Annotated in this window: 31 protein-coding genes (1 of these 31 cut by a window edge); 15 read left to right on the top strand and 16 right to left on the bottom strand. The window is 71.7% G+C overall.

What is annotated here, in order from left to right:
- Positions 1-311 precede the first annotated feature (311 nt).
- From ACGFNI_RS21235 to ACGFNI_RS21215, 5 genes are read right to left on the bottom strand one after another with little or no spacing between them, the layout of a single operon-like run.
- Entirely contained in the window at positions 312-1,622 is a 1,311-nt protein-coding gene (locus ACGFNI_RS21235) for a DUF58 domain-containing protein (RefSeq protein WP_393685882.1), read from the bottom strand.
- 9 nt (positions 1,623-1,631) lie between these two features.
- Complete coding sequence (locus ACGFNI_RS21230; RefSeq protein WP_393685880.1) at positions 1,632-2,597, bottom strand: AAA family ATPase; 966 nt, start codon at positions 2,595-2,597, stop codon at positions 1,632-1,634.
- The gene (locus ACGFNI_RS21225; protein ID WP_393685878.1) at positions 2,578-3,810 is read right to left on the bottom strand and encodes a DUF4350 domain-containing protein; all 1,233 of its coding nucleotides are present in this window, start codon (positions 3,808-3,810) and stop codon (positions 2,578-2,580) included. Before ACGFNI_RS21225 ends, ACGFNI_RS21230 begins: the two co-directional genes overlap by 20 nt.
- The gene (locus ACGFNI_RS21220; RefSeq protein WP_393685876.1) at positions 3,807-4,499 is read right to left on the bottom strand and encodes a DUF4129 domain-containing protein; all 693 of its coding nucleotides are present in this window, start codon (positions 4,497-4,499) and stop codon (positions 3,807-3,809) included. Before ACGFNI_RS21220 ends, ACGFNI_RS21225 begins: the two co-directional genes overlap by 4 nt.
- A 4-nt stretch (positions 4,500-4,503) precedes the next feature.
- On the bottom strand, positions 4,504-6,081 hold the full coding sequence (locus ACGFNI_RS21215; protein ID WP_393685874.1) for a hypothetical protein: 1,578 nt from the start codon (positions 6,079-6,081) through the stop codon (positions 4,504-4,506).
- 191 nt (positions 6,082-6,272) lie between these two features.
- Here ACGFNI_RS21215 and mtnA point away from each other — a divergent pair, with 191 nt between their 5' ends.
- The 7 genes from mtnA (at position 6,273) to ACGFNI_RS21180 (ending at position 14,990) form a co-directional block, all read left to right on the top strand.
- The gene (gene mtnA / locus ACGFNI_RS21210) at positions 6,273-7,394 is read left to right on the top strand and encodes an S-methyl-5-thioribose-1-phosphate isomerase (RefSeq protein WP_393685872.1); all 1,122 of its coding nucleotides are present in this window, start codon (positions 6,273-6,275) and stop codon (positions 7,392-7,394) included.
- A complete protein-coding gene (mtrA, locus tag ACGFNI_RS21205; RefSeq protein ID WP_227050578.1) occupies positions 7,391-8,068 on the top strand; it encodes a two-component system response regulator MtrA in 678 nt (225 codons plus the stop codon). Before mtnA ends, mtrA begins: the two co-directional genes overlap by 4 nt.
- Position 8,069: 1 nt before the next feature.
- Positions 8,070-10,190 (top strand): MtrAB system histidine kinase MtrB, encoded by a 2,121-nt coding sequence (gene mtrB, locus ACGFNI_RS21200; protein ID WP_393685870.1) that lies wholly within the window; start codon positions 8,070-8,072, stop codon positions 10,188-10,190.
- Between the two features lie 148 nt (positions 10,191-10,338).
- The gene (locus ACGFNI_RS21195) at positions 10,339-12,144 is read left to right on the top strand and encodes an LpqB family beta-propeller domain-containing protein (protein ID WP_393685921.1); all 1,806 of its coding nucleotides are present in this window, start codon (positions 10,339-10,341) and stop codon (positions 12,142-12,144) included.
- Between the two features lie 136 nt (positions 12,145-12,280).
- On the top strand, positions 12,281-12,997 hold the full coding sequence (locus ACGFNI_RS21190; protein ID WP_393685868.1) for a ComF family protein: 717 nt from the start codon (positions 12,281-12,283) through the stop codon (positions 12,995-12,997).
- Positions 12,998-13,309: 312 nt separating this feature from the next.
- The gene (gene hpf, locus ACGFNI_RS21185) at positions 13,310-14,002 is read left to right on the top strand and encodes a ribosome hibernation-promoting factor, HPF/YfiA family (protein ID WP_393685866.1); all 693 of its coding nucleotides are present in this window, start codon (positions 13,310-13,312) and stop codon (positions 14,000-14,002) included.
- A 232-nt stretch (positions 14,003-14,234) separates the two neighbouring features.
- The gene (locus ACGFNI_RS21180; RefSeq protein ID WP_393685864.1) at positions 14,235-14,990 is read left to right on the top strand and encodes a response regulator; all 756 of its coding nucleotides are present in this window, start codon (positions 14,235-14,237) and stop codon (positions 14,988-14,990) included.
- A gap of 71 nt (positions 14,991-15,061) precedes the next feature.
- Here ACGFNI_RS21180 and ACGFNI_RS21175 read toward each other — a convergent pair whose 3' ends face one another.
- Both ACGFNI_RS21175 and ACGFNI_RS21170 read right to left on the bottom strand, forming a co-directional pair.
- Complete coding sequence (locus ACGFNI_RS21175; protein WP_393685862.1) at positions 15,062-16,249, bottom strand: winged helix-turn-helix domain-containing protein; 1,188 nt, start codon at positions 16,247-16,249, stop codon at positions 15,062-15,064.
- Positions 16,250-16,364: 115 nt separating this feature from the next.
- Positions 16,365-17,015, bottom strand: coding sequence for a GNAT family N-acetyltransferase (locus ACGFNI_RS21170; protein WP_393685861.1), 651 nt, complete (start codon positions 17,013-17,015; stop codon positions 16,365-16,367).
- A gap of 239 nt (positions 17,016-17,254) precedes the next feature.
- Here ACGFNI_RS21170 and secA point away from each other — a divergent pair, with 239 nt between their 5' ends.
- Positions 17,255-20,086, top strand: a complete 2,832-nt coding sequence (gene secA / locus ACGFNI_RS21165) for a preprotein translocase subunit SecA (protein WP_393685859.1) — start codon at positions 17,255-17,257, stop codon at positions 20,084-20,086.
- 108 nt (positions 20,087-20,194) lie between these two features.
- Here the strand turns inward: secA and ACGFNI_RS21160 are convergent, their stop codons facing one another.
- The gene (locus tag ACGFNI_RS21160; protein ID WP_393685857.1) at positions 20,195-21,394 is read right to left on the bottom strand and encodes an Rv3235 family protein; all 1,200 of its coding nucleotides are present in this window, start codon (positions 21,392-21,394) and stop codon (positions 20,195-20,197) included.
- A 305-nt stretch (positions 21,395-21,699) separates the two neighbouring features.
- Between ACGFNI_RS21160 and ACGFNI_RS21155 the strand changes: the two genes are divergently transcribed.
- The 3 genes from ACGFNI_RS21155 to ACGFNI_RS21145 all read left to right on the top strand — a co-directional run bounded on the left by ACGFNI_RS21155 (position 21,700) and on the right by ACGFNI_RS21145 (position 28,492).
- Positions 21,700-22,206 carry a DUF6912 family protein gene (locus ACGFNI_RS21155; protein WP_393685855.1) on the top strand — a complete coding sequence of 169 codons (507 nt, stop codon included), beginning with the start codon at positions 21,700-21,702 and terminating at the stop codon, positions 22,204-22,206.
- Positions 22,207-22,397: 191 nt separating this feature from the next.
- Positions 22,398-23,066, top strand: a complete 669-nt coding sequence (locus ACGFNI_RS21150) for an HAD family hydrolase (RefSeq protein ID WP_393685853.1) — start codon at positions 22,398-22,400, stop codon at positions 23,064-23,066.
- Positions 23,067-23,536: 470 nt separating this feature from the next.
- On the top strand, positions 23,537-28,492 hold the full coding sequence (locus tag ACGFNI_RS21145) for an NAD-glutamate dehydrogenase (RefSeq protein ID WP_393685851.1): 4,956 nt from the start codon (positions 23,537-23,539) through the stop codon (positions 28,490-28,492).
- Between the two features lie 96 nt (positions 28,493-28,588).
- Here the strand turns inward: ACGFNI_RS21145 and ACGFNI_RS21140 are convergent, their stop codons facing one another.
- A complete protein-coding gene (locus tag ACGFNI_RS21140) occupies positions 28,589-29,398 on the bottom strand; it encodes an ABC transporter ATP-binding protein (protein ID WP_393685919.1) in 810 nt (269 codons plus the stop codon).
- Positions 29,399-29,426: 28 nt separating this feature from the next.
- Positions 29,427-30,374 (bottom strand): ABC transporter permease, encoded by a 948-nt coding sequence (locus ACGFNI_RS21135; protein ID WP_393685849.1) that lies wholly within the window; start codon positions 30,372-30,374, stop codon positions 29,427-29,429.
- A gap of 231 nt (positions 30,375-30,605) precedes the next feature.
- Between ACGFNI_RS21135 and ACGFNI_RS21130 the strand changes: the two genes are divergently transcribed.
- Positions 30,606-31,229 carry a TetR/AcrR family transcriptional regulator gene (locus tag ACGFNI_RS21130; RefSeq protein WP_393685847.1) on the top strand — a complete coding sequence of 208 codons (624 nt, stop codon included), beginning with the start codon at positions 30,606-30,608 and terminating at the stop codon, positions 31,227-31,229.
- A gap of 150 nt (positions 31,230-31,379) precedes the next feature.
- Here ACGFNI_RS21130 and ACGFNI_RS21125 read toward each other — a convergent pair whose 3' ends face one another.
- The gene (locus ACGFNI_RS21125; protein ID WP_393685845.1) at positions 31,380-33,722 is read right to left on the bottom strand and encodes a CDP-glycerol glycerophosphotransferase family protein; all 2,343 of its coding nucleotides are present in this window, start codon (positions 33,720-33,722) and stop codon (positions 31,380-31,382) included.
- 791 nt (positions 33,723-34,513) lie between these two features.
- Here ACGFNI_RS21125 and ACGFNI_RS21120 point away from each other — a divergent pair.
- Together ACGFNI_RS21120 and ACGFNI_RS21115 are read left to right on the top strand one after the other, a co-directional pair.
- Positions 34,514-37,390, top strand: a complete 2,877-nt coding sequence (locus tag ACGFNI_RS21120) for a CDP-glycerol glycerophosphotransferase family protein (RefSeq protein ID WP_393685843.1) — start codon at positions 34,514-34,516, stop codon at positions 37,388-37,390.
- Entirely contained in the window at positions 37,387-38,535 is a 1,149-nt protein-coding gene (locus ACGFNI_RS21115) for a glycosyltransferase (RefSeq protein WP_393685842.1), read from the top strand. The genes ACGFNI_RS21120 and ACGFNI_RS21115 overlap by 4 nt, the downstream gene beginning before the upstream one ends.
- A gap of 101 nt (positions 38,536-38,636) precedes the next feature.
- On the opposite strand, the gene galE is transcribed toward ACGFNI_RS21115, so the two are convergent.
- The 3 genes from galE to ACGFNI_RS21100 all read right to left on the bottom strand — a co-directional run bounded on the left by galE (position 38,637) and on the right by ACGFNI_RS21100 (position 45,187).
- On the bottom strand, positions 38,637-39,617 hold the full coding sequence (galE, locus tag ACGFNI_RS21110) for a UDP-glucose 4-epimerase GalE (RefSeq protein ID WP_393685840.1): 981 nt from the start codon (positions 39,615-39,617) through the stop codon (positions 38,637-38,639).
- Positions 39,618-39,681: 64 nt separating this feature from the next.
- A complete protein-coding gene (locus ACGFNI_RS21105) occupies positions 39,682-41,328 on the bottom strand; it encodes a glycosyltransferase family 2 protein (protein ID WP_393685917.1) in 1,647 nt (548 codons plus the stop codon).
- 265 nt (positions 41,329-41,593) lie between these two features.
- Entirely contained in the window at positions 41,594-45,187 is a 3,594-nt protein-coding gene (locus ACGFNI_RS21100; RefSeq protein WP_393685838.1) for a CDP-glycerol glycerophosphotransferase family protein, read from the bottom strand.
- 474 nt (positions 45,188-45,661) lie between these two features.
- Here ACGFNI_RS21100 and ACGFNI_RS21095 point away from each other — a divergent pair, with 474 nt between their 5' ends.
- Positions 45,662-46,360, top strand: a complete 699-nt coding sequence (locus ACGFNI_RS21095; protein WP_393685836.1) for a class I SAM-dependent methyltransferase — start codon at positions 45,662-45,664, stop codon at positions 46,358-46,360.
- A gap of 43 nt (positions 46,361-46,403) precedes the next feature.
- Here ACGFNI_RS21095 and ACGFNI_RS21090 read toward each other — a convergent pair whose 3' ends face one another.
- Together ACGFNI_RS21090 and ACGFNI_RS21085 are read right to left on the bottom strand one after the other, a co-directional pair.
- The gene (locus ACGFNI_RS21090) at positions 46,404-47,369 is read right to left on the bottom strand and encodes a class I SAM-dependent methyltransferase (protein ID WP_393685834.1); all 966 of its coding nucleotides are present in this window, start codon (positions 47,367-47,369) and stop codon (positions 46,404-46,406) included.
- 399 nt (positions 47,370-47,768) lie between these two features.
- Positions 47,769-48,174 carry the final stretch of an FtsK/SpoIIIE domain-containing protein gene (locus tag ACGFNI_RS21085; protein ID WP_393685915.1) on the bottom strand. 3,170 nt of this gene lie beyond the right edge of the window, so the window shows 406 of its 3,576 coding nt (coding positions 3,171-3,576); the start codon falls outside the window, past its right edge; it ends in the stop codon at positions 47,769-47,771.

Here is a 48,174-nt window from a genome sequence, read left to right as displayed (position 1 = left end):
CTCTGTGGGAGAGTAGGACGCCGCCGAACAATTTTTCAGCTCCGGTTCCTGGACCTTTTGGTTCAGGGGCCGGAGCTTTTTTGCGTTCCCGGGACCGAACTCTGTACAGCCAGGGACGCACGGTTATGGCTATGTTGTTTCTCCGGGATATCTGTATGGGGGTGTGGCGACATAGTAGTGCCGTGTGGAAGTGCGAGTGCACTCGTGTCCGAGAACCTGTCCCGTAGCCCCGTAGCCCCGTAGCCCCGTAGCCCCGTAGCCCCGTAGCCCCGTGTTGTGCTGGGCGTAGAGCTGGTGGGTGGAGAGGTTTGTTAGAGGCGGCCGGTGGACTTGAGGGTGAGGTAGGCGTCGGCGAGGTCGGGGGCGAGGTGGTCCGGGGTGGAATCGATGACGGTGATGCCCTGGTGGCGCAGACGGTCGGCGGTGCGGCGGCGGGCGGTGCGGGTCTGTTCCGCGGCTGCTGCTCCGTAGACGGCCTCCGGGGTGTGGCGTCCGGCGGCCATCTCTTCGATGCGGGGGTCGGCCACGGCGGCGACGATGAGTTCGTGCCGCTGGGTGAGCCCGGGGAGGACCGGGAGCAGCGCTTCTTCCACGGGCGCGGTGTCGAGGCCGGTGAAAAGGATGATGAGGGAGCGGCGTGGTGCGCTGCGGTGAATGGTCGCGGCCAGGCCGCGGGCGTCCGCCTCGATGAGTTCTGATTCGAGGGGGGCCAAGGCGTTGGTGAGGGCCGGGAGGAGATCGCGTGCCGTGCGGCCCTGTACGGAGGCGCGTACGCGGCGGTCGTAGGCGAGGAGATCCACCCTGTCGCCGGCTCGTGCGGCGAGTGCTGCGAGCAGGAGTGCGGCGTCCATGGAGGCGTCGAGGCGAGGGAAGTCGCCGACGCGTCCGGCCGACGTGCGACCGGTCTCCAGGACGAGCAGGATGCGGCGGTCGCGCTCGGGGCGCCAGGTGCGGACCGCGACGGCCTGCCGGCGGGCGGTGGCGCGCCAGTCGATGGAGCGGGTGTCGTCGCCCGGGGTGTAGTCGCGGAGGCTGTCGAATTCGGTGCCTTCGCCGCGGGTCAGGATGCTGGTGCGGCCGTCGAGTTCGCGGAGCCGGGCCAGCTTGGCCGGGAGGTGTTTGCGGCTGGTGAAGGGCGGGAGTACGCGCACGGTGCCCGGTACGTAGTGGCTTCCCTGCCTGGCAGCGAGGCCGAGCGGCCCGTGGGAGCGGACGGTGACGCGGACGGCGTGGTGGTCGCCTCGGCGGGTGGGGCGGAGCACGGTGGTGAGGCGGCGGCGTTCCGCGCCGGGTATGCGGACCGTGTGGTGGGAAGTGGGAGCGTCGGTGCCGGCAGCGAGGCTGCTCGGGGGCCAGGCATCTCGGATGGTGGCGCGCAGCGTGCGTCGGTCCGGGTTGGTGACGGTGAGGTGCGTTTCTGCCTCTCCCGTTAGTCGAACGGATGTGTCACCGGTACGGGTGAAATGGAGCTTTCGCACTGGCGCGGCGAGGGCTAGATCGCACAGGATTGCTATCAGCAAGGCGAGTTGGACGGTGAGGATGCCGAGCCAACTGGGGAGTGCGAAGCCGACGAAGAGGGCTCCGAGTGCGGCGATGAGGGCGGTGCGTCCGGTGAGGGCCACGGTGTCGTCTCAGCGGGGGACGGGGAGGTGAGCGAGTACGGCGTTGATGACGGAGTCTGCGGTGACTCCCTCCATCTCGGCTTCCGGGCGAAGCTGGACGCGGTGGCGGAGTGTGGGGAGAGCGAGGGCTTTGACGTCGTCGGGGGTGACGTAGTCACGACCGGTGAGCCAGGCCCAGGCGCGGGAAGTGGAGAGCAACGCGGTGGCGCCTCGTGGGGAGACGCCGAGGGAGAGTGAGGGGGATTCGCGGGTGGCACGGCATATATCGACGATGTAGCCGGCGACGTCGGGGGAGACAGCGGTCTTGTCGACCGCGGTCCGGGCGGCTTCGAGGTCGGCGGCGGAGGCTGCGGGGCGAAGGCCCGCCGCGGTCAGGTCGCGTGGGCTGAAGCCGTCGGCATGGCGGGTCAGGATGTCGATCTCGTCCTGGCGGGCCGGAAGCGGGACCGTGAGCTTCAGCAGGAAGCGGTCCAGTTGGGCCTCGGGGAGCGGATAGGTGCCCTCGTACTCCACCGGGTTCTGCGTGGCGGCGACGAGGAACGGCTCGGGGAGGGGACGAGGTGTTCCGTCGACGGTGACTTGGCGTTCTTCCATCGCTTCGAGCAGGGACGCCTGGGTCTTGGGAGGGGTGCGGTTGATTTCGTCGGCGAGAAGGAGGTTGGTGAAGACGGGGCCCGGCTGGAAGGAGAACTCGGAGCTGCGCGTGTCGTAGACGAGGGATCCCGTGACGTCGCTGGGCATCAGGTCCGGGGTGAACTGGACACGCTTGGTGTCGAGTTCGAGTGCGGCGGAGAGTGCGCGGATGAGCAGGGTCTTGGCGACGCCGGGGACGCCTTCGAGCAGCACATGTCCGCGGCAGAGCAGGGCCACGACCAGGCCGGTGACTGCGGGGTCCTGGCCGACGACGGCCTTGGCGATCTCGGTACGCAGGGCCTCGAGTGAGGCTCGGGCGCTGTCAGCGGTCGGGGTGCTCACGGGGGGCGTGCCTCTCTTGGTAAACGATCGAGGTGGTGAGGTCGTCGAGGTGATCGGCCAGGTGCACGAGGGCCTTGTCGTCGGCCGGGGCAGGGCCGAAGAGGAGCGCGGGCAGGTCGGCCGGGGCCTCGGTGGCCTCGGGGAGATGGGCGCGGACGGCCGGGAGAAGGATGTCGGGGGTGTGGGCGTGCGCGGGAGGCACGCCGATGAGGGGGGCGAGCCGGGTGCGGGCCGCTGAGCGCAGGACCGCTGAGGCCCGGTCACGGGCGTTGACCTGCTGGTAGAGGCGGGCATGTCCCTCCGTGGTCTCGGCGGCAGGGACGGTGGCCGGGAGCCGCTCGGGGACGAGAGGGCCGAGTCTGCGGGCACGCCAGAGGGCGGCGAAGCCCGCGGCGCAGGCGAGTTGGAGCAGCCCCCAGCTCCAGCCGGAGGGGATGAGGTCGAGGAATCCGCGTTGATCGTTCTGTGCGGATGCCGGGTCGCTGAGGGAGGGGAGGTACCAGACCAGATGGTGGTGCGCGCCGAGAAGTTGAAGGGCGAGCGAGGCGTTGCCGCGCTCGGCGAGACGGTGGTTGTAGAGGAAGTCGGGGGAGCCGAGGAGCAGGACGTCCCGGCCCGCGTCGGGGGCCGGCAGGCGCAGGAGAGTGGGGAGGCCGTTGGCGGAGTAGCAGCTGTCCGTAGCCGTGCCGGACGGCGCCGCGTAGCGCACGCCTCCCAGGAGGGCATCTCCGGCTCGTCGCGCGTCGGGCAGGGCGCAGCCGGGTGTCCGCGGCGCGACGCTGGCCGGGGGCTCCGCCTTCACCTGCGGGGCGAAGGGCTTGAGCGCGGTGGCACCCGGGGCGAGGAGGACGGTGCGGCCGGTGGTGTGCGCGGTCGCGGTGCGCAGCCCCGTCAGTTGCCGTCGGGTGAGGACGTCCGGATCGCTGACGAGGAGCGTGGTGCCGGGGCCGGCAGCGGCGGCGGCTTCTTCGGCCGTGGTGACGACCTTGGTGGTGACGCCATGATCCGCCAGCAGCACGGCGAGGGCCCGGCTTCCGAGGCGGTCGGCCGAGCGGGGGTCGAGCCGGCCGTGCTGCCGGCCGGACTGGAGAGCGGCGAGAACCACGCCGCAGACGACGAGGAGCAGCAGCGCGTACAGGAGTCCGCGGGACCGTATCCATATGCGGCGGCCGGTAGGCGTGAGGGAGGACGCACTCGCGGTGGTGGCGCTCATCGCCGGCTCCCGGTCGTGAGGGCCGGCAGGTGGGGCTTGGCCTGCTGTAGGTCCGTGTCGAGGGCGCTCATCAGGGCGTATGCGTCGGCGGTACCGGGGTGGCCGCCGTACGTGATGTCGTCGAAGGCGCGGGCCGCCGCGCGCAGCCGCTCGGCGTACGAGGGGAGTGCGCGGCCGGCCTCGGTTGCCGCCTCGTCGGCGGTGCGCCCCGGCCCCGGAGTGAGCAGCACTCGCTCTTCGAGGGAGAGCACGATCGCTCGTAGGCGTTCTTGGACCGCGTGGCTCCAGTGGCCCTGGATGGCGTACCGGTCGGCGGCGGCGCGGTGTTCGGCCGCGGTGCGGGGCGCGTCGGCGAAGAGGGCGCGGCTGGTGACCGGTGTGCGGCGGATCGCGCCGAGCCGCAGTCGCAGTGCCACGAGGAGCAGGACGACGACGGCGATGATGACGAGCAGGCCCGTCCAGCCGCCCGGTGTGACGCCGGCTGCCGCTTGGAAAAGCGCGTCGACGTGGTTCCAGAACCAATTGAGGGCGCGCTGGACGGGGTTGGGGTCGTGCTGGTGGTACCGCGGGTCGGACAGCTCGCGCTCCGCCGCTTCGCGGGCAGGAACGCGAGGTATTCGCACCGGCCCGTCGTCGTCGGACCGCGCCATGAGCCGGCCCAGCGCGACCGTGATCCCCCCTGTGGTCACCGCATCAGCTTCCCGGAGCGGGGTCGGTGGGCTGTGGTCCGGAGTCGTCCGCGGAGGCGTCGGAATCGGTGGTGGGGGAGCTGCCGGGCTCGGTCTTGGTGAGGTCGGCGGCGCCTGTGGGTCTGGGCTCGGGGACGGTGGCGTCCGGTCCGGTGGCCGGCGGGGCCGTGGGGGTGGCCGTTGCGGTACCGGCGGTTCCGGTGGGCCCCGTGGTGCCGTCCGGGTGCGTGGCGGGGCTGCCCGAGGGGGCTGCCGGGGAGCCTGTGGTGGGGTGGCCGCCGGTGCGCGGCCCTGGGGCGGTGGCCTGGGTGCCGTAGTCGGGGAGGCCGGCGGCGCGGGCGAGTTCGAGGTCGAGGGCCTCGCGGCGGATCCGCTGGTCCATGTAGAGGAGTGCGGTGACGCCGGCGCTGATCGGGAAGGTGACGGCGGAGCTGATGACGGCGCCGATTCCCAGGACGGTCAGGAACGTCCAGCCGGTCGAGTCGCCGGTGCCGTTGGCCCAGTCCATGAGGGTGTCGCCGTCGATGAGGAAGGCGATCAGGGTGGCGGGGATCTGGACGATGAACTCGATGATGCCGATCAGCACGTACGTCAGCAGTTGGATGCCCAGGACGCGCCACCAGGAGCCGCGGACGAGCTTGGCGGAGCGCCGCAGCGATGCGACGACTCCCTGCTTCTCCAGCATCAGGGCCGGCGAGGCGAGGCTGTAGCGGACCCACAGCCAGATGGCCGTCATGGTGCCGGCCAGGCCGCCGAGCAGGCCGAGCGCCAGGCCGGCGGGGGCGGAGCCCAGCCCAACGAGGAAGCCGGGGACGGTTCCCGCCACGATGACGGCGGTGAGGAGCAGCGGCAGCAGGATCAGCAGGCCGAAGAGCCGCGGCAGTTGGGGCCGTGCCTCCCGCCAGGCTTCCCCGGTGGTGACCGAGCGGCCGAGGACGGCCCGGCTCACGACGATGGTGAGCAGGCCGGTGGCGATGATCGTGGCGAGCAGTCCGACCACCGAGGTGAGGGCGCTGCCGGCGAGCGCGTTGGCGGCCTCGCGGAGTGCCTCGCCGAACGGGGCGTCCGGGGAGATCTCCAGGGTCGTCGTTCTGCCGGAGTCCTGGAACCACACCCCGGTGATGAGGGTGATGGCGGTCTGCGCGATGACCGCGATGACCAGCGAGACACCGAGAACGGTGCGCCAGTGGGCGCGCATGGTCGCCACCGCGCCGTCGAGGATCTCGCCGACGCCGAGCGGGCGCAGCGGGATGACACCGGGCTTGGCGGCTTGGGGGCCGGGGGCCCAGCCGCCGCCCCAGCCGGGGCCGCCGTTCGGGCCGGGCGGCCGGGTGCCGCCCCAGCCGGCGCCGGAGGCGGCGCGTCCGCGGGTGCCGGGGCCGCCCTGACCGGGGATGGTGCCGGGGGCGGACCACTGACCTGCGGGCGGCTGCTGCTTGGACCAGTTCGGCGGCGCGGGCTGCTCGTCGGTCCCGGGCCGGTCTTCCGGTGCGGGTGGTGGGGTGGGGTGCTCCTGGGCGCCGCGGTCCGGCTCGTCGGAGGGGGCGGATCCGGGCGAGGCCCAGCCCGGAGAGTTGTTCATCGTCGCTCCTTCATGCTGCCCGTCCGCCTGGGCGGGCGGGGACCGGCGTCCGCGGTGGCAGTCATCGTGTCATGGCGGGTGGCTTCGCGTACCCGGGGCCTGAGGGGTAAGGGACCTTCTGTTCGGACGGCGGTCACCGGCAGACTGAGCGGATGGTCGATCGGTGCGAGGAATCAGGAGCGGGCGTCGCGATGCCTGCTGTCCCGTCGTTGCGTTGGGCGGATCCGCCCGAAGGGCCGGTGGTGGTGCTGCTCGATCAGACCCGGCTGCCGGCGGAGGAGACCGAGTTGGTCTGTGCGGATGTGCCCGCGCTGGTGCAGGCGATCCGGACGCTGGCGGTCCGCGGTGCGCCGCTGCTGGGTATCGCGGGTGCTTACGGCGTCGCGCTGGCGGCGGCCCGTGGGGACGATGTGGAGGAGGCTGCCGAGGCGCTGGCGCATGCCCGGCCGACGGCGGTCAATCTCGGGTACGGCGTACGCCGTGCGGCTGCCGCGTATCGGGCGGCGACGGGCGGCGGCGCCGGTCAGGAGGCCGCCGCGGCGGTCGCGCTGGCGGAGGCACGTGCCGTGCACGCCGAGGACGCCGAGGCCAGCAAGCGGATGGCGGCGCACGGCCTGCGGCTTCTTGAGGAGCTGCTGCCGGCCGGCGGCCACCGGATTCTCACGCACTGCAACACGGGTGCTCTGGTGTCGGGCGGCGAGGGGACCGCCCTGGCGGTGGCGCTGGCGGCGCATCGCGGCGGTGAGCTGCGTCAGCTGTGGGTGGACGAGACACGGCCGCTGTTGCAGGGGGCGCGGCTGACCGCGTTCGAGGCGGCGCGGACGGGGATGCCGTACGCGGTGCTGGCGGATGGCGCGGCGGGTTCGTTGTTCGCCGCCGGAGAGGTCGACGCGGTGCTGATCGGCGCGGACCGGATCGCGGCGGACGGAGCGGTCGCCAACAAGGTGGGCAGCTATCCGCTGGCGGTGCTGGCCCGGTACCACCACGTGCCGTTCGTGGTGGTGGCGCCGATCAGCACGGTCGATCCGGGGACAGCGGAGGGCGCGGACATCGAGGTGGAGCAGCGCCCGGGGCGGGAGGTGACCGAGTTCGTGGTGCCGTCGGAGCGGGGTGCCGGTGCCGGGATTCCGGTCGCTCCGGCGGGGTCAGGGGCCTACAACCCGGCGTTCGACGTCACGCCTGCGGAGCTTGTGACGGCGATCGTGACGGAGGCCGGTGTGGTGTCTCCGGTGACCCGGGACGGGCTCGCGGAGCTGTGTTCCACGTCACGATGGAGTTCGTCACGATCAGGCAATGGGATGATGGCCGAATGAAGGGACGCGTCCTGGTCGTCGACGACGACACCGCACTGGCAGAGATGCTCGGCATCGTGCTGCGCGGCGAAGGCTTTGAACCGTCGTTCGTGTCGGACGGCGACAAGGCGCTCGCCGCCTTCCGCGAGACCAAGCCCGATCTTGTCCTGCTCGACCTGATGCTGCCCGGACGGGACGGCATCGAGGTGAGCCGGCTGATCCGGGCCGAGTCCGGGGTGCCGATCGTCATGCTGACCGCGAAGAGTGACACCGTGGATGTGGTGGTCGGGCTCGAATCGGGCGCGGACGACTACATCGTCAAGCCGTTCAAACCCAAGGAGCTGGTCGCGCGGATACGGGCCCGGCTGCGGCGTTCGGAGGAGCCGGCGCCCGAGCAGTTGGCCATCGGTGACCTGGTCATCGATGTGGCGGGGCACTCCGTGAAGCGGGACGGGCAGTCGATCGCGCTGACGCCGCTGGAGTTCGATCTGCTGGTGGCGCTGGCGCGGAAGCCGTGGCAGGTGTTCACGCGTGAGGTGCTGCTGGAGCAGGTGTGGGGGTACCGTCACGCGGCCGACACCCGGCTGGTCAATGTCCATGTGCAGCGGCTCCGTTCCAAGGTCGAGAAGGACCCGGAGCGGCCGGAGATCGTGGTGACCGTGCGCGGGGTCGGCTACAAGGCGGGGCCCAGCTGATATGAGCCGGGACGGTTCGGCCCCGGGGGGGAAACGGGGGCGCACCGCCGACCCGGCGGGTGATATGTCCTTTTCCGGGCGGCTGTCGGCGAAGCTCCTGCGGGGCGGCCAGCTGCTGCCCGACGGCGCGGTCAGCGGCCCCGTCCACCCGCTGTTGCGGCTGTTCAGCCGCTGGGTGCGGCGTCCGCTGTTGCCCGCGCTGCGGCTGTGGCGGCGGAACATCCAGCTCAGGGTGGTCGCGACCACCCTGCTGATGTCGCTCGCCGTGGTGCTGCTGCTCGGCGTCGTGGTCGTCGGGCAGGTCCGCAACGGACTGCTGACCGCCAAGGCACAGGCCGCGCAGAGTCAGGCGGTGGGCGGTTTCGGCGTGGCCCAGAAGCTGGCCGACGGCGCGGGGGCGGGGACCACGGACGCCGACGACGCCGCTCGAACCGGCAATCGTGGCACCCAGGACTCCGCGACCTGGCTGACCAGCCTGGTCGAGCAGTTGGCCAGTGGTGGCCAGGGCGTGTTCTCGGTGGTGGCGCTCAGTTCGGACACGGAGGAGCCGTTCGGCGACGCCAGCCGGGGCACGCGCGGCCCGCGTGCCTCCGGGGATGTCGATCCGGAACGCAGCGTGCCGCCCGAGCTGCGCCAGAAGATCGAGACGAACACCGGCACGTTCCGCGAGTACACACAGATCAAGCGCATCGGGTCCGACGACGGCGTGCCGGCCATCATCATCGGCAAGCGGCTGAATGACGCGAACAGCAACCAGTACCAGCTCTACTACCTCTTCCCGTTCACGCAGGAAGCGGAGTCACTGAAGCTGGTGACGGGCACTCTCGCGACGGCCGGTGTGTTCGTCGTGGCGCTGCTCGGGGCGATCGCCTGGCTCGTCGTGCGGCAGGTGGTCACGCCGGTGCGGATGGCGGCCGGCATCTCCGAGCGGCTGGCCGCCGGTCTCCTCCAGGAACGGATGAAGGTCACCGGCGAGGACGACATCGCGCGGCTCGGCGAGTCCTTCAACAAGATGGCGCAGAACCTCCAGGTCAAGATCCAGCAACTGGAGGAGCTGTCCCGGATGCAGCGCCGTTTCGTCTCCGACGTCTCGCACGAGCTGCGGACGCCGCTGACGACCGTCCGCATGGCGGCGGACATCATCCACGAGGCGCGGGAGGACTTCGATCCGGCCACGGCGCGCTCCGCCGAGTTGCTGCGCGGGCAGCTCGACCGGTTCGAGTCGCTGCTCGCGGAGCTGCTGGAGATCAGCAGGTTCGATGCGGGCGCCGCGGCGCTGGAGGCCGAGCCGGTCGATCTGCGCGATGTGGTGCACCGCGTCATCGAGGGCGCCGAACCGCTGGCCGAGCGGACCGGCACCCGCATCGTCGTGCGCGGCGCCGAACATCCGGTGATCGCGGAGGCCGACTCCCGGCGGGTGGAACGGGTGCTGCGCAATCTCGTCGTGAACGCCGTCGAGCACGGCGAGGGCCGCGATGTCGTGATCCGGCTGGCGTCGGGCGGCGGTCGCCGCGACGGCGCGGTCGCCGTCGCGGTGCGCGACTACGGTGTCGGGCTGAAGCCGGGCGAGGCGGCCCGCGTCTTCAACCGTTTCTGGCGGGCGGACCCGGCGCGGGCCCGTACGACGGGTGGTACGGGACTGGGGCTGTCCATCGCCGTGGAGGACGCCAGGCTGCACGGCGGCTGGTTGCAGGCGTGGGGCGAGCCGGGCGGCGGTTCACAGTTCCGGCTGACCCTGCCGCGTACGGCGGGTGAGGCGCTGCGCGGCTCCCCGATACCGCTGGAGCCGGAGGACTCGCGGCGCAACCGTGGAGCGGCAGGGGCGGGGCAGTCGCGGGCCGACGGCGCGCGCACGGCGTCCGCGACTCCCGCCCGGTCCCCGGTGTCGGACCCCCGGGCCGAGGACCCGTCGGCCGCCGGGAATCCGTCGGCGGCGGACCAGGTGGCGGCGCCCGGCAGCGGAGCCCGCACGCCGGAGCGGCCCGAGGGCGTACGGGGCGGGGAAGCGGCGCGCGGGCCGGGTGCGCGCCCCGCGGCGACCGAGGACGGCGCGTCCGACGGCGGGCCGGTGGACGACGAGGGACGGGGCGCGGATCGAGAGGGCGGGCTGCGTGGACGCTGAGCACGGACGGGATGTGGACGCGGAGCCGAGGGGCCGCAGCGGTGGGGCCGCAGGAGCGGCGCGGGCTGCACACAACCCCGCGGGAGCGGCGCGGGCTGCGCACAACCCCGCAGGTGAGCCTGCCCGCAGGCCCGTCGGCCGGCCCCGGGTGGCGCGGGCCACGGCCCTGCTGGGCGCTGCGGCGCTGCTGCTGGCCGGATGTGCCTCCATGCCGGACAGCGGGGAGGTCAAGTCCGTTGAGCAGTCCCCGCGTTCCGACGGGGACTCCCAGGTGCGGGTGTACGGCGTGCCGCCCCAGGACGGGGCGCAGCCGACGAATATCGTCCGCAGCTTCCTCGACGCGACGACCAGTGACGAGGCGGACTTCCGCACGGCCACCCAGTACCTGGCCAAATCCGCGCGGCAGACCTGGCGGCCGTTCCTGGTGACCAACGTCCTCCAGGAGCGCCCCAAGCCGGAGCCGAAGGTGCTGCCGCACGGCCAGGACCCCGACGGCTATACGGTCACGCTCTCCGGCAGCCAGGTGGCGACGGTGGACGACAACCACGCGTACACCCCCGAGGAGAAGCCGTACCGCCAGACGATCCACCTCATCAAGGAGGACGATCAGTGGCGGATCGACCGGCTGCCGAACGGCCTGGTACTGGGGCAGTCCGACTTCCAGCGCATCTACCAGTCCGTCAACAAGTACTACTTCGCCTCCTACAAGACGGAGTCGGAGGAGCCGAAGGCGCGCCGCAACGTCCTGGTCGCCGACCCGGTCTACCTGCGGCAGCGGATAGATCCGGTCACGGCCAGCGTGCAGGCGCTGCTGTCGGGCCCCAGCAACTGGCTTGACCAGGTGACTTCTTCGGCGTTCCCGCCCGGTACCCGACTGGCGAGCCGCAGCCTGGCGCTCGACGATTCCAACGCGTTGCAGGTGAAGCTCAGCAGGCAGGCGGTGAGCACCGACACCGACCAGTGCAAGCGGATGGCCGCTCAGCTCTTCTTCACCGTCCAGGACATGACCAGGGCGTCCAAGATCAGTGAGGTGGAGCTCCAGGACAACAACGGCAACTCCCTGTGCGTGTTGGGCCAAGAGCAGGCCGAACGCGATTTCGCGCCGCACCGGCGCGCCGGGCACACCGCCGATGAGTACTACCTGGACGCCGACCGCAAGCTGGTCGCCATGTCGGACACCGCCACGGAACCGACGCCGGTGCCCGGCCCGTTCGGCTCGGGGAAGTTCCCGCTGAGCTCGGTCGCCATCTCGCGCGACGAGGACACCGCGGCAGGCGTGTCGACCGACGGCAGGTCGCTGTACGTCGCCCCGATGGAGGACGGTGCCGGGCACGGCGGGCCGCTGCTGGCCAGCGCGGTCAAGAACGGCCTGACCGCGCCCAGTTGGGACGGTCTGGGGGATCTGTGGATCGCGGACCGCTCCGGGCGCTCCGGTGGCGGCTCGCGGCTGCTGCGGATGCGCGAGGGCAAGGGCGACCCCGAAGAGGTGGCGGTGCCCGGCCTGGGCAAGCGGCGGATCAAGGCGATCCGGGTCGCGGCGGACGGCATCCGGATCGCGATGCTGGTCGAGGACAAGGGGCGCACGACGCTTCAGCTCGGCCGGGTCGAGCGGGGCGGCTCGTCGGCGCACCCGGAGCTTTCGGTCGAGGAACTGCGGCCGATCGCGCCCCAGTTGGAGGATGTGGTCGCCGCGTCCTGGGCGGGCGGCAGCCGGCTGGTGGTCGTCGGGCGGGAGTCCGGTGGCGTGCAGCAGATGCAGTTCATGGAGACGGACGGTTCGGCGTCCAACGCGGAGACGCTGCCCGGCGTCAACGGCGTGAAGGCGGTGGCCGCGTCGGAGGACGAGACCAGGCCGCTGATCGCGGACGCCGATGACGGCATCGTGCGGCTGCCTCCGGACGCGAACTGGAAGACGGTGGCCAAGGACGGTTCGGTGCCGGTCTACCCGGGGTGACCCGGTGGGCCGGAGGCAGCGGCGGGGAGGGGCGGCCCTCCCCGCCGCTGCGTCGTTTCGCGGCCCGCCGGCCGGCCGTTCCGCGGAGTTATCCACAGGGGTGGCGTCGGCGTGCGGACGGCGGGACAGTGGAGTCATGCGGGGTGTGTGGCGGGAGCTGGCCGGTCTGGTGCTGCCGGTCGACTGTGCGGGGTGCGGTCGGCAGCGTACGGAGCTGTGCGCCGCGTGCCACCGGGCGCTGGCACGCGGCGGACGGGGTGCGGGACGGGTGCGGCTCGCGCCGCGGCCACGGGGGCTGCCCGAGGTGTGGGCCGGTGCGGTCTACGCCGACGAGGTGCGGGCCGTGCTGCTCGCCCACAAGGAGCGAGGCGCACTGCGGCTCGCCGAGCCCTTGGGCGCGGCGCTGGCGGGCGCGGTGCGGAGGCTGGGCGTGCGGCGGGCGGGCGCCGGGCCGCTGCTGCTCGTGCCGGTGCCGTCGGCCAGGAAGGCGGTGGCCGGGCGTGGGCATGACCCGGTGCGCAGGATCGCGCTGGCGGCGACCGCCGAGTTGCGGCGTACCGGAGTGGCCGCGTGGGTGTGCGCGGGGCTGCGGCAGCGCCGGGCGGTGGCCGATCAGGCGGGGCTGAGCGCCCGGCAGCGGTCGGCGAACGTCGCGGGTGCCATAGAGGTGCGGGGCGGGGTCCGCGGGCCGTCTGCGGCGGCGTCAGTGGTGCTGGTGGACGACCTGGTGACGACGGGGGCGACGCTCACGGAGGCGGCGCGTGCGGTCGCGGCGGCGGGCGGCGAGGCGGTCGGGGCGGCCGTGGTCGCGGCGCCGCGCGGCACCTTCGTCGCTGTTCGGAACGGAACGTGAAAGCTCAGCGTTCCAGGTAATGAGGAGGAAAAGTCACTCAAACGGAGCCGGAGGCGGTGAGGGGGTGCCGACACCCGTCCGGGCGAGCTATGTTCGGTTGTGAGGACTTGGCGGACGCTTTGCCTCGAATGTCGTGCTGAGTGCGTTCAGGGGTATTCGAGGCGACCCTGAAATGGGGGGAGTGGAGAGCTTGTCCTCGGGGGAGGAGGAGGTGAAAGTCGCCAAGTCCGAGGCTTCGGCACCCACCGGAGCCTGGTGCAAGAAGGAATTGCTCCGCCCGTAGTGCGGGGCGATCCGGGAACGGAGTTCTGCGTGGACATCGTCGTCAAGGGCCGCAAGACCGAGGTGCCCGAGCGGTTCCGCAAGCACGTGGCCGAGAAGCTGAAGCTGGACAAGGTCCAGAAGCTCGACGGCAAGGTGATCAGCCTGGACGTCGAAGTGTCCAAGGAGCCCAACCCCCGGCAGGCCGACCGTTCCGACCGAGTGGAGATCACCCTTCGCTCCCGTGGCCCGGTGGTCCGGGCCGAGGCGGCTGCCGGCGACCCGTACGCCGCGCTGGATCTGGCCACCGCCAAGTTGGAAGCGCGCCTGCGGAAGCAGCACGACAAGCGCAACTCGCGTCGCGGCAACGGCCGCATCCCGGCGAGCGACGTCGCCGTCAGCGTTCCCGATGCCGCGAGCCTGAACACCCATGGTGAACTCGCCGTGGACGCGGCGGTCGAGGAGAGGGTGCCGACCAAGAAGATGGGCTCGCTGGACGTGCAGGGTGAAGGCCCTCTGGTCGTCCGTGAGAAGACCCACTCCGCGGCACCCATGGCTCTCGATCAGGCGCTCTACGAGATGGAGTTGGTCGGTCACGACTTCTATCTCTTCGTCGACGCCGAGACCAAGCAGCCGAGCGTCGTCTACCGGCGGCACGGCTACGACTACGGCGTCATCCACCTGAACCCCGATTCGTTCGGGGAGGAAGGGCCCGGCGGCGCCGGCGGCGCCCTCGGCGGCTGACCTCATCCGTTCGGTGCCCCTGGCGTGTGCCGGGGGCACCATCGTGCCTGCGGAGGCCCGGAGTTGAGGCCGTATAGAGTTGGTGCCAGCCATGGAGTACGAGGGCACGTGACGGCGTTGTGCCGGGGAGACGGTGGTATGGCGTTGTTCGGGCTGGCCGCAGGGGGCTGTTGTCAACCAGCCTTATTTCCAAGCTCAGGCCGTACGGCCGAGTAGTTGACGGGGAGGGATGATGGGGGACAGCTTCGGGCCCGTGCGCGGCGACGCGGACGATGACGGAAGCGGTGCCGGGGGCGGTAACGGGATGCGGACAAGCATGCCGCGCAAGGAGCCGATCAGGGTCCTGGTGGTGGACGATCACGCGCTCTTCCGGCGTGGTCTGGAGATCGTTCTGGCCCAGGAGGAGGACATCCAGGTCATCGGCGAGGCCGGTGACGGCGCGGAGGCGGTCGACAAGGCCACGGATCTGCTGCCCGACATCGTGCTGATGGATGTCCGGATGCCCAAGCGCGGCGGTATCGAGGCGTGTACCTCCATCAAGGAGGTGGCCCCCAGCGCGAAGATCATCATGCTCACGATCAGCGACGAAGAGGCCGATCTCTACGATGCGATCAAGGCCGGGGCCACGGGTTATCTGCTCAAGGAGATCTCCACCGACGAGGTGGCGACCGCGATCCGGGCCGTCGCGGACGGACAGTCGCAGATCAGCCCGTCGATGGCCTCCAAGCTCCTGACGGAGTTCAAGTCGATGATCCAGCGCACGGACGAGCGGCGGCTGGTGCCCGCGCCCCGGCTCACCGACCGTGAGCTGGAGGTCCTCAAACTCGTCGCCACAGGCATGAACAACCGCGACATCGCCAAGGAACTCTTCATCTCCGAGAACACCGTGAAGAACCACGTCCGCAACATCCTGGAGAAGCTGCAACTGCACTCCAGGATGGAAGCGGTGGTGTACGCGATGCGGGAGAAGATCCTGGAGATCCGCTGACACGGGCGAAGCGGGCCGCGGGCCGGCAGCACCGTGGACGGCGCCGGCCCGTACGGCTCCTTCCCGGCAGGTCAGCCGCCGATGAGGGTCAGCTCGCGGCGCAGCGCGGCGGCGAGTGACGCGTCGTCGCAGCGTTCCACGCGGACCGTGTCACAGCCCACCCAGCCGGCCGCTTCGTAGAGCGCCTGGGCCATCGGGCGGACGGCTTTCGGGCCCTTCATCGAGACCTGGCGGGCGATGAGGGTGCTGCCCTCGCGCGCCGGATCCACCCGGCCCACCAGATGCCCGCCGGCCAGCAGGGGCATCACGAAATAGCCGTGTATCCGCTTCGGGCGGGGGACGTACGCCTCCAGGCGGTGGGTGAAGCCGAAGATGCGTTCCGTACGAGGGCGGTCCCAGATGAGGGAGTCGAACGGCGAGAGCAGTGTCGTGCGGTGCCGGCCGCGGGGCGGGGCGGCGAGGGCCGCGGGGTCGGCCCAGGCGGAATCGGTCCAGCCCTCGACCTCGACGGGCAGCAGGCCGGAGTCGGCGAGCACGGCGTCGACCTGGTTCTTCTTGAGGCGGTGGTAGTCCGCGAGGTCCGCACGGGTGGCCACGCCCATCGCGGCACCGGCCTGTGCGACCAGCCGCCGGATGCACGTGGCGTCGTCGAGGTCGTCCTTGTACAGCCGCTCGGGAACGGCGTGTTCGGCGAGGTCGTACACCCGCTTCCAGCCGCGGCGCCGGGAGCAGACCACCTCGCCGTACATGAGCGCGCGCTCCACGGCGACCTTCGAATCGCTCCAGTCCCACCACTCCCCGCCGTTCTTCTCCCCGCCCAACTGGGTGGCGGTCAGCGGGCCCTCGGCCGCGAGCTGGGAGATCACCGCGTCGTACGCGGACTGCCGCAGCTCGTGGTGCCACTGCGGGCGGGCTCGGTAGGCGCGGCGGCGGAAGGCGAAGTGCGGCCACTCCTCGATGGGGAGGATGCAGGCCGCGTGTGACCAGTACTCGAAGCTGTGGGTGTCGCTCCAGTAGGCGGCCTCGATCTTGGGGCGGCCGACCGCGCCGAGCCTGGCGTACGGAATCAGCTCGTGCGACCTGGCGAGCACGGAGATCGTGTCCAGCTGCACGGCGCCCAGATCACGCAGCACACCGCGCACCCCGGCGCCGCGGTCGGGCGCGCCCAGCAGGCCCTGCGCGCGCAGCGCTATCCGGCGCGCGTCATCACGCGACAGGGCGGTCACGGGCTGCGGTCCAGGCGGTGTCACTGCGGTCATGCCGAAAGAGTAGGGGCGGCCACTGACATCGCGCCGGGGCTGTGGACAACTGCCGGTTCCTGCGGCACCCGTCGGAGCCGCAGGAACCGGCCGCCACCGCGGCCCGTCCCTTCGCTCAGCCGGTGTACGGCAGATACGGGGTCGCCCCGGATCCCGTCCCGCCGGGGACACCGGGCGCACCGGTGGTGCCCGCGGTTCCGGACGGTCCGGTGGAGTCCGGCAGATCCGACGGGAGCAGGGAGCCGATCCACATGTCGCGGCGGGTACCGGTGCGCACCAGCTTGGCGCGGAGCGTGCCCTCCATGTGGAAGCCGACCTTGCGGGCGACCGCCCGGGAGCCTTCGTTTCCGGCCTCGGCGAGCCATTCCAGCCGTTCCACGCCCAGGTCGTGGAAGGCCCAGCGCGCCACCGTGCGGGCCGCCTCGGCGGTGTACCCCCGGCCGCGCCGTTCCTTGGCCGTCCAGTACCCCAGCTCGGCCTGGTGTCCCGGAGCGCGCAGCTGGGCGAGGCGCACCAGGCTCATCGCGCCGATCAGGGCTCCGTCCTGCCGGGAGCACACGGCGAAGGAGTATTCGGTGTCCTGCCGCCAGCTCTCCGGGCAGCGGGTGCCGACGAAGATTTCGGCGTCCTGGAAGGAGTACGGCGACGGCACGGGTGTCCAGCGCGGGATGTCCGGGTCCTGGCACGCCGCGTGCACCGCGGGGGCGTCGGACGGGGCGAAGGGGCGCAGGACGAGGCGCTCGGTGGTGAGAGTGACAGGCTCCATAGAGGGAGTGTGCGGGGCGGCGGCGGGCCGCGCGACGGGATTTCGTGGTGGCGCCCGGCACCTTCCCGTCGCCTCGCGCGTTCACGAGGGGAGGGGATACCGGGCTTCGCTGCGGCGGACCTCCCGGCCCGGCAGCGTCCTCCTTTACGATGGCCGTTGCGGCGGGGCCTGCCCCTTGGAAAAATGCCGCGCCCGCGCACTCGACCGTGCAGGCCCGACCGGCAAGGAGACCAGCCCAAGTGTCCGTCTTCAACAAGCTCATGCGTGCAGGCGAAGGAAAGATCCTGCGCAAACTGCACCGCATCGCGGGCCAGGTCAACTCCATCGAGGAGGACTTCGCGGCCCTCTCCGACGCCGAGCTGCGGGCGCTTACCGACGAGTACAAAGAGCGCTACGCGAACGGCGAGACCCTGGACGACCTGCTGCCCGAGGCGTTCGCCACCGTCCGTGAGGCCGCCAAGCGCGTGCTCGGCCAGCGTCACTACGACGTCCAGCTGATGGGCGGCGCGGCCCTTCACCTGGGATACGTCGCCGAGATGAAGACCGGTGAGGGCAAGACCCTCGTCGGTACCCTGCCGGCGTATCTCAACGCACTCTCCGGCGAGGGTGTCCACCTCATCACGGTCAACGACTATCTGGCCGAGCGTGACTCCGAGATGATGGGCCGGGTCCACAAGTTCCTGGGCCTGGAAGTCGGTTGCATCCTCGCCGACATGACGCCGGCGCAGCGCCGCGAGCAGTACGGCTGCGACATCACCTACGGCACGAACAACGAGTTCGGCTTCGACTACCTCCGCGACAACATGGCCTGGTCGCAGGACGAACTCGTCCAGCGGGGCCACAACTTCGCGATCGTCGACGAGGTCGACTCCATCCTCGTCGACGAGGCCCGTACGCCGCTGATCATCTCCGGCCCCGCCGACTCCGCCACCAAGTGGTACGGCGACTTCGCGAAGTTGGTGCGCCGCCTGAAGAAGGGCGAGGCCGCCAACCCGCAGCGCGGCGTCGAGGAGACCGGTGACTATGACATCGACGAGAAGAAGCGCACCGTCGGTATCCACGAGTCCGGTGTCAGCAAGGTCGAGGACTGGCTGGGCATCGACAACCTCTACGAGTCGGTGAACACCCCGCTCGTCGGTTACCTCAACAACGCGATCAAGGCCAAGGAGCTGTTCAAGAACGACAAGGACTACGTCGTCATCGACGGCGAAGTCATGATCGTCGACGAGCACACCGGCCGTATCCTCGCCGGCCGCCGCTACAACGAGGGCATGCACCAGGCCATCGAGGCGAAGGAAGGGGTGGAGATCAAGGACGAGAACCAGACGCTCGCCACGATCACCCTCCAGAACTTCTTCCGCCTCTACGGCAAGCTCTCCGGCATGACCGGTACGGCCATGACCGAGGCCGCCGAGTTCCACCAGATCTACAAGCTGGGCGTCGTCCCGATCCCGACGAACCGCCCGATGGTCCGCATGGACCAGGCCGACCTGATCTACCGCACCGAGCCCGCGAAGTTCGACGCGGTGGTCGACGACATCGTCGAGAAGCACGGGAAGGGCCAGCCGATCCTGGTCGGCACGACCTCGGTCGAGAAGTCCGAGTACCTCTCGCAGCAGCTCAACAAGCGCGGTGTCTCCCACGAGGTGCTCAACGCCAAGCAGCACGACCGGGAGGCGTCGATCGTCGCCCAGGCGGGCCGCAAGGGCGCTGTGACGGTCGCCACGAACATGGCGGGCCGCGGTACGGACATCAAGCTCGGCGGCAACCCCGACGACCTCGCCGAGTCGGAGCTGCGCGGGCGCGGCCTCGACCCGGTCGAGCACGTCGAGGAGTGGGCCGCCGCGCTGCCGGACGCGCTGGAGCGTGCCGAGGCGGCGGTCAAGGCGGAGTTCGAAGAGGTCAAGGAGCTGGGCGGGCTCTACGTCCTGGGCACCGAGCGGCACGAGTCGCGGCGGATCGACAACCAGCTGCGCGGCCGTTCCGGCCGTCAGGGCGACCCCGGTGAGTCCCGCTTCTACCTCTCGCTCGGTGACGACCTGATGCGGCTGTTCAAGGCGCAGATGGTCGAGCGGGTCATGGCGATGGCCAACGTCCCGGACGACGTCCCGATCGAGAACAAGATGGTGACCCGGGCGATCGCCTCCGCCCAGTCCCAGGTCGAGCAGCAGAACTTCGAGACCCGCAAGAACGTCCTCAAGTACGACGAGGTGCTCAACCGCCAGCGCGAGGTCATCTACGGCGAGCGCCGCCGCGTCCTGGAGGGCGAGGACCTGCAGGACCAGGTCAAGCACTTCATGGACGACACCATCGACGCCTACATCCAGGCGGAGACGGTCGAGGGCTTCGCCGAGGAGTGGGACCTGGACCGCCTGTGGGGCGCGTTCAAGCAGCTCTACCCGGTCAAGGTCACGGTCGAGGAGCTGGAGGACGAGGCCGGCGACCGCGCCGGGATCACCGCGGACTTCATCGCCGACGCCATCAAGGAGGACATCGCCCAGCAGTACGCCTCCCGTGAGGAGCAGCTGGGTTCGGACGTCATGCGTGAGCTGGAGCGCCGTGTGGTGCTGTCCGTCCTGGACCGCAAGTGGCGCGAGCACCTCTACGAGATGGACTACCTCCAGGAGGGCATCGGCCTGCGCGCGATGGCCCAGAAGGACCCGCTGGTCGAGTACCAGCGTGAGGGCTTCGACATGTTCACCGCGATGATGGAGGGCATCAAGGAGGAGTCCGTCGGCTACCTGTTCAACCTGGAGGTCCAGGTGGAGCAGCAGGTCGAGGAGGTCCCGGTGGAGGAAGCCGCCGCGCAGACGTCGCTGGACAAGGACGTGCAGGAAGCGGTGCCGGCCGGCGCGGGCCGTCCGGAGATCCACGCCAAGGGCCTGGAGGCGCCGCAGCGGCCGGACCGGCTGCACTTCTCGGCGCCCACGGTCGACGGTGAAGGGGGCGTCATCGAGGGCGACTTCACCAGCGACGAGGATGGCGAGGCACCGGCCCGCTCCGAGTCGGACGGCCTGACGCGCGCCGAGCGCCGCAAGGCCCAGAAGGGTGGCCGCCGCCGCAAGAAGTGAGCGGCAGCCGCTGCGGTCGATGAGGGCGGAGCCCCGGGTGATTCCCGGGGCTCCGCCCTCGTTCGGTGGGCGTGCGGGGGCGTGTGCCGTCGGGCCTCCCGGGGCGGGCTACGGGTTCCGCTGTTCCCGGTGGGGGTGTGGGTCGGCGCCGGGTTCTGTGAGGGTGTCCCGGACGGCGGGGGTCGGGCCGATGTCCAGGGCGGCGCAGCGCCAGCGGGCGTCCGCACCCAGTTCCAGGCGGAATGCGAGGGCGCGCAGCCGTTCGCCGGACGCGATGCGGGCGAACGCCTCGATGACACCCTTGCGCGGCCGGTACAGGCCGCAGTCGCGCACGGTCGGGATGGCGCGGGAAGGCCCACCGGGGCCCGGGGCGGGCCGCAGCGGCGCGAGCGGCGCCAGTTCCACCAGCCGGTCGTAGGCGGCGGGCAGCGCGTGACCCAGCAGCGCGTGAACCGGGCGCTCGCCGGTGAGGGTGAGCAGCAGTTGGTGCGCGAACCAGTGGTGCGGCCTGCGCTCGTGAGCGCGGCGCTGAGCGCCCGGCGTCGGCAGCGGGGCCGGGCGCTCCGCCCGTCGGCTCGCAGCCGCCGCAGTGGCCGCCGAGCGGCCGGGTGAGGGGAGGCCCGCGGCGGGGGCGGTCCCGGCGCGGCCGGTGGGCCCGGTGCCTGCCCGGCCGACGGGGCCGGTTGTGCCGCGTCCTCCCGGAGCGGCGCGGCGGGCCTGGGCGCGGCCGGAAGCGGGACGGCGCGGCGGCGGGGCGGCCCGGCCCCGGGTGTCACCGGGAGCGGTCTCTTCGGGGGCCGCTCCGGGGGCGGGCGCCCCGCCGGGATCCGTCGGGGCGGGGGAGGCGTCCGCGGATGCCTGTGGCCGTGCCTGTGTCTGTGGCTGTGGCTGATTCGGCTTGTGCTTGTGCTTGTGCGCCTGTGCCGGGACGCGGTCCTGTCCGGGACGGGCCGGTGTTCCGGCCGTTGATTCGCCGGTCCCGGTCCCGGTGGTGGCCGCGGGCGCTGCCGTTGCGTCCTTCCGGACGGTGGTGACGGACGGGGCCGACGCGTCCGTCCCGGTGGTCGTGACGGGTACCACCGGGCCCGGCTCCTCGCCGGTGGTCTCGGGAAGGGCCGTCCTGGTCACGGGCGGTGGGGTGGTGGCCGCCCGGAGGCGGGGTGCCGCCGTGTCGGCCGGGGCGCGGCGGGGGCGCGGGATGGTGGGAGTGTCCGGGCCGACGGGGACCGGGGGCGGTGGGACGGGCTCCGGGAGTGGTGTCTGCTGCGGTGCGGTGGTGGTGCGTGGTGTGGTCGTGGTGCCGGTCATGTGGTCGCCCCCGTTCTGCCGGGCCCGGTTGTTTACCGGGCAGTAGCTTCGGTGGGAGTTCTTCTATCGGCGCGGACGGGGCGGCGGCAACGTGCGACGGACGAAAGCCAGGGGAGCGCAAAATTCACCGTTGCGGGTGACAGGGGCCTGAACAAGCCTCGGAACGGGTGCGCGGGCGGCCCCGGGAGGGCGCGGGGCGGTCCGTACGGGCACCTCGATGGGGGACGTGCGCCCGTATGCTGGCTGGCGTCTTCCAAGGACGGGGCACTGCTCCGGGCTCGACGAATTGAGTGAAAGCGACGGTCATGCGCGTCTATGTTCCCCTGACCCTTCCCGGTCTCGCCGAGGCGCACGGGAACGGCGCCCTGGGCCCCGGCCCCCTGGACGCGTACGCCGTCACGCCGGCGCTGCGTGAGTGGTACGTCTCCGACGACATCGAGGAGCTGGAGTACGCGGCGCTGAACCGCGCGGCCCAGGCTTCGCTGCGGCAGCTGGCGGGGCACCCGGACGCGGCCAGGCGCCGGGTCGTGGTGGCCGTGGACGTGCCGGAGGGCACGGCGGTGGCCGATCCGGACCGCGGCCTGGACCGCGGGGCGCTGGGTGAGGTGCGGATCGCCGGGCCGGTGCCGATGACGAAGGCGGCGGCGGTGCACGTGGACTCCGCGGACGCGGAGGCGGACGTCGCGGCTGCCGCGGCGGCGCTCGGTGCGGCGGATCAGGGCGACGCCGATGCGCAGTTCACCGTCGACGGCGCGGAGGACCACGACCTGATGTGGTTCGGGGTGCAGGAGATTCCGCAGCTGGTCAGCTGAGGGCCGCGGCGGTCCGGCACGGCTTTCGCCGAGGTCGTTCCCGCTGCCGCTCTGCGCCCGGTGTGTGATCCGCCGCGCCCCGCGTGTGCCTCGGCGGCCACGGCACGGTGGCGCGCGGCCGGGGCGTTGTCAGTGGGCGCGGGTACCTTTTTCGGTGTGGGGAAAGCCGGTGACGGAGCAGGGGGCAGGACATGGAAAGGCACACGACGCATCTCGTCTGGGACTGGAACGGCACGCTCTTCCACGACATCGATGCCGTGCTGGGGGCGACGAACGCCGCGTTCGCCGTGATCGGTCTTGAGCCGATCACGCTGGAGCGCTACCGCGAGCTGTACTGCGTGCCCGTGCCGCTCTTCTACGAGCGGCGGATGGGGCGGATGCCGACGGACGCCGAGTGGCTGGTGATGGACGAGGCGTTCCACCGGCACTACAGCGAGTACCGGACGCGTTGTGCGCTCGCCGACGGTGTGGACGGGCTGCTGGCCGACTGGCTGGCGGGCGGCGGCAGCCAGTCGATCCTGAGCATGTTCGGCCATGACGAGCTGATACCGCTGGTGCGCGGCTTCGGCATCGAGTCGCACTTCCTGCGGGTCGACGGCCGGAAGGGGGCCTCGCGCGGAGGCAAGAGTGCCGACATGGTGCGGCACCTGGCGGCGCTGGAGAGCGTGGATCCGGGACGTACGGTCGTGATCGGGGACGCGGTGGACGACGCGGTGGCCGCACGGCACGCGGGGGCGCGGGCGGTGCTCTACACCGGTGGCTCGCACAGCCGCGGCAGCCTGGAGGCCGCGGGTGCCGGGGTGCCGATCGTCGACAGTCTCGCGGAGGCGGTCGAGGCAGCGGCGAGCCTGGCGGCGTAGCCGGATCGCAGGACCGGACCGCCGGTCCGGACCACGGGGCCGGACCGGGCCGGGCCGGGCCTCCGGGGCTGATCGCCGTTCTGTCGTCGGCTGTTGGGGCATCGCATATTCCGTCCGCCGCGCCGTTGTTCGGAACGGCCAAGTTCGGCGTGGGGTTTTGTACGCACAAGCCCCATGACGGCATCGGTGCGAAGAGCGATAGCCTTGCAGCGTGATCAGCGCGATAACCCGCGGGGGCGTCGAGGCCCCTGCTGTGCGCCCGGGACACCACCGTGACCGGGCGGTCGCTGGTCTTTGCGGCCAAGAGCGTATGTCGACTGCGTCAAGAACAGTCGAAGACAGCACGGCCTTCTCTCATCGCGGCATAGCGTCGACACCGACCGGACACCTCGCGTCGCAGCGGCGTTGTGCAGCATCCACGGAGTTCTTCCACAACGTCACGCAACGGCGCGCGACAGGAGCCAGAGGACATGCAGACCAAGCTGGACGAAGCCAAGACCGAGCTGCTCACCAGGGCCGCCCGGGTCGTTGAAAGCAGCCCGGCCGGGAGCAAGAACCCGGTACGAGGTCTCGACAAGGAGACCCTCACGGGATACCTCCAGCGCTACTACCTGCACACGGCCCCCGAGGACCTCGCGGACCGTGACCCCGTCGACGTGTTCGGCGCCGCGATCTCGCACTACCGCCTCGCGGAGAACCGTCCGCAGGGCACCGCCAACGTCCGGGTGCACACCCCGACCGTCGAGGAGAACGGCTGGACCTGCAGCCACTCCGTCGTCGAGGTGGTCACCGACGACATGCCCTTCCTCGTCGACTCGGTCACCAACGAGCTGTCCCGGCAGGGGCGCGGCATCCATGTCGTGATCCACCCGCAGGTCATCGTCCGCCGTGACGTCGCGGGCAAGCTCATCGAGGTCTTCGACTCCAGCTGCGACGCGCACGGCAGCACCGGCAAGGGCAAGACCGCCGAACTGCCGCACGACGCGGTCACCGAATCGTGGATCCACGTCGAGATGGACCGCGAGACCGACCGCGACGACCTCAAGCAGATCACCGCCGACCTGCTGCGGGTGCTCTCGGACGTCCGCGAGGCCGTCGAGGACTGGGAGAAGATGCGCGGCGCCGCGCTGCGGATCGCCGAGGAGCTGCCCGCCGAGCCCACCGCCGACGACCTGCGCGACCAGGAGATCGAGGAGGCCCGCGAGCTGCTGCGCTGGCTCGCCGCCGACCACTTCACCTTCCTCGGCTACCGCGAGTACGAGCTGATCTCGGGCCCCGGCGAGAGCGGCGACGAGGACATGCTGTCCGCCGTGCCCGGCACCGGCCTCGGCATCCTGCGCGCCGACCCCGCGCACGCCGACGAGGACGGGCACCCGGTGTCGCCGTCCTTCAACCGGCTGCCCGCCGACGCCCGCGCGAAGGCCCGCGAGCACAAGCTGCTGATCCTCACCAAGGCCAACAGCCGCGCCACCGTCCACCGCCCGTCGTACCTCGACTACGTCGGCGTCAAGAAGTTCGACGCGGACGGCAACGTCATCGGCGAGCGCCGCTTCCTGGGCCTGTTCTCGTCCGCCGCGTACACCGAGTCGGTGCGCCGGGTGCCGGTCATCCGCCGTAAGGTCGCCGAGGTCCTGGAGGGCGCCGGCTTCACGCCGGACAGCCACGACGGCCGCGACCTGCTCCAGATCCTCGAAACGTACCCGCGTGACGAGCTGTTCCAGACCCCGGCCGACGAGCTGCGCTCCATCGCCACCAGCGTGCTCTACCTCCAGGAGCGCCGCCGGCTGCGTCTGTACCTCCGCCAGGACGAGTACGGCCGCTACTACTCCGCGCTGGTCTACCTCCCGCGCGACCGCTACACCACCGGCGTGCGGCTGCGCCTGATCGACATCCTCAAGGAGGAACTGGGCGGCACCAGCGTCGACTTCACCGCCTGGAACACCGAGTCGGTCCTCTCCCGGCTGCACTTCGTCGTCCGTGTCGAGTCCGGCGCCTCGCTGCCGGACCTCACCGACGCCGACGTGGACCGCATCGAGGCCCGCCTGGTGGAGGCCGCCCGCTCCTGGGCCGACGGCTTCGCCGAGGCGCTGACCGCCGAGGTCGGCGAGGAGCGCGCCGCCGAGCTGCTGCGCCGCTACGCCCACGCCTTCCCCGAGGGCTACAAGGCCGACAACTCCCCGCGCAGCGCCGTCGCCGACCTCCAGCACCTGGAGAAGCTCACGGGCGAGGCGGGCGCGGACTTCTCGGTCAGCCTCTACCAGCCGGTCGGCGCGGCCCCCAACGAACGCCGCTTCAAGATCTACCGCAGGGGCGAGCCGGTCTCCCTCTCCAAGGTGCTGCCCGGCCTGAACCGCCTGGGTGTCGAGGTCGTCGACGAGCGCCCCTACGAGCTGCCCTGCGCCGACGGCACCGTCGCCTGGGTCTACGACTTCGGCCTGCGGCTGCCCGACAAGGTCAACGGCGACGACGCCCGCGAGCGCTTCCAGGACGCGTTCACCGCGGTGTGGAACGGCGCGGCCGAGAGCGACGACTTCAACCAGCTGGTGCTGCGGGCCGGGCTCAACTGGCGCCAGGCGATGGTGCTGCGGGCCTACGCGAAGTACCTGCGGCAGGCCGGCGCGACCTTCAGCCAGACGTACATGGAGGACACGCTCGCCAACAACGTCCACACCACCCGGCTGCTGGTCTCCCTGTTCGAGGCGCGGATGTCGCCGGAGCGGCAGCGGGCCGGCACGGAGCTGATCGACGGGCTGCTCGAAGAGCTGGACGGCGCGCTCGACCAGGTCGCATCCCTGGACGAGGACCGGATCCTGCGGTCGTTCCTCACCGTCATCAAGGCGACCCTGCGCACCAACCACTACCAGCGGGACGGCGAGGGCAGGCCGCACTCCTACCTGTCCATGAAGCTGGACCCGAAGGCCATCCCGGACCTGCCCGCGCCCCGCCCGGCGTACGAGATCTGGGTGTACTCGCCCAAGGTCGAGGGTGTCCACCTGCGGTTCGGCAAGGTCGCGCGCGGTGGTCTGCGCTGGTCGGACCGCCGGGAGGACTTCCGTACGGAGATCCTCGGCCTGGTCAAGGCGCAGATGGTCAAGAACACCGTCATCGTGCCGGTCGGCTCCAAGGGCGGCTTCGTCGGCAAGCAGCTGCCGGACCCGGCGCTCGGCCGTGACGCCTGGCTCGCCGAGGGCATCGCCAGCTACCGCACCTTCATCTCCGGCCTGCTCGACATCACCGACAACCTCGTCGGCGGCGAGGTCGTGCACCCGCAGAACGTCGTGCGGCACGACGGCGACGACACCTACCTGGTCGTCGCAGCCGACAAGGGCACGGCGAAGTTCTCCGACATCGCCAACGAGGTCGCCGAGTCGTACGGCTACTGGCTGGGCGACGCCTTCGCGTCCGGCGGCAGCGCGGGCTACGACCACAAGGGCATGGGCATCACCGCCCGCGGCGCCTGGGAGTCGGTCGAGCGGCACTTCCGCGAGCTGGGCCACGACACCCAGACCGAGGACTTCACCGCGGTCGGCGTCGGCGACATGTCGGGCGACGTGTTCGGCAACGGCATGCTGCTGAGCGAGCACATCCGCCTGGTCGCCGCCTTCGACCACCGGCACATCTTCATCGACCCCAAGCCGGACGCCGCCATCTCGTACGCCGAGCGCCGCCGGCTCTACGAGCTGCCCCGCTCGTCGTGGGCCGACTACAACACCGAGCTGCTGTCGCAGGGCGGCGGCATACACTCGCGGTCGGCGAAGTCCATCCCGATCAACGCGCAGGTGCGGGCGGCACTCGGCCTCGAAGCCGGTGTCAAGAAGATGACCCCGGCCGACCTGATGAAGGCCATCCTCCAGTCGCCGGTCGACCTGCTGTGGAACGGCGGCATCGGCACGTACGTGAAGTCGTCGGCCGAGTCCAACGCCGACGTGGGCGACAAGTCCAACGACGCGATCCGGGTCAACGGCGAGGACCTGCGGGTCAAGGTCGTCGGTGAGGGCGGCAACCTCGGGCTGACCCAGCTGGGCCGCATCGAGTTCGCCACGGCCGGCGGGAAGATCAACACCGACGCGATCGACAACAGCGCCGGCGTGGACACCTCCGACCACGAGGTGAACATCAAGATCCTGCTCAACTCCGTGGTCGCCAACGGCGACATGACGGTCAAGCAGCGCAACTCCCTGCTGGCCAAGATGACCGACGAGGTCGGCGCGCTGGTGCTGCGCAACAACTACGCGCAGAACACCGCGCTGGCGCTGGCCCAGGCGCAGTCCTCCAGCATGCTCCACGCCCAGCAGCGCTTCCTGCGCCGCCTGGTGCGGGACGGCCACCTCGACCGGGCGCTGGAGTTCCTGCCCGCCGACCGGCAGATCCGCGAGCGGCTGAACGCGGGCCGCGGGCTGACCCAGCCCGAGACCGCCGTGCTGCTGGCCTACACCAAGATCACGGTGGCCGACGAGCTGATCAGGACCGGCCTGCCGGACGACCCCTACCTCCAGCACCTGCTGCTCGCCTACTTCCCTTCGGCGCTGCACAAGGAGTTCTCCGCGCAGATCGACGGGCACGCGCTGCGCCGCGAGATCGTCACGACGGTGATGGTCAACGACACCGTCAACACCGGCGGTACGAGCTTCCTGCACCGCATGCGGGAGGAGACCGGCGCTTCGCTGGAAGAGGTGGTGCGGGCGCACACCGCGGCCCGTGCGATCTTCGGGCTCAACCAGGTGTGGGACGACGTCGAGGCGCTGGACAACCGCGTGGCGGCCGACGTCCAGACCCGGATCCGGCTGCACAGCAGGCGGCTGGTCGAGCGCGGCACCCGCTGGCTGCTCAACAACCGTCCGCAGCCGCTGGAGCTTTCGGAGACCATCGAGTTCTTCAGCAAGCGGGTCGCCGAGGTCTGGTCCGAGCTGCCCAAGCTGCTCCAGGGCCGTGACCTGGAGTGGTACCGGGCGACCCTCGGCGAGCTGACCGAGGCGGGGGTGCCCGAGGCGCTGGCCGTCCAGGTGTCCGGGTTCTCCTCGGTCTTCCCCGCGCTGGACATCGTGGCCATCGCCGACCGCTCCGGCAAGGAGCCGCTGGACGTCGCCGAGGTCTACTACGACCTGGGCGAGCGGCTGCGGCTCAACCAGCTCCTGGACCGCATCCTGGAGCTGCCGCGCAACGACCGCTGGCAGTCGATGGCCCGCGCCTCGATCCGCGAGGACCTGTTCGCCGCGCACGCCGCGCTGACCTCGGACGTGCTGTCGCAGGGCAACGGCTCGTCGACTCCCGAGCAGCGGTTCAAGGCGTGGGAGGAGAACAACGCCGCCATCCTCGGCCGCGCCCGCGCGACGCTGGAGGAGATCCACGGTTCGGAGGGCTTCGACCTGGCGAACCTCTCGGTGGCCATGCGGACGATGCGCACCCTGATGCGGACGCACAGCTGACCGCACGCCGGCGCGCGCCGCGTACGGCGCAAGGGGACGGCCCCGGAGCAACTGCTCCGGGGCCGTCCCCCGTTGGGCCCCCGGGGCTGGTGTCCGTTATTTGTGCGCCTCGTACGCCTTGACGACCTCGTCGGTGGGCCCGTCCATGACGAGTACGCCCTTCTCCAGCCACAGCACCCGGTCGCAGGTGTCCCGGATGGACTTGTTGTTGTGGCTGACGAGGAAGACCGTGCCGGCTTCCTGGCGCAGTTCGCGGATCCGGGCCTCGGAGCGCTTCTGGAAGGCGCGGTCGCCGGTGGCCAGCGCCTCGTCGATCATCAGCACGTCGTGGTTCTTGGCGGCGGCGATGGAGAACCGCAGCCGGGCCGCCATCCCGGATGAGTAGGTGCGCATCGGCAGCGAGATGAAGTCGCCCTTCTCGTTGATGCCGGAGAAGTCGACGATGCCGTCGTAGCGTTCCCTGACCTCCTCACGGCTCATGCCCATCGCGAGGCCGCCGAGCACCACGTTCTTCTCGCCGGTCAGGTCGTTCATCATCGCCGCGTTGACGCCCAGCAGGGACGGCTGGCCGTGGGTGTAGACCCGGCCGCTCGCGGGCGGCAGCAGACCCGCGATGGCCCGCAACAGGGTGGACTTCCCCGAGCCGTTGGAGCCGATGAGGCCGATCGCCTCGCCCTTGTGGGCGACGAAGGTGACGCCCCGGACGGCGTGCACCTCGCGGGTGCCCGCCGTGGTGGTGCGGCGGACGATCCGGCGCAGCGCGGAGACCGCGTTGCCGCGACCGCTGCCCGCGCCGTGCACCTTGTAGACGATGTGGACGTTGTCGGCGATCACGGTGGGGACGCGCTCACCTGCCGCGTCGGCTGCCGGGCCGGGCAGCGGGCGGCTGCCGGGGGCGTCCGGCAGGCCGGCGGGTCCGTTGACGGTGACGGTGTCAGCCACGGCCGTATTCCTCCTCCGCCTTCCAGAAGAAGACGTATCCGACGACTCCGGACAGCACGGCCCAGCCCAGCGCCAGCGGCCAGACGTGCGGCGGCAGGCTCTTGGCGTGCACGGTGTCGATCAGGGCGTACCGCATCAGATCGATGTAGATCAGCGCGGGGTTGGCGTTCAGTGCGACGGCGATGGCCTGCGGGGCGCTCTGGGTGAAGACCGAGAGGTTGTAGAAGACGCCGGAGATGTACATCCAGGTGCGCAGGATGAACGGCATCAGCTGGGCGGTGTCGGTGGTGCGGGCACCGACCCTGGCCATGATCATCGCCAGCCCGGTGTTGAAGACGGACTGGAGCAGCAGGACCGGGATCATCAAGAGCCAGTGCCAGGTCAGCGGGACGCCGCAGAGCAGCACGATCGCGGCCAGCACGCCCATCGAGAAGACCAGTTGCTGGAGCTGGATGAGGGTGTACGCGATGGGCAGGCAGGCCCGGGGGAAGTGCAGGGCGCGCACCAGGCCCAGGCTGCCGGAGACCGCGCGGGTGCCGGCCAGCACCGTGGACTGGGTGAAGGTGAAGATGAAGATGCCGGTGCACAGGAACGGGATGAAGTTGGCGATCCCGCGGTTGGTGTGCAGCAGCACGCCGAAGATCAAGTAGTAGACACCCGCGTTGAACAGCGGGGTCATCACCTGCCAGAGCTGGCCGAGCCTGGCGGTGGTGTAGAGCGCGGTGAGCCGGGCGGTGGCGAACGAGCCGATGAAGTGCCGGCGGGACCAGAGTCTGCGGGTGTACTCGGGCAGCGGCGGGCGGGCGCCGCTGATCTCCAGGCCGTGGCGTGCGGCCATCTCCCGCAGCCGCGGATCGGGCGCGGCGTCGGGGCCGGGGCGTCCGGCGTACGGACCGTCCGGTGCGGGAGCGGAGTCCGGGGGAGCGAGGGTCTGGGGCATGGGGGCCGCTTTCGTACGTGACGGCGTCGGGGCGGCGCGCGCGGTGCACGGCGCGCTCACCGGGACGGGTCATGGCGACGGGGCATGACGACGAGGCGGAACGACAGGTCGGCAGGGGGCGACGGGAAGGACGGCCACTACGTCGGGACGGGTCCGTATCGTCGCGACGTTGACAGTAGGGCGAACGGACGTCGAAACGCAACCGTAGCGTCGTGACGCTATGCTCAAGGCATGGCAAAAGACGGCAGCGAAGACGATCCCGCGGCGGCGCGCCGGGCTCCGGCCGGCGCCGCCGTACTACGGGAGGACAAGACCGCGGCGATCCGCGCGGCGGTCTTCGGGGAACTGGCCACGGTGGGCTTCGCCCGGATGTCGATCGAGGGCATCGCGCGGCGGGCGGGGGTCGGCAAGACCGCGGTCTACCGCAGGTGGCGCTCCAAGCTCCACCTCGTCCTGGACGTGGTCTCCGCGCTGGCCGCCGACGGGCTGCCGACCCCGGACACCGGCACGCTCCGCGGCGACGTGCGGACGCTGCTGGAGGTCGCGGCCCGTGCGCTGCGGCACCCGATGGCCTCGCAGATCATCCCCGACCTGCTGGCCGAGGCGGCGCGCAGCCCGGAGCTGGCCGGTGCGCTCAAGGCCGCGCTGCACGACAGCCAGGAAGGCGTCGCCGCGGCGATGGTGGCGCGCGCCGTCGAGCGCGGCGAACTGCCGGCCGGGGTGGACGCGCGGCTGGCTCTGGACCTGCTGACCGGGCCGCTGTACTGGCGCCTGGTGGTGGTCAGGGACGACCTGCCGGACGACTACCTGGACGAACTGGCGGACGCGGTCGCCGGCGCACTCGGCGCGGAGTGAGAAGGCGGGAGTGAGAAGGCAGGAGTGAGAAAACGGGCGGCCCGGAATTCCGGGCCGCCCGTCGGCGTGTGTGCCGCCCGGCCGGGAAGGCCGGGCTTCCGGGTGCCGCGGGACCGTTGACGGCCACGCGGCACCCAGTGGGCAGCGGCGTCAGCCGGCCAGCCCGATGTCCGAAGGCGACACGTCGGCCGCCGCCTCGTGAGCGATCGGCAGCTCGTCTTCCGGTGCGCCGGGGCGCAGTCCGGCTTCGGCGGCGCGCGGCGAGGGAACGACGGTGCGCTCGGCGGGCGGCAGCGGCGCGGGACGCGCCTCCTGGCCCAGGAAGACCTGGCGCACCACACGCTCCGCCGCGTGCCCGTCGTCCCACTGGCAGAACCGGGCGCGGAAGGCGGCGCGCAGCTCGGCGGCGTCCGCGTCGTCCCAACGGCCGCTGCGGAACGCGTCGATCAGCTGGTCCTCGTTCGTGGCGACGACGCCGGGGGTGTCGCCCGGGTCGCCGGAGAGCAGGTCGAAGGTGACGCCGCGGGAGCGGACGTAGGTGTCCCAGTCGTCCGCGTAGTTGATGATCGGCCGGTCGAGGTTGGCGTAGTCGAACATGATCGACGAGTAGTCGGTGATCAGTGCGTCGGCGGCCAGGCACAGCTCCTCGACGACCGGGTGCGAGGAGACGTCGATCAGGGCGCCGCGCTCCTGGAGCTCCGCGAGGCGGGAGTCCGCGCCGTAGAAGTAGTGGGTACGGACCAGCAGGACGAAGTCGGGGCCCAGCTCGCGGGTGACCCGCTCCAGGTCCATCCGCGGCACATAACCGGTCTGGTAGTCGCGGACGGTCGGCGCGTAGAGGACCGCGATGCGGCCGGGGGCGATGCCGAGCCGCTCGCGGATCTCCCGCACGTCCTGGGCGGTGGCGCGGTAGAAGACGTCGTTGCGCGGGTAGCCGGCGTCGAGCGACTGGAAGGAGCAGGGGTAGACCCGCTCCCACTGCTCGGTGGCGTGCAGGTTGGAGGAGAGGCTGAAGTCCCAGCGGTCGGCGCGCTCCAGGAGCTTGCGCATGCTCATGCCCTTGGCGGCGGCCGGGTACTTCTGCTGGTCGATGCCCATCCGCTTGAGCGGGGTGCCGTGGTGGGTCTGGAGGTGGATCTGCCCAGGCCGCTTGATGATCTCGCCCGCGAAGTTGACGTTGTTGATCAGGTACTTGGCGCGGGCCATCACCTCCCAGTACCGGGGGGAGTTCGCCACGACGTGGTCGACGCCCGCCGGGAGGGTGTCCTCCTGGCCCTTCCTGATCACCCAGACGCCGTGCACCTGCGGCGCCAGCTCCTTCGCCTTCTCGTAGATGGCGAGCGGGTTGCAGGCGGGGGTGCGGTTCCAGTAGGCGGAGTAGACCGCGAGGTTCTCGTCGATGGGGCGGTGCAGCTGGACCTGGTAGAAGCGCTGGAACGCCTGCTTGCCGAGGGTGCGCTTGGTCTTGCGCAGCCGGTCGCGGCCGGACACCCGGGCACCGTTGACGAACTTGAGCGCCTGGAACGCGCGGTACGAGCCGCGGCCGAGCGCCTGGTACTTGGCGCCCGTGATGCCCTCGGGCAGCGCGAACCCGGCCGGCAGGTGGCGCCGGTACATCACGGCGGCCCGGTGGAAGAACTCCGGCCGGTCGCCCGGGGTCACCCGGGTGTCGCGGGCGAAGGTGAAGAGGAAGTGGCTGACCATCCGCTCGAACATCAGCGGCCGGATCCGGTTCAGGTCCGGGCGGGTGTCGAGGAACTCGAAGAGCCGCTGGTACTGCTCGAAGATCGTGAAGTGCTTGCGGCCCGGGGTCTTCATCGAGTTGCCCTGGCGGCGCTGGCGGTACTCGACGCAGACCTGGTCCAGGCAGGCGGCGGTCTCGGCGGTCAGCATGGTCGTGTAGACCATCAGCGCGTCTTCGTAGAGACCGTCGGTGTACTGGAAGCCGTTGCCGGTGAAGAAGTCCCGGCGGAAGGCGCGGTTCCACACCACCGCGAACATGTTGAGGAACTCCAGCCGGTCGGCCGGCCGGAAGACCTCGGTCCCGGCCTCCTGGAGCATCTCGGCGCTGGCGCTCGGCTGGACCTTGTTCCACCAGTACGTGCGGACGTGGTCGAAGAGCAGGATCTCCGGGTCGGAGGTGACCGCGAGACGGTCGGCCATCGCCTGGAGCGAGCCCGGCGCGTAGGTGTCGTCGCTGTCGAGGAAGAGCAGGTAGTCGCCGCGGGCCTGCGCGACACCGGTGTTACGGGCCTGGCCGATGCCGCCGTTCTCGGCGCGGTGCACGGGGATAACGCGCTTGTCGCGGGCCGCGTACTCGTCGAGGATCGCGCCGCTGCTGTCGGGAGAGCAGTCGTCGACGGCGATCAGCTCGAAATCCGTGAACTCCTGCTCCAGCACCGAGTCCATGCATTCGCGCAGGAATCCCTGCACCTTGTACACGGGCACGATGATGCTGAAGCGGGGTACGGCTTCGGTGCCTATCTCGGACATGCGGTGCTACTCCTCGTGACGAGCCGAGTACAGAAAGCTGAAATCGCTCGGAAGCGAATTCTATGCCAGTTGTATGACTGTCGTTCACCGCCAACGGTTGCAGCCTGTAACCCGAAAGTTGTGTGGCCCTCATTACACATCGCGCTAAGTCGCGACAATACGGGCGGGGGTGCGGTGCGGGCGAATGCGGATCTTGTGGGTGTGCGGTGCCGGCCGCCATTTCCCCGTCGCCCGCCGTCCGGCGCCGGTGAATCCGTGCGGCCCGGCATCCGCCGCCACCATTCCCTCGCGGCCCGCCGTCCGGCGCGGGCGAACTCGTACGCCCCCGGATCGGTGTGCGAGACCGCCCGCCCGGCGCCCGTCGCCCGCCCGCCGCGCCCGGCCGGTGCGCCCGCCGCGGCCCGCTCGGACATCCGCAGCCGTCCGTGCGCGATGAGCCGTCCCGCGGGCGCGTGTGCCAACTCACGGGAATTTCGCGCAACCCCCTTGCTGCGCAGGGCCTCTTGGGTGTCAGAGGCGTCGGATCCGTGGACGCTTCTTTGTGATCGATGAGCGTGCACCGCACGGCAAATGCGCCAAGCGCCCGATTCGGCCGCCGCGGCATATGCGTCCGGTCGTAGGGATATACGTCTCGAACGGCCGGTTCGGGTATGCCACGGACGGGTGGTCAGGCGCACGAAAAAGCGCAGGAAATCCCGCCGTTGCCCGTCCGGCGCGACAGGGTGCGGGCAGGGGTGCACGGTAGTTTTGATGGCCCAATACGGCACAAGGAACAGAGGATAGGGGTGCCCGTGCCTGACGTCTCCGTAGTCGTGATCGTCTACAACGACGCCAACCGGCTGCCGACCGCCGTCCGGTCCGTGATGGATCAGACGCTGCACGGTGTCGACGTGGTGATCGTCGACGACTGCAGCACGGACAGATCGTTCGCCGTGGCCCAGGAACTCGCCGCCGCTCACCCCGGCAGGGTCCGCGCCCTGCAACTCCCCGAGAACAGCGGGGGCTGCGGTGCCCCGCGCAACCACGGCATCGCCCACGCGCAGGGCGAGTTCGTCATGTTCCTCGACAGTGACGACGTCCTGGAACCCAACGCCTGCCGCAACATGCTGGACGCGGCCGAACGCACCGGCGCCGACCTGGTGTCCGGCATGTGCGTGCGGGTCCACGTCGACACCCGCACCAAGAAGACCGTCGAGTGGTACCCGTGGCTCTACGCCCGCACCCGCACGATCGAATCGGTCTCCGAACTCCCTGACCTGCTGGTCTTCGACACCCTGTCGACCAACAAGCTCTACCGCCGGGAATTCCTCCGCGAAGCCGGACTGGAATTCCCCGTCGGCATTCACTACGAGGATCTGCTCTTCTCCGCCCAGGCATATGTGGCGGCCCGGCGCATCACCCTCATTCCCAACCACGTCTACTTCTGGAATGTGTTCGAGAAGGCGGCGACGAAATCCATCAGCAACCGGCGGCACGAAATCGCCAACTTTGCGCATCGGATGGAAATTCACCGCAGAGTGGACGAACTGCTCGCCCAACAGGGCCTGGACGAGCTGAAGTTCCACAAAGACGTCAAATTCCTCAAGCACGACCTCGTCCTGCACCTGCGTGACCTGCCGCTCTTGGACGAGACCTACCGGCGGGAGTTCGCCGAGATGGCCAACGGCTACCTCGCCGGCATCGCCCCCGAGGCGTACGAGCGTGTGCAGCCGATACAGGCCATCTGCGCCTACCTCCTCGGCAAGGAGGACTGGCAGGCCCTGATGCCCGCGGTCGACACCCTCATCAACCGCGACAAGATTTCCACCCCGCTCGCCGAGCACGAGGGCCGCGTCTACTGGACCGACCGGCACCTCGACGACCCGGAGGGCCGCCGGGTACTCGACGTCACCGACGCCGGCTACCACACCCGCTCCCTGGGCCGGCTCTTCCTGCGCAACCAGCTGACCTCCTACGCCGACGACGGGCGCGGCACCGTCGAGCTGGCCGGCTCGGTCGTCAACCCGCTCGGCGCGATCACCCCCGCCACCCGGCTGCGCGGACGCATCGAACTGAAGGCCCGCCGCCGCAGCCTGCAGACCTTCAGCTTCCCGCTCAACTCGCTGCGGCTGCACGGCGACCGCGTCGACTGGGACGCCACGCTCGACCTCGCCCGCCGCCTGCGCCCGCTCGGTGTGATCGACGCGGTCTGGGACGCCAGGCTGATCCTGGAGGCCGACGGGGAGACCACCCGCACCCGGCTGACCGTCGGCGGCGTCGACCTCGACGACGCCCGCGCGCTGCGCATCAGGCCCCGGCTGACCCGGCTGGTCTCCGACCGCATCGAGCCCGCCACGTCCAAGCGTGGCCACCTCACCTTCGTGCTGCACGCGCAGAGCAAGGCGTCACGCGGCACCCAGAAGCTGCTCGGGCAGGCGCTGCACAGCCCGGCCGCCGCGCTCGCCAAGACCGGCGTGCGCACCGCCCGCAAGGCCAAGCGGGAGCTGAACTCAGGACAGACCAAACTCCGCGTCTACCACGAGGTGTTCAGCAAACTCCCCGTCCGCAAGGGCCTCGTGGTCTTCGAGAGCCACCTCGGCAAGCAGTACAGCGACAGCCCCCGCGCCCTGTACGAGGAGATGCGCCGCCAGGGCATCGACTTCGAGGCGGTCTGGAGCTACGCGGGCAAGAAGCCGACCGGCTTCCCCGAGGACGCCACCCTCGTCAAGCGCTGGGGCTGGCCCTACCTCAGGGCCCTGGCCCAGGCCGAGTTCTGGATCGACAACCAGGGCTACCCCCTCAAGCTCACCAAGCGCCCCGAGACCACCTACATCCAGACCTGGCACGGCTCCGCGCTCAAGCGGATGGGCTTCGACGAGCCCAGGCTGCGGCTCCAGGCCCGCGCCGCGAAGGACGCCTACCAGCAGGTCCTGGACCGCTTCGACCACTTCCTGGTGCGCTCCGAACACGACGTACGCACCCTCGCAGGCGCCTTCCGGCTGCGCCCCGAAGTCCTGCTGCGCAGCGGCTACCCGCGCAACGACGCCCTGGTCGCCGCCCGCAGGGAAGAGGAGTGCTCCGGCACCCGCACCCGCGGCCCGCTCGCCGCCGAACTGGGCATCCCCGACGACAAGACGGTGCTGCTCTACGCACCGACCTTCCGCGCCAATCCCAACGGCGCGGTACGCGGCTTCGAGCTGCCCTTCGACGTCGACGAGTTCACCCAGCGGTTCGGCGACCGCTTCGTGCTGCTGATCCGCTCGCACTACCTCAACCACGTCGTCCTGCCGCCGTCCGTACGCGGCACCGTCATCGACGTCACCGGGCACCACGACATCGCCCCGCTGATGACCCTCGCCGACGGCCTGATCACCGACTACTCATCGGTGATGTTCGACTACGCACTCCTCGACCGGCCGATGCTGTTCTTCGCCTACGACTACGAGGAGTACGCGAACGAGGCGCGCGGCACCTACTTCGACCTCAAGAGCACCGCGCCCGGACCGTTCGTCGAGACCCAGGACGAGCTGTTCGACGCCATCGACCAGCTCAAGGCGGCCGACGCCGAACACCGCGAGGCCCGCGCGCAGTTCACCGCCGCCTACGGCGAATACGACCAGGGGGACGCGGCCCGTCGCGTCGTCGGCAGATTCTTCGGTGCGGGACACCGCGAAGGAGGCGCCAAGTGACCGGGCGCGACATCTACTTCGTCTCCAACAACGTCAACGAGATGGGCGGGGTGACCACCTGGTCGCACCAGATGGCCCGGCTGTTCGCCGCGCGCGGCCACCACCCGCGCGTCATCGGCATCGTCCCGGCGCCTGAGGAACTCCGCACCGACCTCGGTGACCTCCCGTACCCCACCGACACCCTCTACACCGTGCACCCGCCGCACGTCGGACCGGTACGCGGCGTCAAGGGCCGGCTCAACCTCGCCGAGCGGCGCAGGCGGGCCGCCAGGGAAGCCGGGATGCGCGAGGCGGCCGAGCGGCTCAGCGGCATCCTCCGCACCGCGCGCCCCGGCGGCATCGTCATCTGCACCCAGGTGTGGGCCATGGAATGGGTGAAGCTCGCCGACACCGCGGGCATGCCTGTGATCGGCATGACCCACGAGTCGTTCGGCGCCTGCCGCGGCTCCTCGCGCTTCGCGCGGGTCAAGCGGCACTACAAGGGCGTCGACCGGCTGCTCGCCCTCACCCGCGAGGACGCCGACATGTGGATCAGGGCCGGCATGGACAACGCCGACTACATGCCGAACCCGCTGCCCGTCATGCCCGACGCCCCCTCGCAGCGCACCGAGAAGGTCGTCGCCAGCATCGGCAGGCTCTCCGACGAGAAGGGCGTCGACCTGCTCCTGGACACCTGGGCGCTGCTGACGCCCCGGCACCCCGACTGGCTGCTGCGGATCTACGGCTCGGGCGAGGACGAGGAGATCCTGCTCAAGCAGCGCGACGCGCTCGGCCTGGAGCGGTCGGTGGAGTTCATGGGCCGCACCGACGACGTGCCGGGCGCACTGCGCGGCGCCGCCCTCTTCGCCCAGGCGTCCCGCGCCGAAGGCTTCCCGCTGTCACTGATGGAGGCGATGGCGGCGGCGGTGCCCTGCGCCGCGTTCGACTGCGCGCCCGGCGTCCACGAGATCGTGCAGGACGGCGAGGACGGGCTGCTGGCCGCGCCCGGCAACATCAACCAACTCGCCGCGCACATCGAGGCGTTGATGACCGACAAGGAACTGCGCGACCGGCTCGGCACCACCGCGCGCGAGAACGTCCAGCGCTACTGCACCGACCGGATCACCCACCGCTGGGAAGAACTCTTCGCCTTCCTGGAGCGCTGATTCCCGGAGCGCTGAATTCCCGGAGCGCCAAGCCGCCCGGAGAGACGACAGCCGCCGTGCCCCTCACCAGGAGGGGCACGGCGGCTGTCCGCCGTACGGGGTCAGCGGGCCTCGGGGTGGTGGTGCTGCCAGCCCGCCCACGCCGAGGTGATCATGTCGCGGACGTCGTGGTGTGCCTTCCAGCCCAGCTCGGCCGCGATCCGGTCGTCGGCGGCGACCACCCGGGCCGGGTCGCCGGGGCGGCGCGGCGTGACCTCGGCGGCGACGCCCGGGTGACCGGTGACCTCGACGATCAGATCGATCATCTCGCGGACCGAAACCCCCTCGCCGCGGCCGATGTTGAGGGTCAGATCGCGGACCGGCCCCGGCTCGGCGAGCTTGCGGGCAGCCGCCACATGGGCGTCGGCGAGGTCGGCGACGTGGATGTAGTCGCGGATGCAGGTGCCGTCCGGCGTGTCGTAGTCGTCGCCGAAGATCCGTGGCGCGGCGCCGGCGGTGAGCTTCTCGAACACCATCGGGACGATGTTGAAGACGCCGGTGTCCGCCAGCTCGGGGGCGGCGGCGCCCGCGACGTTGAAGTAGCGCAGGCAGGCGGTGCTGATGCCGTGCGCCCGCCCGGCCGCGCGGGCCATCCACTCGCCGACCAGCTTGGTCTCGCCGTACGGGTTGATCGGCACGCAGGGCGTGTCCTCGGTGACCAGGTCGACGTCCGGCATGCCGTAGACCGCGGCCGACGAGGAGAACACGAACCGGCCGACGCCGCCCGCGGCCATCGCCTCCAGCAGCGTCTGGAGACCGTGGACGTTCTCGCGGTAGTAGTGCAGCGGCATCTCGACGGACTCGCCGACCTGCTTCTTGGCGGCCAGGTGCACGACGTCGGTGACGCCGTGCTCGGCGATGGTGCGGTCCAGGAGCGCGCGGTCCAGGGTGGAGCCGACGACCAGCGGCACGTCTTCTGGGAGCCTGGCGGCGACCCCCGTCGTCAGGTCGTCCAGCACGATGACGGGCTCGCCCGCCTGCCGCAGGGCCCGTACGACGTGGGCGCCGATGTAGCCGGCACCACCCGTGATCAAGTAAGACATGGCGCCATCCTAGGCTCGCGGACTGGTGGAGGACGGGAGGGCGGGCGGTGCCCGGCCCCGGTGGTCAGCGGCGCAGCCGCGCCGTGGCGATCCGCCGGACGCTGCGCAGCCCGGCGGCGATCCGCAGCGACAGCGCCCCGCCGGTGGTCGCGTACGGCTGCACCAGCAGCACGGCGAAGCGGCGGCTCGGCAGCATCCGGCGGCGCAGCCCCGGGCCCACCGCGCGCAGCGAGGCGCGGAAGCCGGAGCCGTCGGCGCAGCGCACCTGCGCCATCAGATCCCAGGGGTCGGGCCCGGCCGCCTGCCGGTCGCCGCGCTCGACCAGCGCGCCGAGGTCGAGCACCACCTCGGCGGTCCAGGACGCGTCGGAGCCGGGCGCCGGGGTCAGCGCGGCCGTGTGCACCGGGCCGCGCCGGTCGTCGGCCCGCCGCCGCAGCTCGACGTCGATGCTCAGCGGCCCGGCATCGGCGAGCCGCCCGTACAGCTCGTGCACCCGCAGCCGCAGCACGCTGCGGCGGCCGATGACCGGCTCCGCGTCGATGGTGACCGGCAGCCGGTGCGTCGGCTTGGAGTCGATCCCGTCCAGCTCGACCTGCGGCAGCTGCGCCGACCACACCGGGCGCCCCTCGTCGTTCCTGGCGTACGGCGGCAGCAGCCGTCCCGGTCTGTCCGCCAGCTGCGTCAGCCGGTCGAGACCGTCGGGCGGCCCGTCCGCCGCCGATACGACCCGGGCGAGCCAGCGGGCCGGGGCGCGGGCGGCCTGGAGGTCGGCCGCGTCGAAGCCGGCCAGGTAGTCGGCGGTCAGCCGCCACCACGCGGTGCGGTAGTCGGCGCCGCGGGTGTGCAGTTCACGGACGTACATCCGCAGGTCGTGGTCGAGGAACTTGGTCCTGGCGGCCTGCGCGAGCTCCTTGTGCCCGGCCTCCTGGAAGATCTGCACGCTGGTGCGGTGCGCGTCGATCCTGGCCTGCCAGTTGGCGACGTCCTTGCGGGCCAGCGAGATCGACTGCTTGGCGGCGGCGCGGCGGACGTGCCAGATGTAGACGCTGTCGGGGATGGTCACCAGCCGCGGGGCGGCGGCCAGCACCCGCGCGGTGAAGACGAAGTCCTCGTAGGTGAAGCGGCCTTCGGGGAAGACGATGCCGTGCTCGGCGAGGAACGCCCGGTCGTAGAGCTTGTTCACGCACAGGGTGTCCCGCACCAGATGGGGGCTGCCGGCGGGGGCCGTGTGCACGGTGGTCCCGCGGTAGATGCCCGGCTGCCACGGGACGTCGCGGCGGTCAGGCAGCTCCCTGCGGACGCAGGCGCCTGACGCCACCGGCGCGTCCGCGTCGAGCGCGGCCCGCAGCAGCGCGGGTGCCGCACCGGGCGGCAGCACGTCGTCGCTGTCCAGGAACATCACGAACCGGCCCGCCGCGGCGCGCAGTCCGTCATTGCGTGGGGTGCCGCAGCCGCCGCTGTTCTCGGTGCGGTGCAGGACGCGCAGCCCTGGCTCGTCGCGGGCGAGGGTGTCGAGGGCGGCGCCGGTGCCGTCGGTGGAGGCGTCGTCCACGGCGATCACTTCGACGGTGACGCCGTCGGCGGCCTGCGCCAGTGCGGAGCGCACCGCGTCGGTGACGTGCGTGACGTCGTTGAAGGCGATGACGACGATGCTGATCTGCGCGGCCGGCGTGATGGTGGGCCCAGGCGGTGGCTCGTGGGCTTCTTTCACAGTCACTACATCTACATTTCGTGTCGACGGCATCTCATGGCGCGAGCGGGCTCCGGACTTCCCATTCCCTGGATCAGAGGGGGAATTCCGCCGTGCGGTTGCACCCGCCACCACGGTTTTCCGCCTCATTGCCGTCCGATGACGGTCCGGAAAACCAGGGTTGGGCGGGTATTGGCACGGTGAGGACGCCTGCACAAGCTGTAACGATCCGAACGCCGCCGGATTCCGATGTCCGCCAAACCTCCATAAGGCGACCCACGTCCTGTCACCTCAGCAGCAGGTCGGCGGCGCGTCCGGCCGCACCTCCGTCGTCGCGGTGGCAGAACGCCCGGCGGAAGGCGGCGTACGCGTCGGCACAGGACCGCGCGACAGTGTCCAGGTCGCCCAGCGCGTCGATCAGTTCACCGGTCGAGGTGAGCAGCGGGCCCGGCGCCCCGGCCTCGAAGTCCAGGGTGAAGCCGCGCAGGCGGTCGCGGTAGTGCGGCAGGTCAGGGGTCAAGAAGAGCATCGGGCGGCCGGTGTCGGCGAAGTCGGCGGCCAGCGAGGAGTAGTCGGTGACCAACACGTCGGCGGCGAGCAGCAGTTCGGTGGCATCGGGGTACCCGCTGACGTCGACGGCGAACGGCGCGTGGTGGGCCGGCAGCCGGTCGGCGACCAGCGGATGGCTGCGGACCAGCAGCACATGGTCGTCGGCCAGCGCCCGCCGCGCCGCGTCCAGGTCGAGCGGCAGATGCATCCGGTGGTGGGCCGCGTCGTAGGCGAGGTGGTCGCGCGGGGTCGGCGCGTACAGCACCACCCTCTTGCCCGACGGGATGCCGAGCCTGGCCCTGACCACCGCCGCACGGGACCTGCGGTCGGCGGCGAAGAACGCGTCGGTGCGCGGCAGCCCCGACTCCAGCGGCTCGCCGGGGAAGCCGAGCGCGGAGCGCAGCACCGGCGTGCTGTGCGCGTTGGGCGACAGCAGCACGCTCCACTGGCGGGCCCGGCCGGGCAGCGGCGCCAGGTGGGCGAGTTGCGCGCACAGCGTGCCCGCCAGGCCGGCGCCGATCCGCTTGAACGGGGTGCCGTGCCAGGTCTGTACTACGGTCTGGCCCTGACGGCGGGTGAACCATCCCGGCAGGTGCGTGTTGGTCACCACCCAGCTGCTGTGCGCCAGCGCGCCGTGCCACTCGGCGCTGCCCACGATCACGGCGCGGGCCGTCGCCGGAACCGTGGTCTGCGCGTCGCGCACCGCCCACAGGTGGTCCGCGTCCATGCCCCTGCGCACCAGTTCCTCGTGCACCGCGCGGGGCGAGTCGCCGTACGCCCGGCCGCCGAAGCTGCTGTAGAGGACGGCGTCGCGCAGCGGGCGGGTGCGGTGCAGCGGGTAGTGCGACTCGCGCAGCACCCGGCGGCGGTAGGGCCCGCGGTCGTTGGCGGGCAGCGTCGTCCCGGCGGCCAGGAACGCCTCGTCGTGGTCGCGCCGGTCGAGGGTGAACGGCTTGCCGCGGACCGTACGCGAGGCGGGCAGCCCGTCGAAGACGGACGGGGCGAAGCGGACCGGGGCGTCGGCCGCGGAGCCGGGGGCGCCGCGTTCGCGCAGCCGCAGCGCCCAGTGGCCCGCGCGCAGCGGCAGCGGGCCCGTGGGGGAGGGGAGCGCGGCCAGCGGCAGGGCACAGTGGAAGCGTCCTGAGTCGTGGGTGGTGGGGACGGCGGTCTCGACGGCGTGCGCGGTGTGCGTGAGGACGAGTTCGGTGGCGTGCGGCGCGGCGGCCGGCAGCGCACCGGCCACCAGCAGGGTGCCGTCCGCGCGCCAGACGACGCGGTCGAGGTACGGCTGCGGGGTGCGGTCGTGCAGGACGAGACGCCCGGTGGGTCCTGCCGCCACGACCAGCTCCCTGCCGTGCGCCAGCGGAAGCGCGAGCGGTGCCAGAGCGGGCTCGCAGGAGACCGGTCCGCTGCCGCCGTCGGGGAGCACCAGGCCGGCGTCCCAGGTCTCGCCGTGTGCCGGTGTGCTCTCGCGGGGCGCGCCGTCGCGGGCGGTCCTGGCGGCGGCGAGCGCGTCGAGCAGCACCCGCACGGTGTGGCCCGCGGGCTTGCGCGGCCTGCCCGCCGCCTTGGCCGGAGCGGTCTCCCCGGGCTCCCCGGTCTCCCTGGCCGTCTGGGCCTCCCCGGCCTTCCGGGTCTCCACCGGGAAGGACACCACCGCCCCCGTCCCCTGATGCGTCAGCCGCAGGGCGACCGGGGCGGGGCCGGCCGCCCGGAACGTCAGATCCAGCGCCCCGGCACCGGCCGGCTCGCGTCCGGTCAGCCGGCGGGTGACGCGCTCCACCGTCAGACCCAGCCGCCCGTCCGGGTAGCCGGGGGTGATCCGTACCCCGTCGAAGGTGTCGTGCGGGCACGGCGACGCGCCCGAACCGCTCTCGGACGGGCCGAGCGCGGCGGTGCGCAGCACACCGGCCGCGATGATCACCAACCCCACCTGCCAGCTGCCCTCCTGCCACCGCCCGGCCCGCCGCAGCCGGTAGGGATCGAGCGTGACCTCGAAGCCCGACCAGTCGTAACAGTGCTGCTCCTGCCCGGAATCGAGGGTGGCCTGCGGCATCCGGAGCGTGCGCAGCGGCAGCAGGATCCGGCGTCTGCCCTGGGTCAGCACCGCCGTACCGAGGTAGCTGTGCCGGCCGGGTGCGGCGAGGTTGCGGATGTAGGCGTAGCCGCGCAGCCGCAGCGCGCCGTCCCGCCACACCGCCTCCTGGACGCGGGCCCGTGCGGGGAAGTCACCGCGGTCGAGCCGGGTGACGCCCGGCGGCAGGCCGAGCGGCGGGTCCACGGGCAGCACGGCCCGGCGGCGCAGCGGCGGCCCCGCGACGCGGAAGGCGGCCGGATTGCGCCGCTCGTGGGCCAGGAGCCGCAGCAGATCGTCGAGGCGCCCGGCGCGGATCAGGTACCAGCGCATCCGCAGCTCCACCGGCAGCGTGCCGAACACCTGCGGCTCGACGCGGGCGAGGTAGCCGCGGGCCCGCTCCAGGAACTCGGTACGGACCTCGAGGCCGGCCGTGGGCAGCGCTTCGACGAGGTCGCGCAGGCCGTCGGTGAGCCGCTCCCTGTCGTAGTCATCGCGGCAGGGGACGCCCCGGGTACGCGCCGGGTCGGCGAGGAAGGCGGCGACGCTCTCGACGGCGGCGAACCGCTCGCGCACCTCCCGCACACCGGGCTGCCGGGCGGTGTCCTGCGGGCGGCGCAGCCGGCAGACGGGTGCGGGCAGCACGTCCACCGCGTCGGCGAGGAAGTGCGCGCGCAGCGTGAGGGGCGCCTCGTCGTACAACTCCCCTGAAGGGAAGGTGAGTTCGTGGCGTTCCCAGAAGCTGCGCCGGAAGACCTTGTTGGCGGCCGGGGTGTCGGACAGCAGGGTGCGGTCCTCGGTGATGTGGGTGCGCAGCGCGCTCGCGCGGCCGGCCGGCTCGTGCGGCGACCGGCGGCCGTCAGGACCGAGCAGGTGGACGCCGCCGCTCGCCAGGTCCGCGTCCGACATGTCCAGCAGCGCGGTCAGCTCCTCGTACGCGCGCGGCAGCAGCACCTCGCCGGGGCCGAGGAAGGCCAGGTACGTGGTGTGCGGATACGGGTGCCGGGCGCCGGTGTTGCGGAGCGCGCCGGGGTCGGCGGGCTCCCCGGTGTGCCGGACGGTCCGGAAGCGGGGATCCCGCTCAGCGAAGCGGCGGGCGAGGGCGGCCGGTGCGTCCTGCGAGGATCCGGCGACGGCCATCACCACGTCCAGCGCCGTCAGCGTCTGGGCCGCGAGCGACTCCAGGCACTCCTCCAGGTCCCGCTCGGACCTCTCGGTGCGATGCACCGGAACGACGACGGTGAGCCGTGGCTTCATGCGCGCGAACCAAGCCTTTCCGAACAGGCGAAACAGGTGAAACGGATGACATGCGGGAAAGCGGGAGGCAGGGGACGTCCCCCGGGGCATTCAACTCGCACACCCGTGGCGCGGTCACCGCAGCTGCGCTGAAAGGGTGAGGCCGCGGGGTTCCGCCGCGGCTCCCCGTGGCCCGTCCGCGACCAGCCGTTCCGTCACCGGGAGCCGGCCGCCGCCCACGACCGCCCGGCGGACCCGGGCGCCGCCGTGCCGGGGAGCGGCCGGGGCCGGTCGGCGTGCCGTGCGCCGGGACCGGGCCCGATGCCGTAGACCGTTGCCGTGGACCCGTGGCCGCCGGCGCCCCGCAGCCGGCGGCCGTCGGCAGACCCGATCTCCTGGATCCGAGCGGACGCCGCAGCGGCCGAGGATCCGATGTCGTAGACCGCCGCACGGAGCGGGCGCGCCCCGCGCCGTGCCCAGGGAAAGGTGACCACGATGCCCGGACGAACCGGCAGTCCCGCCGCTCCCGTCGTCCCCTCGGCCCCCGCCGCCCGCTCCGCCCCGGGCGCCGGGCCCGTAACGCCGCCCGCCCCCGCCCCCGAGGCTGTCCGCACCGCCGCCGCGCCGCCCGCGCGGGCGCGCAGCGGACCGCGGCCCCTGCTGCCCTGGCTGCGACCGCCGCGGGCCCCGTACCGCAGGCAGCTGCGCCGGATCGGCTCCGGGCGGGTGCTGGACATCGGCTGCGGATCGGGCGACACGCTGGCCGGCTGCGCGCCTGGCAGCGTCGGCGTGGACCACGACCCGCACTCCGTCGACATCTGCCGGGCCCGCGGCCTGACCGCCTACACCGCCGACGCGTTCCTCGCGAGCCCGCACGCCAGGCCAGGGGCCTTCGACGCGCTGCTGTCCGCGCAGGTGCTCCAGCACCTCGACGACGAGCAGGTCGAGGGCCTGCTGCGGGCCTATCTGCCGTACGTGCGGCCGGGCGGCGGCGTCGTGCTGATCACCCCGCAGGAGGCCGGGCACCGCAGCGCCCAGGCCCCCGGCCGCTTCACCGATTTCGCGCTGCTGCGGGTCTTCGCCGAGTCGGCGGGCCTGTCCGTCCGCCGCACCTACTCCTGCCCGTTGCCGCGCCCGGCCGGCCGGCTGCTGGACGCCAACGCGTTCGTCCTGGTCGGGCAGGTACCGGCGTGAACGCGGCGCGGCGTGGGCCGGCCCTCCCGCGCCGCGTCGCAGGTCAGCGGGGCCGGCGCCGGGCCGCCACGATGGCCCTGGTGACGACGGGCGGCAGCCAGTCGACCGCGAGACGGCGCAGCGGGGCGCGCACCGGGCGCGGCGCGCGGCCGGGACGCCCGCCGGTACGGGCGGCCCGGCCCCGGTCCGCCGCCCGGCCCGGGACGTGCTCGGGCGCCCGCCCGGACGCCGCCGCACGGTGCCGGGACACCGGGTGCGCGGGATCCTTCGCACCCTTGGCGCTGAGCCTGATCAGCGGGGCGCCGTTGACCGACTGCACCTCGTGCCAGATGTCCCCGCGGCTCCTCAGCCAGGCCAGCAGGGCCTCCCGCAGCGGCCCTGGATCGCCCCAGGTCCCGTAGAACTTGGTGCCGGTGATGCACAGGGGGTGCAGCCCCTCGTTGGTCACCGCCTGCCAGGTGGCCGCGGCCACGCCGGGGCAGTGCTCGGCGCGGAAGTCGTCGAGCACCACGACGCCGGTGTCGGTGACCAGCTCCCGCACCGCCAGGATGTCGCCGTGCACGTGCTCGTACAGATGCGAGGCGTCGATGTGGGCGAAGCGCACGCTGCGGTCCGCGACGTGGTCGCGCACGATCGAGCTGAGGCCCTGGACGATGGTGGGCAGCTCCTCGTGGAAGGCGAGGTAGTTGGCCTCGAAGGCGCGGCGGGTCAGCGTCGCGTAGGACTTCTTCATCTCCTTCGAGTTGGAGGCGTCATCGGCGGGGGAGTCGAAGAGGTCGCAGACCGTGAAGCGTTCGCCGGGGCCGAGCCGCGCCCCGAGGAAGATCGCGCTCTTGCCGAGGTACGCGCCCAGTTCGAGCAGGTCTCCGGTGGTGGAGCGGTCCCGCTGGTATGCGAGGAACCAGTCGAAGAGCAGCTGGTCGGCGGTGAAGAACCAGCCCTTGACGTCGGAAAGCCGGGCGGGGCGCGGGAGTTGTTCGGCACTCTGGTCTGCGGTGGGGGCAGTCATGTGCGGTCCGTCTCCAGACGGTCGGGAATCTCTGACGGCATGCGACGCGGGCAGCGCGGGAGGCGCGCCGGTGGTGCCGGATACCGGGGGTAGGGCGCGGCCGTCATCGTAGGCGGAGGAAAGTGAACGGAAGATGGCGCGCGGCGGGGCGAAGGGAAACCGGAGCGGCGGGCGGGGGAGTGGGGCGTCAACGCAGGCTGGAATCACCGTAGTTGACGGATCGGGCGCTGTACGGGCGGCCGGTTGTCCCGTCGTGCCTTCGCCCGGTCGTGCCCTCGCCCGGTCGTGCCGTAGTCCGGGAAGTTCCGCCGCACGGTTGCACCGCTGCCCGGCCGGGCCCGTCGTCCCGGTGCGGGCGGAATGCACCGGGACGGGGGCAGGGCGGGGCCGACGGGCGGCTCAGGCCAGGGGTGGGGCCGACGGGGCGCCCGATGACTGGGCGGCTCGTTGCAGGGCGCTGGCGAGCAGGGCCAGATCCGTGGGGCCGTTGCCCAGTTCGCGCAGCGGGCGCCGGGCCGGCGGATCGCCCATCCGCTGCCACTCCAGCGGCACGACCGTCGGCCGCAGTGTGGACGTCCGGGGTATCCGGCCCGTCACCCGTCCGGCCTGGAACGGTGTTGACGAGCCGTCCTCCGCGCGGTGCAGCCGGCCCCGGCCGGGCGGCACCGGGTCGGACGGATCGGCCGGCGACCCCAACTGGACGCGCAGACCGGCGCGTTCCGAGGTCGCGGTGTCGGCCGTACGGTCCGGATGGCCGGTCGCGGCGATCAGATGCACGCCGAGCGCCGCGCCGTCCCTGGCCACC

Origin of the sequence: Streptomyces sp. NPDC048644, assembly GCF_043199105.1 — a bacterium.
Classification (GTDB): domain Bacteria; phylum Actinomycetota; class Actinomycetes; order Streptomycetales; family Streptomycetaceae; genus Streptomyces.
Note: the sequence above shows the minus strand (reverse complement) of the source record. Positions and strands in the feature narration are given on the sequence as shown.

Excerpts from the sequence above, each read along its gene's own strand:
- ACGFNI_RS21225 (WP_393685878.1), bottom strand. The coding sequence starts at position 3,810 with ATGAGCGCCACCACCGCGAGTGCGTCCTCCCTCACGCCTACCGGCCGC.
- ACGFNI_RS21215 (WP_393685874.1), bottom strand. The coding sequence starts at position 6,081 with ATGAACAACTCTCCGGGCTGGGCCTCGCCCGGATCCGCCCCCTCCGAC.
- mtnA (WP_393685872.1), top strand. The coding sequence starts at position 6,273 with ATGCCTGCTGTCCCGTCGTTGCGTTGGGCGGATCCGCCCGAAGGGCCG.
- mtrA (WP_227050578.1), top strand. The coding sequence starts at position 7,391 with ATGAAGGGACGCGTCCTGGTCGTCGACGACGACACCGCACTGGCAGAG.
- mtrB (WP_393685870.1), top strand. The coding sequence starts at position 8,070 with ATGAGCCGGGACGGTTCGGCCCCGGGGGGGAAACGGGGGCGCACCGCC.
- ACGFNI_RS21190 (WP_393685868.1), top strand. The coding sequence starts at position 12,281 with ATGCGGGGTGTGTGGCGGGAGCTGGCCGGTCTGGTGCTGCCGGTCGAC.
- ACGFNI_RS21180 (WP_393685864.1), top strand. The coding sequence starts at position 14,235 with ATGGGGGACAGCTTCGGGCCCGTGCGCGGCGACGCGGACGATGACGGA.
- ACGFNI_RS21175 (WP_393685862.1), bottom strand. The coding sequence starts at position 16,249 with ATGACCGCAGTGACACCGCCTGGACCGCAGCCCGTGACCGCCCTGTCG.
- ACGFNI_RS21170 (WP_393685861.1), bottom strand. The coding sequence starts at position 17,015 with ATGGAGCCTGTCACTCTCACCACCGAGCGCCTCGTCCTGCGCCCCTTC.
- ACGFNI_RS21160 (WP_393685857.1), bottom strand. The coding sequence starts at position 21,394 with ATGACCGGCACCACGACCACACCACGCACCACCACCGCACCGCAGCAG.
- ACGFNI_RS21155 (WP_393685855.1), top strand. The coding sequence starts at position 21,700 with ATGCGCGTCTATGTTCCCCTGACCCTTCCCGGTCTCGCCGAGGCGCAC.
- ACGFNI_RS21150 (WP_393685853.1), top strand. The coding sequence starts at position 22,398 with ATGGAAAGGCACACGACGCATCTCGTCTGGGACTGGAACGGCACGCTC.
- ACGFNI_RS21145 (WP_393685851.1), top strand. The coding sequence starts at position 23,537 with ATGCAGACCAAGCTGGACGAAGCCAAGACCGAGCTGCTCACCAGGGCC.
- ACGFNI_RS21135 (WP_393685849.1), bottom strand. The coding sequence starts at position 30,374 with ATGCCCCAGACCCTCGCTCCCCCGGACTCCGCTCCCGCACCGGACGGT.
- ACGFNI_RS21130 (WP_393685847.1), top strand. The coding sequence starts at position 30,606 with ATGGCAAAAGACGGCAGCGAAGACGATCCCGCGGCGGCGCGCCGGGCT.
- ACGFNI_RS21125 (WP_393685845.1), bottom strand. The coding sequence starts at position 33,722 with ATGTCCGAGATAGGCACCGAAGCCGTACCCCGCTTCAGCATCATCGTG.
- galE (WP_393685840.1), bottom strand. The coding sequence starts at position 39,617 with ATGTCTTACTTGATCACGGGTGGTGCCGGCTACATCGGCGCCCACGTC.
- ACGFNI_RS21100 (WP_393685838.1), bottom strand. The coding sequence starts at position 45,187 with ATGAAGCCACGGCTCACCGTCGTCGTTCCGGTGCATCGCACCGAGAGG.
- ACGFNI_RS21095 (WP_393685836.1), top strand. The coding sequence starts at position 45,662 with ATGCCCGGACGAACCGGCAGTCCCGCCGCTCCCGTCGTCCCCTCGGCC.
- ACGFNI_RS21090 (WP_393685834.1), bottom strand. The coding sequence starts at position 47,369 with ATGACTGCCCCCACCGCAGACCAGAGTGCCGAACAACTCCCGCGCCCC.